The organism is Aromatoleum evansii, assembly GCF_012910805.1.
GTDB lineage: Bacteria > Pseudomonadota > Gammaproteobacteria > Burkholderiales > Rhodocyclaceae > Aromatoleum > Aromatoleum evansii.
In genome coordinates this window covers 1-56388 of record NZ_WTVK01000036.1, presented here as the reverse complement: position 1 = coordinate 56388, position 56388 = coordinate 1, and the positions used below count along the sequence as shown (strand labels likewise).

Genomic DNA, 56388 nt, shown 5'->3' with positions numbered 1-56388 from the left:
GCGGTAACGATGCACGCCGTCGACCTTGGCGGCGGAGGCGCCGGTGATTTCAACATAACGCGCGGGGCGCTCTGCGATGGCGGCATCGGCGGGATCGGTCATGGCGCCTTGGGCGCGCAATTCGATGAGCTTCGCGAGCAGCGCACCGACGTCGGAGTGATCGACGCTGTGGCCTCCGGCGCTGCGGATGAGCGGATTGTCGGGGGCGAGGTTGAGGCGCGGGAAGTGGTCCTTGCCGAAAGGCCACAGGTGTACGCGGCGGGTGGCGGGGTCGTAGATGATGACCGCGCCGCGATGAGGTTCGACGAAGTCCATGCGTATCCAGCCGGGTTTGCGGTAGGCGTAGACGATCACTTGCGGCTGGCCGTCGGCAGCCCGGGAGCGCAGCGTGACGCGGTAGCTTTCGAGTGTGCGGAAGCGTGCCTGGGCGTCGTGCAACAGGTCCGCCGCGGCGGGGCCGGTGGCGCCCAGGGCAAGAGCGAGCATCAGCCAACGCACGTGTCGCCCCCTCGGTGCAGGCGCCCCTCGCCCTGCGAGGAGCGGATGGCGGCGATCATCTCCATGCAATCGGGCACGCAGGACTCGCGCGTGAGCGCTTCAGAAGGTGGTGCAGTGGAAGAAGCCGCGATGCCCGACGCAGCTGGTCGAGGTCGGCATCCGGCTGTAGCGGTCGTAGCGCTCCTGCGCGTTGAGCCGCAGGATGCAGTCACGCCACTGGTCGGTGTCGGCCTTGTAGCCGAGTTTTTCGCAAGCCGGGCCGTAGACGGTGATCATCTGTTCGACTTCGCGCTCGACCTGTGCGGCACGCTCGGCGGGCGTGGCGCAGGACGCAAGCAAGGCGGCGAGCACCAACGGTAGGACGGTACGCATGACAGGGGGCTCCAGGCTCGTCTTTCGGATCTGCTCTTCCCACCATACTTAGAGGACGCGACCAAAGACGGGTTTCCGCTTCGATGCGTGATTTACTCGCGGATCTCGAGCATTCCAGACATGCCACGCTCGCGGTGGCTCTTGAACATGAGCAGACGGTTCGGGCAGGTGAAAGGATAGTCGCCCGGCGCAAGCACGAGCCGCAAAGTCTTGGGTGCCGCAGCAAGCTCGATGTCGGCGACCGGCTTGCCGCCAGGATCTTCGAGGACGAAGCGATGGGGGACGATCCCCTCTTCCATGCTGACGGTCAGGTCCAGTGGCTGACCGGCCTTGGCGGTCACCCGCGCGGGCCTGAAGAAATAGCTGCCGCCGACGATGGTCACGCGCTGTATGCCGTGGGCGTCAACGCTCGCCTGCACGCCAGGCGCCTGTGCGGCGAGCGCCGCAGCCCACGAGAGGACCAGGGCTAGTCCTGCGCGGACGAGCGGGTTCGACGCCGGGATGCGCAGACTGGACGCGGAAGCGGGTGGTGCGCAGGTCATCGCGGGAAATTTGTTGTGCTTGACGCCGCCGCCTGGTTCGGCGGAACCGAGGGAGACGGTCGCCGGAGCCGCGTGGGGAGAACCGCTTCGGCAGGCGGACCATGCCGCGTCTGCATGTTCCCGGCTGCTCTCGCGACTGCGACGTGCACGACATGCAACCTTGGCCCCACGGCACCGGCAATGGAGTTGACTACGGAATCGGAAAAAATATCCCGGCCGTGACGGCGCAAACATATATGGAGGCCAGGTCGCTACCGGAGAGCGCTCCGGATTTGCCCCTTTGCGCTAAGCTCTCGCGTTCGACCGCGGCCGATCTCCGGCCCGCGCCCACAGCAAGAACAAACACCGTGACATCCGCCGCGCCAGACCACCCCCGCCCGCGCTCGCCGCTCCATCTGTTCGTCGCCTTCACCGTGCTTGCGCTGCAGGGCTTCGGCGGAGTGCTCGCCGTCGCGCAGCGCGAGCTCGTCGACCGCCGGCGCTGGATGACGCGGGAGGAGTTCGTCGATGCCTATTCGGTGGCGCAACTGCTGCCCGGCCCCAACGTCGTCAATCTGTCGCTCATGCTCGGCGACCGCTTCTTCGGCTGGCGCGGCGCGTTCGCCGCGATCAGCGGGATGCTGTTCGCGCCGCTGGTGCTGGTGATCGCGCTGGCCGCGAGCTACAACGAGCTCGCGAGCTTCCCGGCCGTGGCAGGCGCCCTGCGCGGGATGGGGGCCGTCGCGGCCGGGTTGATTCTCGCGATGGCGCTGAAGATGCTCGGCACATTGCGCCGCAATGCGCTTGGCCCCTGGCTGTGTGCGCTGCTCGGGGTGACGACGCTGGTTGCGGTAACGGTGTTCCGCGCGCCGCTCGCGTGGGTGGTGCTCGGACTGGGCGCGACCGGGTGGTGCGTCGCACGCTGGTGCATCGCGCGCGAGGAAGGGGCCCGCCAATGACGAACCTTCCGCCGGGCGACCTCCTGGACCTCTTCCTGCGCTTCCTGATGCTGTCGCTGCTGTCGATCGGCGGCGCGATGTCGACGGCGCCCGAGATGCATCGCTTCCTCGTGGCCGACCGCGGCTGGCTAGACGACGCCGAATTCACGACTGCGATCGCGCTGGCGCAGGCGGCGCCGGGACCGAACGTGCTGTTCGTGCCGGTGCTGGGCTTCCAGGTGGCGGGCGTGCTCGGCGCCGCCGCTGCCCTGATCGGCATCCTGCTGCCGTCCACCCTGCTGTCGCTGGGCGTCAGCCGCTGGGGGGCACAGCGCCGCGATGCGCCGGCCGTGCGCGCCTTCACTGCGGGGCTGGCCCCGGTGTCGGTCGGGCTGGTGTTCGCCACCGGCTGGCTGCTGAGCCTGCCCTTCATCGCGGCGCCGGAGCACCGGCTCGGGGCGCTGGCGCTGATCGTGGCGACGATGGCGGTAACGCTCAAGACGCGGCTTGCGCCGATCTGGATGATCGTCGTCGGTGCGACCGTCGGCGCGCTGGGCTGGGTGTAGCCGGAACACGCCCGTCGAACAATTTCCCGCCGCGGGACTCGCGAACGGCCCGCACAAGTACGTAACAGCCCGCATTGATAGAAGTCAAAGATCTCTCGTATCCTTGCCGTAAGAATCGGTAACCGATCAGCACTCCCAGGCACACGGGAGAAGCGGATGCGGTGCGTTCGCGGTAGCTGAACTGCCGGCGACGCCCGCACCCATTCCTTCGGCTTTCACAGGCCGCGCCCCCCAGGACGAGCGCCAGCACATGTCATCGAACGCCGTCGCCGAGCGCGCCGCGCCGCCGCTCCTGAGCGGAAGGGGCGGCTGACTCTCATGGCTGCACACCTGCCCTGCTCCTCTCCGTCGTGCATCGCCCAGCGCCTCGCCCACCTCCTATGCGCTGCGCGGAAGGCTGTTCGCGGGCTGTTCGCCGGCCGCGTGAGCATGACGCGCTTTGTCGCGCATCAGGTCATTGTCTTCGTCGCGTTGCTGCTGGTGGCGATCCAGCTCGTGACCCTGCTTGCGCTGAATTGGGCAGTGTCGGAGAACGCGCGGGAATCGGTGCGCAAGGAAGTCGATATCGGACGGCGGATCTTCGTGCGGGTGATGGAGGATCGCACCCAGCAGTTGACGACGGCCGCGAGCGTGCTGGCCTCGGACTTCGGTCTGCGTCAGGCGCTGATGAGCAGCGACCATGCGACCATCGTGTCGGCACTGAACAATCACGGCGCGCGCATTGGCGCTGCGAAAATGATGCTGATCGGACTCGACCGTCGAGTGATTGGGGAAACCACGGCACAGGGGAGTGTCGCAGAACGGCAGCTGTTTCCGTTTCCGCACCTGGTCGCGGATGCCGAACGCAGGGGGGCTGCATCCACGATCGCGCTGATCGGGGACGTGCCCTTCCAGCTCGTCGTCGTGCCGGTGCTGGCGCCTGTTCCGGTCGCGTGGGTGATGGTGGCATTCAGCGTCGACAACAAGCTCGCTCAGGATCTCGGCCTGCTCACGGGGCTGGACGTCTCTTTCGCGACCTGGGCGCGCGAGCGCGGGTGGAGTGTTGCCGCGACGACCCTTCCGTCGCAGGCGTCCAGCGCTCTCCTCGAAGCCTTGGGGCGCCCGGCCGGAACCGCCGCTCCGCCGATTGCTCCCGACCTCCTCGGCGCCGAATTCCTGCTGTCGGGTTCGGTCCTCGGCCGCGAGGCGGACGCCGCCGTCGTTGCCGTCCTGCAGCGCTCATTGCGCGACGCGATCGCGCGCTTCGACGGGCTGCGCGTGGTCCTGATTGCGCTCGCAGCCTTCAGCTTGTGCGCGACGGTGGCGGGCAGCCTGCTGATTGCGCGCAGCATTTCGCGGCCGGTGTCGGCGCTGGCCGAATTCGCTCGCCGGATGGAACGCGGCGAATACGACCAGGGGCCGCCGGCGACCCGCTCCGACGAGCTGGGCGAGCTGGCCGCGAGCTTCAACCGCATGCGCCTTGCGATTGCTGCACGCGAGCAGCAGATCAAGTCGATGGCCCTGCAGGATGCGCTGACCGGCCTGCCCAACCGCGCGCTGTTCAATGAGCGCCTGCAACAGGCGATCGGCCTCGCCCGCCGGCTCGGGCAACCGGTGAGCGTGCTGCTCATCGACCTGAACCGGTTCAAGGAGGTGAACGACACGCTAGGCCATCACGTCGGCGATCGTCTGCTGTGTGAAGTCGCCGAACGCCTGCGCACGGTTCTCGTGCGTGCTTCGGATACGCCCGCCCGCCTGGGCGGCGACGAGTTCGCCGTGTTGCTGCCGACCGCCAGCGAGGCGATGGCGGAGGCAACGGCGCGGCGGATCCTTCAGGCCTTCGAGGCCCCGGTCGTAGTGGAGGGCCGGCAGCTCGATGTGGGCGGCAGCATCGGTATCGCGACCTTCCCCGAACATGGCGACGACCCCGTGGTGCTGATGAGCCGGGCCGATGCGGCGATGTATGTGGCGAAGCGCAAGCGCATGGGCTGCGCGGTCTACGACGTCGGCTTCGACGCGGAAGCGATTAACCAGGGCCGGCTATCGCTCACCGGGGAGTTGCGCCAGGCTGTCGAGGAAAACCAGTTCGTGCTGTATTACCAGCCGCGCCTCGATCTCGCCGGCGAAGCAATCACCGGCGTGGAGGCGCTGGTGCGCTGGCAGCACCCGGTGCGCGGTTTCGTGCCGCCCGACCAGTTCATCCCCTTCGCGGAACAGACCGGCAGTATCCGCGAGATCACCCAGTGGGTCACCGATCGCGCCTTCGAGCAATGCGCGCGCTGGCGATCGGCGGGGCTGGCGATCGATGTTTCGATCAACCTTTCGGCGCGCGACCTGCTCGGCCACGAGCTGCCGCAGCGTTTCGGCGAGCTGCTGGCGCGCCATGGGGCGGCACCTCAATGGTTCCTGCTGGAAATCACCGAAAGCGCGATCGTCGATGACCCGGTACGCGCGCTCGAGACCGTGACGCGCTTGCACGAAATGGGATTCAGAATGTCGATCGACGACTTCGGCACGGGCTATTCCTCCCTCTCGCAATTGAAACGACTGCCGGTGGCCGAGCTGAAGATCGACAAGAGCTTCGTCATGGACATGGCGAGCGATCCGGACGACATGACGATCGTGCGCTCGGTGATCGACCTCGCCCACAACATGGGGCTGAGCGTCGTTGCCGAGGGCGTAGAGACGGAGGAGGTGCGCGGCTTGCTGTACAAAATGGGTTGCGATTACCTGCAGGGCTATCACATCTGCAGGCCGCTGCCGGCCGAGTCGCTCGAACCCTGGCTCGCTGGCGCTGGGGTGCAGCGCAGCATGACGACGAAGGAGACATGACATGAAGATCGATGGGAGGCTTGCCTGCCTCGCAGTGGTCCTGTGCGCAGCCCAGGCGTCGGCGGCAGCGCTCGACGAGGTCGGCGTCGAGCTGGTGTATGACGACAACCTCACGCGTGCGCAGCTCGGGCGGGACATCAAGGGCGACCTGTCGCTCTCGCTTTCGACCTCGGGCGGTCCGCGCTTCCAGCTCACCGACCACGACAGCCTGTCGTTGAAGGGCACACTGGCGGGCACGAAGTATCGTCACTACGACGGCCTCGACAACATCAATGCCGGCCTCGCGTTGGGCTACCGCCACCGGTTCGGACTGGGCCCCTATGTGCCGCAGTTCGCGCTGACCGGCTCGGCGGCGCGGCTGGAGTACGACAACCGCCTGCGGGACGGATGGCTGTATGCGGCCGAAGCCGAGGCGAGCAAGCGCGTGTCGGATCGCCTCGCGCTGCGGGCGTTCGTGCGCACGGAGCGGCGCGAATCGGACGACGTGCCCGCGCGCGTGGTGCCCTTCATCCGCGCCAACGTCTTCGATTTGAGCAGCCGCAGCGCGGGGATCGGCGCCGACTTTGCGTACGCGCCACGCTATCTCGTGTCGGTCGGCTACGCCTGGCATCGTGGCGACATCGTGTCGACGACGCAGCGCAACCTGCCGATTTTCCTGGCGTCGAGCGCGATCGCGCCCGACCCGGTGTTCGGCGACAATACCTATGCATATACGATGCCGGCACGCACGCAGGTGTTCAGCATCGGCCTGAGCCGCGAGGTGGGCCGCCAGGGCTCGGTCAGCCTGGGCTACGAATACCGCGACAGTCGCGCCGACGGCGGCATCGAATACAGCGGAAACCTGTTCCGCGCGACCTACCTGTACGGGTTCTGATGGCGATGAAGACACGATCCGGAATTCCTGCCCGAGTCCGCGGCCACCTTGCGACGCACGCGGCCTGCAGCGTCCTGATGGCGTGCGCGCTGGCGCTGCCGGCGGCGTCCGCGCTCGCCGGGGATATCCGTGCCGCGGTGCGCGACCGCGATGGCAAGCCCGTTGCCGACGCGGTGGTGGTCGCGGTGCCGGCCGGCGGAGCGGCGGGCGCCGCCATCCCGCCCGGCACAGCGGAAGAAGACCAGCGCAACAAGGAATTCGTCCCCTACGTGCTCCCCATTCAGGTCGGCACGCGGGTCACCTTCCCGAACAACGACAACATCCGGCATCACGTCTATTCGTTCTCGCCCGCGAAGGCGTTCGAACTGCCGCTCTACAGCGGCACATCCGCATCGCCCGTGCTCTTCGACAAGCCCGGTGTCGTGATCCTCGGATGCAACATCCACGACTGGATGGTCGGCTACATCTACGTGTCCGAAAGTCCCCATTTCGCGAAGACGGGCGCCGACGGCAAGGCGACGCTCGGCGGACTACCGGGAGGGGACTACAGCTTGCGCGTCTGGCATCCCCGGCTGGAAGGCAGCGAGCAGGCAACCGCCCGGCAGCTTGCGGTGCCGGCGACGGGCGCGGCGGATGTCGCCGCCACGATAGGGCTGACGCCCGACTTCCGCGCCCGCCGCGCCCCGACTCCCGGACGCGGCGGCTACTGAGGGCGCCGCGAGCGCGTCAGGCCTTCGGCGGCAGCTGGATCGCCTTGTATTCGAGGAACTCTTCCAGGCCATAGACGCCGTTCTCGCGCCCGAGGCCGGACTGACGGAAGCCGCCGAAGGGCGCACGGGGATTCCAGGGCGCGCCGTTGATGTCGATCTGGCCGCTGCGAATGCGCCGCGCGACGGCGAGTGCATGTTCTTCGCTGCCCGCCCACACGCCTCCGCCCAGACCGTAGATGGAGTCGTTCGCAAGCGCGATCGCATCCTCGTCGCCGTCATGGGGCAGGATCACTAGCACGGGTCCGAAGATCTCCTCCTGCGCGACGGTGGCCTTGCGGTCCTCGACGACGAGCACCGTTGGGGCGACGAAGAAGCCGTTCCCGGCGGGTGCTGCGTCCGGGCCGCCGGCGACGAGCTTCGCGCCTTCTTCGACGCCGCGGCGGATGTAGCCGACCACGCGCTCGCGCTGCACGTCGGAGACGAGGGGGCCGAGCTTGCTGTCCTCGGCGAAGGCCGGACCGACCTTGAACGCCGAAGCCGCGGCGGCGGCGAGTTCGGCGGCCTGTTGCAGCTTCGCGCGCGGCACGAGCATGCGGGTGTGTGCTGAGCAGGTCTGGCCCGAGTTCAGCAGGCAGTTCGAGACCGTGCCCTTCACGGCGGCGGCAAGGTCGGCGTCATCGAGGATCACGGCGGCGGACTTGCCGCCGAGTTCGAGCGCGACCTTCTTGACGGTTGCCGCGGCGCGTTCGGCGACGCGGCGGCCGGCACGCGTCGAGCCGGTGAAGGACACCATGTCGACGCGCGGATCGGACGCGAGCACTTCGCCGACGACCGGGCCGTAGCCAGTCACGAGGTTGAACACGCCCGCCGGCAGGCCCGCTTCGGCGATGACATCGGCGAGGATGAAGGCGTTGATCGGCGCGACCTCGGAGGGTTTCAGCACGACCGTGCAGCCGGCGGCGAGCGCGGGCGCGACCTTCAGCGAGATCTGGTTGAGCGGGAAATTCCACGGCGTGATCGCGCCGACGACGCCGATCGGCTCGCGCACGACGAGCGAGTTGCCGACGCGCCCTTCCCACTGGAACTCGCGCGCGAGCTTCGCGTAGTGCTTCCAGCTGCCGACCGGCCCGGCGACCTGGAAGCGCCCAGCCATCTTCAGCGGCATGCCGACTTCATGCGCGATCGCGGCGGCGAGCTCGTCACGGCGGGCCTCGAGTCCGGTCGCGACACGCTCGACGTAGTCGGCGCGCTCGACGGCCGGCAGGCGGGACCATGCATCGAAGGCCGCATGTGCAGCTGCGATGGCGGCTTCCGCATCGGCGGGCGCGCCTTCCGGGATGCGGGCATAGACCGAGGCGTCGCTCGGGTCGATGACGTCGATGAGGCCGGAGCCGGCCGGGGCGACCCAGCGGCCGCCGATGTAGAGCTTGTCGCGCAGGATGGTCATGGGGCTGTCCTCGGGGTAAGGGAACCCGCCGATTCTAGCCGCTGAACGATCCAGGTGCCGATGGCCGCATGGCTCGTCGCAGTCTTAGAGGGGGCTCCACGTGGGAGCTTCAGCCGCGAAATGGCGTTGCCGCAGGTGGCACCGCCCATTCGCGGCTGAAGCCGCTCCCACAGGCCCGGACCGGCTACCCGGCGAGGCCGTATTTCCGGATCTTGTCGTGCAGCGTGGTCTTCGCAACCTGCAGGGATTCGCTGGTGCGCGACAGGCTGCCGTTCTGGCGACGCAATTCGGCGGCGATCAGCGAGCGCTCGAAGTTCTCGACCGCTTCGGCGAGCGAGGCGCCGCGGGCGTCGGGGGTGGGCGCGGCGCCAAAGTCGCGGCGCAGGCCGAGGACGAGGCATTCGGCGGCGTTGCGCAGCTCGCGCACGTTGCCCGGCCAGTCGTGGGCCATCAGCTGCTGCAGCTGCTCGCGGGCGATCTGCGGGATCGCGCGCTGATGCACTTGCGCGGCGTGCAGCATGAAGTGTTCGAGCAGCAGCGGGATGTCCTCGCGGCGCTCGCGCAGCGGCGGCAGCTCGACGCGGGCGACGTTGAGGCGGTAGTACAGGTCGGGGCGGAATTTCTGGCGGTCGGCGAGTTCGCGCAGGTCTTCCTTGGTGGCGGCAACGACGCGGCACGCGACCGGAATCAGCGCGTTGGAGCCGAGGCGTTCGACCATGCGCTCCTGCAACACGCGCAGGAGCTTGATCTGCACCGCCATCGGCATCGACTCGACCTCGTCGAGGAAGAGCGTGCCGCCGTTGGCATGCTCGATCTTGTCGATGCGCCGCTTCTGCGCGCCGGTGAAGGCGCCCGCCTCGTGGCCGAAGAGTTCGCTGTCGATGAGGTTGTCCGGCAAGCCGCCGCAGTTGAGCGCGACGTAGTTCGCGGCGCTGCGGCTGCTGAGGTCGTGCAGGCAGCGCGCCACCATTTCCTTGCCGGTGCCGGTCTCGCCGACGATGAGCACGTCGACGCTGGTGTCGGCGAGTTCGAGCAGCAGGCGGCGCACCGTCTCCATCTGCGGCGAGCGACCGATCAGGCGGGCCTCGATGGTGTCGCGGTGGTCGAGACGGCGGCGCAGGCTTTCGACTTCCATCGTCAGCGCACGCTTTTCCAGCGCACGGCGCACGACCTCGACCAGGTGCTCGGGAGAGAAGGGCTTGGGGATGAAGTCGTAGGCGCCGCTGCGCATCGCCTCGACGGCGAGCGTCACGTCGCCATGGCCGGTGATCATGATGACGGGCAGCGCGGTGTCCTGTGCGACGAGTTCGCGCAGGAACTGCAGGCCATCGATGCCGGGCAGGCGCATGTCGGTGACGACGACGCCGGGGAAGTCCGGCCCAACGATGCGGCGGCCTGCTTCGGCCGAGGCGACGCCGTCGACCGGGATGCCGGCGAGCTGCATCGCCTGCACGCAGCCGAGTCGCACGTTGGGGTCATCCTCGACGACGAGGACCTTCAGATCGGCGACCGGGTTCGATTGGGACGCGAGAGGGGGAGTCATGCCTGGTGTTCTCCGGCCGTCGGCAGATCGAGCGTGAAGACGGCGCCGCCTTCGGGGTGGTTCGCGGCCGAGAGGTCGCCGCCGAAGTCGCGGACGATGTCCTGCGAGATCGCGAGGCCCAGCCCGAGGCCGACGCCGGCCGGCTTGGTCGTGAAGAAGGGTTCGAAGATGTGAGCGAGTGCATCATCCGACAGCCCGGGCCCGCTGTCGATGACGCGCACGAGGAGCCTCCCGGAAGGCGCAGCGTCGGCCTCGATGCGCAGCGTGCGCACCCGGCTTTCGCTCATCGCGTCGACCGCGTTGCCGATGAGGTTCACCAGCACCTGCTCCAGGCGGTTCTGGTCGCACCACGCGAGCGCCCTGCCCGGCTCGCAGCGGTTGTCGACGGCGACGCCGGCGCGGCGCAGCTTCTGGTCGAGGAGGAACAGCGCGCTGCGCAGCGCGTGCGCGACGTCTACCGATGCGGGACGGGCGGGCGACTTGCGCGCGTAGGTCTTGAGCGGGTCGATGATCTCGCCCATGCGATCGACAAGCGTCGCCATGATTTCAAGGTTGCCCTGTGCGGTCGCCTGGTCGCCGCGGCGCATGAACTCGATCGCGTTGCCGCCCAGCGTGCGCAGCGCCCCCAGCGGCTGGGTGAGCTCATGCGTGATGCCGGTCGCGAGCTGGCCCAGCACCGCGAGCTTGGCCGCCTGCACGAGTTCGTCCTGCGCGGCGCGCAGTGTCTGCTCCGCGCGCTGGCGTTCGGTGACCTCGGCGCGCAGGCGTTCGTTCGCGGCGGTGAGGTCGGCGGTGCGCAGGCTCACCTTCTGCTCCAGTTCGGCGTTGGCCTTCTGCAGCAGGGCCTGTGCTTCGGCACGGCTCTTCAGCGTGCGCCGGCGCTGTTGCAGGAAGAGCCCAAGCAGCAGCACGCAGCCGGTCGCGGCAGCGCCGAGCGCGGCGTCGGTGAGGGCGTCGGCACGTCGCGCGCGCAGGTCCGCGAAGGTCACGAGCTGCCAGCCGGTTCCCGGCAGCAGGCGCGTCTCAACGAGGAATTCGTGCGCCGGCAGGCGACGGTCACCGGCCAGCGTCGGCGCTTCGGGGAAGGAAACGAGCGTCGTATCGCCCGAGCCCGGTGGGCCGAGCACCACCGGAAAGGGCCGGATCACGTTGTCGGCGAAGCGACGGGTCGCACCGATCTCGGCGGCCACTTCGCCGCTCAGCGGACGCAGCGCGGTGTATTTCCAGTCCGGCACGGACGCGACGATCACGACGCCGTTGGCATCGGCCAGCAACACCGGTTCGTTCCGCGGCATCCAGCGGCGTTCGAGCTCGGCGAGGCCGATCTTCACCACCGCGACGCCGACGACGCGCCAGTCCTGGCCTTCGTCGCGGATCGGGTGGGCGAAGAAGTAGCCGGCCTCGTTGCGCGTCTCGTCGATCGCGTAGTAGCGGTCCGGCGCGCCGCGCACGGCGGCCTGGAAGTAGGAGCGCAGCTTCTGGTTCTGCCCGAGCAGGTTGTCGGAGTAGATCCAGTCGCTGGACGCGACCACCGTGCCGTCGGTATCGAGGACGAAGATCGCCAGGCCGCCGAAGAAGCTGTTCAGCCGTTCGAGGTAGTGGTTGGCGGCGGGCTGAAGCGTTTCGCGCTCCAGCTCTGCTGCGCGCAGCAGGTGGAGGACCTCGCTGCTCAGCGCGACCGCGCTGGGCAGATGTTCGTAGCGCGTGACGGACCCGTCGACCGCTGTCGCCAACAGATCGAGGTCGTGGCGCGTGTCGGCACGCAGCGCGGCGAGGCCGGCGCGGGCGCTGAAGTGATGGACGGCGACGCCCGCCAGCAGCATGCACAGGGCGACCAGCGCGAGACGGGCGGCGACGTGGAGACGTGGGCGCGGGGGCATCGATAACGGTTGAAGGGCGGTGCGGGGATTCTAGTGTAGAGGCGGGCTCTCAATGAGACATGCCATTGCCCGGCACGACAACCTCATCGTGGTTGGAGTTCGCAAGGCGCGATTAGCAGGTTCCTTCCCCTTCAAGGGGGCGAGGACGGGGGTTCGCGAAGCATCGCTTCGCGCCGAACGAGCGGGCTGGCTGTGCAAAGCCAGCCCTCCGGACAGGATGGGGATGGGTTTCTTGCAGACGCTGCGGAGTCCACCCATCCCCACCCCAACCCGGGAGTCTCCGCTTCGCTCCGCCGTTCCGCAGGCACGGAGCTGCGCTCCGCGAAACCCCTGCTCCACCCCCTTGAAGGGGAGGGAGCGACGTTAAGTGCCGTACGGCGTGCACCATTACACAAGTTCAGTGCGGCTGGCGAATCCCCGCCTCGTGCCGCCAAACCTCAGTGCTGGAGGATCTTCGCGAGGAACTGCTGCGCACGCTCAGAACGCGGGTTCGCGAAGAAGGCTTCCTTGCTGTCGTCCTCGACGATCCTGCCGTGGTCCATGAAGATCACGCGGTGCGCGACGCGCTTCGCGAAGCCCATCTCATGCGTGACGCACATCATCGTCATGCCTTCCTGCGCCAGCTCAGTCATGACGTCGAGGACCTCGTTGATCATCTCGGGGTCGAGCGCCGAGGTGGGCTCGTCGAACAGCATGCAGATCGGGTCCATCGCGAGCGCACGGGCGATCGCGACGCGCTGCTGCTGGCCGCCCGAGAGCTGGCCGGGGAACTTGTGTGCGTGCGCCTTGAGGCCGACGCGGTCGAGGAAGTACAGGCCCTTTTCCGCCGCCTCGTCCTTGTCGCGCTTGAGCACCTTGACCTGCGCGAGCGTCAGGTTGTCGCGGATCGTCATGTGCGGGAACAGCTCGAAGTGCTGGAACACCATGCCGACATGCGAACGCAGCTTGGAGAGGTTGGTCTTGGGCGAGCCGACCGAGGTGCCGTTCACGTGGATCTGGCCGTCCTGGAAGGGCTCGAGGCCATTCACGCACTTGATGAGGGTGGATTTGCCGGAACCGGAGGGGCCGCACACGACGACCACCTCGCCCTTATTGACGTGGGTGCTGCAATCGGTGAGGACCTGGAAGTTGCCGTAATGCTTGCTGACCTTGTCGATCGTGATCATGACGATATCCTTGAATGCGTAGCTGTTCGGTAGAGGACGCGACGGCGCTCAGGCGCGCTGCAGGCGGCGCTGGAAGTGGCGCACGCCCTGCGAGGCCGCGAAGCACAGGACGAAATAGACGGCACCGGCGAAGAGCACCAGCTCCACGAGCCGGCCGTCGCGGTCGCCCACCTTGTAGGCCGCGCCGAAGAAATCGGCGAGCGCCGACACATAGACGAGCGAGGTGTCCTGGAACAGGATGATCGCCTGCGTCAGCAGCAGCGGCACCATGTTGCGGAAGGCCTGCGGCAGCACGACGTGCAGCATGGCCTGCGGGTAGCTCATGCCCAGCGCGTGGGCGGCGGCGAGCTGGCCCTTGGGCACGGACTGGATGCCGGCGCGGATGATCTCGGCGTAATAGGCGGACTCGAACAGCGCGAAGCCGATCATCGCGGAGGCGAGGCGCACGTCGGAGCCCGGCGGCAGGCCAAGGAAGCTCTCGAGGAACTTCGGCACGATGAGGAAGAACCACAGCAGCACCATCACCAGCGGGATGGCGCGGAAAAGGTTCACGTAGCCGGCCGCGGCCCACGCGAGCGGCTTGATCGACGACAGGCGCGCCATCGCCAGCAGCGTGCCCCACACGATGCCGGCGACGATCGCCAGCGCGGTGATCTCCAGCGACACCAGCAGGCCCTGGCCGAGGAAGTTCAGCGAGCCGGGGATCGACGACCAGTCGAATTCGTAGGAACCGAACATTTCACTTGCCTCCGAGGTAACCGGGGACGCGCACGAGGACTTCCACCTTGCGCATCAGGAGCATCACGACGACGTTGATCATCAGGTAGGCGACCGTCACCGCGACGAAGGACTCGTAGGGCTGCGCGGTGTAATCGACCAGCTGGCGGCCCTGCGCGGCGAGTTCGAGCAGCCCGATCGTCGAGCACACCGCGGAGTTCTTGAACACGTTGAGGAACTCGGACGTCAGCGGCGGCACGACCAGGCGGAAGGCCATCGGCAGCATCACGTGGCGGTAGGTCTGCGGCAGCGTGAGACCCAGCGCGAGGCCGGCGTTCTTCTGCCCGCGCGGCAGGGCGTTGATGCCCGAGCGCACCTGCTCGGCGACGCGCGCACTGGTGAAGAAGCCCAGGCACACCATCGCCGCGACGAACTGCTGCGCGATCGGGTTCAGCGCCTTGAAGGCGTCGCCGGCCGCAGTCGGCAGCATTTCGGGCAGCACGAAGTACCAGAAGAAGAGCTGCACCAGCAGCGGGATGTTGCGGAACATCTCGACGTAGGCTGTCGCGCCGAAGGCCAGCCCGCGATGCGGCACGGTGCGCAGCACGCCGACCACCGCGCCCAGCAGCAGCGCGATCATCCACGCCGACAGCGACAGCGACAGCGTCGTCTGCAGGCCGGCGATCATCCAGTCCAGGTAGGTGCCGTCATTGACCGCGCTCGGGAGCAGAAACACGCCCCAATTCCATTGGTATTCCATGCAAGACTCCAGAAACGTCGGAGGGGAAGGCCCCGGCGGATGCGGCGGGCGCAGCCGGCCTCCGGCGCGCAAGACGCCAGCGGCGGAGAGGCTTCAGGGGCGGAAGCCGGGAACGGGAGTTCCGGCTTCCGCTTCAGGCGGCAGCCGGCCCGTTCGCCGGCCGGGCCTGACGGGCGATCACTCGAACGGGCGGTCGTTCGGCTCCTTGAAGAGCTTCTTCATCGCGTCGGAGATCGGAAAGCCGAGGTTGATGTTCTTCGGCGGGATCGCCGCAAGGAACCACTTGTTGTAGATTGCCTCGGCATCGCCGGAGGTCATCGTCTTCGCGATCGCGGCATCGACCACCTTCTTGAAGGCCGGATCGTCCTTGGCCATCATGCAGCCGTAGGCTTCATAGGATTGCGGCGTGCCGGTGATGGTCCAGTCGGCCGGGCGCTTGGCCTTCGCCAGTTCGCCGTAGAGCAGCGCGTCGTCCATCATGAAGGCGACCGCGCGGCCGGTTTCCAGCGTCAGGAAGGACTCGCCGTGGTCCTTGGCGCTGATGATGTTCATGCCGAGCTTCTTTTCCTCGTTCATCCTGCGCAGCAGGCGCTCCGAGGTCGTGCCGGCGGTCGTCACGACGTTCTTGCCGGCGAGCTGCTCGAAGTCCGTCACGCCCGACTCTTTCTTCGTCATCAGGCGCGTGCCGACGATGAAGAGGGTGTTCGAGAAGGCGACCTGCTTGGCGCGCTCGGAGTTGTTCGTCGTGGAGCCGCACTCGATCGTGACGGTGCCGTTCTGCACCAGCGGGATCCGGTTCTGCGAGGTGACCGGCATCATGCGCACCTGCAGGTTGGGCATCTTCAGCTCGGCTTTGATGGCGTCGACGACCTTCAGCATCATCTCCTGCGAATAGCCGACCACCTGCTGGTTCTGGTCGTAGTAGGAGAACGGAATCGAGGATTCGCGGTGGCCGAGCGTGATCGTGCCGGTCTCCTTGATCTTCTGCAGCGTGTTGGCCTGCGCGACGGCGGGCACGAGGGCGACGGCGCCGGCGGTGATCAGGGCGGCCAGGGTGGCATTCAGGGGCTTGCGCAGCTGCATCATGTCTCCTTTGGTATGGCGGGATAAATAATCCCGATGGCCATATCCATTGCAGACGGCGTGCCAGCTTTTTTGCTGCGGCGCGCAAGGCTCGCAGCCCTTGAAATGCGCAACGAGCCGATCGCCGCGTTGTGCATACCCGTTCGGAAATCCGAACCTCACCCCTTCGGTGCATTCGGTTTTCCGAACACCACCCGGGTTCGACGACGGCATCCGATGAGCGCCCCGGCGTCATCCCGCTTGCGCCCGAATTGTGCTGCACACCCCAACCATGAGACCGTGAACCGATTTCCGAGACCTCGGGGAGCCTGCCATTACGCTCGTGACCGCCCTCCTCCTTCTCGCCGGTACCACAGCCGTACTCGTCACCCTGCGTGCCGTGGTGCATTACGCGATACGGGCGAGCCTCGCCGCGCCACGCCTCCGCGAGACGGAGACCCCGGCGGCCCGAGGCCTCGCCTTCGAGACGGTACGCATCCCGACCACGAACGGCAGGCTGCTTCACGCCTGGCTGATCCCCGCCGAGGCGGCGGGCCGCGCACCCGCCGTCGTGATCGTGCACGGCTGGGGCGGCAACGCGCAGATGATGCTGCCGCTGGCCGGCCCGTTGCATCGTGCCGGCTTCGCGACGCTGCTCATCGATGCACGCTGCCACGGACTCTCGGACGCCGACAGCTTCGCCTCGCTACCGCGCTTCGCGGAAGACGCGAGCCACGCCTGCGACTGGCTCGCAGGCCGTGCGGAGATCGACCCGCAGCGAATCGCGTTGCTGGGCCACTCCGTCGGCGCCGGCGCCGTCCTCCTTGCCGCCTCACGCCGTGACGACGTTGCGGCGGTGGTCAGCGTCGCGGCCTTCGCACACCCGCAGGAGATGATGAACCGCTGGCTCGCCGGCAGGCACGTGCCGGGAATCGTCGCGCGCTACATCCTCGGCCATGTGGAGCGCACCATCGCGCACCGGTTCGACGACATTGCCCCGCTGCGCAGCATCACCCGGCTGGACTGCCCCGTGCTGCTGGTGCATGGCGAGCACGATACGGTCGTCCCCCCGGCCGACGCCCGCCGGATCCTCGCCGCCGCCCGCCCGGGTACCGTCGAGCTCCTGAGCCTGCCCGGCGATCACGAGTCCTTCGTCGACATGGAACGCGAGATCGCGGGCGTCGTGGCCTTTCTTCAGCGCGCCGGGCTGTAGGGGTGATGCTCACGCCAGTGGCGCGCGACATCGACGCGGCGGCATACCCACACGCGGTCGTGCTTCTCGATGTGGTCGAGGAAGCGCTGCAGCGCGCGGAAGCGAGCCGGGCGGCCGAGCAGGCGGCAGTGCATGCCGACCGACATCATCGCGGGGCGCTCGTCGCCTTCGGCATACATGACGTCGAAGGCGTCGCGCAGGTATTCGAAGAACTCGTCGCCGTGCGAGAAGCCCTGCGGCAGCGCGAAACGCATGTCGTTGGTGTCGAGCGTGTAGGGGACGATCAGTTGCGGCACGGTGTCGCCGTCGGTCTTCTTCACCTCCATCCAGAACGGCAGGTCGTCGCCGTAGTAGTCGGAGTCGTACAGGAAGCCGCCGTAGTCGGCGACGAGGCGGTGCGTGTTGGGGGAGTCGCGGCCCGTATACCAGCCCAGCGCGCGCTCGCCGGTGAGGCGCTCGATGATCTCCATGCCGATGCGCATGTGCTCGCGCTCGGTGGCCTCGTCGACGTTCTGGTAGTGGATCCAGCGCCAGCCGTGGCAGGCGATCTCGTGGCCCAGTTCGCGGAAGGCGGCGGTCACTTCGGGGTGGCGCTGCAGCGCCATCGACACGCCGAAGATCGTCAGCGGCAGGCCGCGACGCTCGAACTCGCGCAGGAAACGCCACACGCCGACGCGCGAGCCGTACTCATAGATGCCTTCCATCGACAGGTGGCGGTCGGGGATCGCGGGCGGGTTGAAGAGTTCGGACAGGAACTGCTCGCTGCCGGGATCGCCGTGCAGCACGCAGTTCTCGCCGCCCTCCTCGTAGTTCAGCACGAACTGCACCGCGACGCGCGCGCGGCCGGGCCAGTTCGCGTAGGGCGGGTTGCGGCCGTAGCCGACGAGGTCGCGGGGGTAGTCCGGATCGATCTTCATTGCGTTCACCTTGTTCAGTTGTCGCGGAAGCGCTTGCACGCGCCCCAGTGGTTCATCAGCAGCCAGTACGTCAGCCCCGCCGGCAGCAGGCTCGCGTACCACGACACCGCCGGGAAGCTCAGCGCGACGATCGCGCCGGCCGCGGTTGCTACGATGCCGGCCCAGTTCACGCCGCGGTAGGGGCCGTCGGCGTCGTAGAAGTGCTGCAGGTTCAGCGTGCGGCGGCGCAGGATGTAGTAATCGACCACCAGCACCGCGAGGATCGGGCCGAGGAAGGCGGAGTAGGTCTGCACGAAGATCTGCAGGCCGGCGGCCGATTCGTCCTTCACCAGCACCCACGGGAAGGTCGCGAAGGCGAGCAGCCCCACCAGCACGGCGGACTTGCGGAAGGACAGCTTGAACACGTCCATCAGCACATAGGCGGGCGGCACGACGTTGTTGAGCACGTTGGTCGTGACCTGCGCGAAGGCGATGAAGAGCAGCGTGATCACCAGCAGCGGCTTGTTGTCGACGGCGCTGGAGAACACCTTGATCGGATCGGCGGTGCCGGTCGCCCCGGACACCATCAGGCCGATCAGGCCCATGAAGAGCGTCGCCGGCAGGATGCTCATGGAGTAGATCGTGGTCAGCGTGCGCGGCTTCACGTCCTTGTGCAGTTCGCGCGAGTAGTCGCTGACGTTGAGCATCATGGTGCTGTAGATGCCGAGGAAGAGCATCGTCGCGCCCCAGAACGGCAGGCCCCAGGTGCCTTCGATGCCGGTGATCTTCGCGTCGATCGCGCCGCCGAACTTGGTGATCACCGCGTAGAACATGTAGATCAACGCGAACAGGATGAAGCCGCTGCCGATGTTCTCCAGCCACTTGATGCCGTGGAAGCCGTAGACCGACAGGCCGATCTGCACCGCCTGGAAGGCGATGAACCACACGACGAGGTTGTCGTAGCCGAACATCGTGGCGGACACCGCGTTGAGCGCGCCGGCCCCGATCCAGCTCTGGAAGCCGAACCACACGACGGCCGGCACCGCGCGCACGAAGCCCGGGAAGCGCGTGCCGCCGAAGCCGAAGGCGCTCCTCGCCTGGACCATGAAGGGGATGCCGTACTTGTGGCCGGCCGCGCCGTTGATCGCGAGTGCAATGCCGATCACGAAGCAGCCGATCGCGATCGCGGTCGCCGCCTGCAGCATGTTGAGCTGGCCGACGAGGCTCGAGCCCATCGCGAAGGTGCCGATCGACACGCAGCCGCCGAGCCAGGCCAGGAGGTAGGACCAGCGGTCCAGGATGCGCGTCTGCTGCGGTGCGAGCGATTCCTCGCCGGCCGCCTTGTGCTGCGACGCGTCGGGAGCCACGGCCCCGACGCCCGCGCCCAGTCCGGGCGCAACCATCTTCTGTTGTGCAACAGCCATTTCTGTCTCCTTCGATGTGGTCCGGGCGCCTCTTTGCGGGCGTCTCGGCTGCGGGGCTGGGGGTGCGTCAGGAACTCAGGTGTTCGAACCTCCCGGTGAAGCGCTTCGGCGGCGGGAAGGCGAGGTCACCGAACTTGCTGGTGCCGAGCTTCAAGCTCGCGAGCGTCTCGGCGAGCTTCACCGCGGCGGTGACGCCTTCGACGATGGGCAGCCCGACCGCATCGCGGATCTCGTCGGCGAGGTCGGCCATGCCGCCGCAGCCGAGAACGATCGCGCCGATGTTGTCTTCGTCCTTGGCGCGGCGGCATTCATCGACGATGCGGTTCAGCGCGCAGGCCCCGTCGTCCTCGAGGTCCAGCACCGGGATCTCGGCCGCGCGCACGCGCCGGCAGTGGTGCGCGAAGCCGTAGGACTGCAGCAGGTGCTCGGCGATGATGCCGGTGCGCGACAGGGTCGTGACGATGGAAAAGCGCGTGCTGATCATCGTCGCCAGATGGAAGGCGGCTTCCGCGATGCCGAGCACCGGGGCGCGGGTAAGCTCGCGCGCGGCGAGCAGGCCCGGATCGCCGAAACACGCGATCACGTAAGCGTCCGTCCCCTCCCGCTCGCCCTTGCGCACCTCGTCGGCGACGCCGACGGCGCTGATCGCCTCGTCGAAGTGGCTCTCGATCGACACCGGGCCGCTGTCCGGGTTGGTCGCGACGATGCGCGTGCCCGGCGCGGCCACGCGCTGGGCCGAGATGCCGATCTTCTCGGTCATGCTGCGGGTGGTGTTGGGGTTGATGACGCGTATCAGCATTGCTGTCTCCTTCCTTGTAATAAGGGAGAACGTCCTCAGCGCAGCTTGGGGCGGCGCTGGGCGACCTCCTCGAGAATCTTCTTCAGGTCCGACGGGGCGGGTTCTTCCTCGACCAACACCACGGTGCGCTCGACGTCGCGCAGGTGGCGGTCCATCCAGCGCGTCGCGCCGTCCACATCGCCGCCGGCGATGATCTCGATCACGTCGTCGTGCTCGGAATGGCGGCAGCTCGCGGTCTGCGGCGAGCCGTAGGTGGCGATGACGAGCGAGGAGCGCGACACGAGCTGGGTCAGGAAGTCGGTCAGGGTCTCGTTGCCCGACAGGCGCATCAGTTCGACGTGGAAGGCGCCCGACAGGTAGATCGACTCGCGCCAGTCGCCGCGGTCCTGCGCGGCATGCTCGCGGCGCACCAGGTCGCGCAGCGTTTCGAGCGCGGTCGGCGTCGCCTTGGCGACGACTTGCGGGATCGCGCCGCATTCGATGATGCGCCGTGCGGAAAAGATGTCACGCGCCTCGCCCACCGAAGGCTGGGCGACCGAGGCGCCACGGTTCAGGCGCACATCGACGAGGCGCTCGTGCGCGAGCCGCTGCAGCACCTTGCGGATGCTGGTGCGGCTGACGCCGTAGGTTTCCGCCAGCGTGTCCTCGGGCAGCTTGGTGCCGGGCGCGAGGTGGTTCTCGACGATCGCGACGAACAGGTTGCGGTAGATCGCCTCGTCACGGCCGTTGCCGCCGAGCCCCTCGTCGGCGCGCGCACTTCCCAGTTCGGCAGATGCTCGTTTTCCCATCATTGTCTCCATGCACGGGCAGGACGCGTCCGGCCCGTCGTTAAACACATCCTAGAATCACTTTGGACACAATTCAATATTTTTTTGTATCCACAACTCGTCAATCAGTACAAACAAGCTCGCTCGCACGCCCGGCCTGTTGTTACATCTTCCAGAAGCCCACACCCACACGCATCCTCCGGCGAAGTCGTAGAAACTTCTTGACTTCTCCGATTGGATACACTTTTATATCAACACGGATACAGTTAATGGGCGCATAAGAGAAATTATACGTTCCGGGCTCAACGGCTGTAGGACCGCACAATCCACAAAGGTAGCCGCCGCGGAACACACCGCGGCCATGAGGAGACAAGCATGTCAGAGCACCTGCCGGCGGGTTACAGCGACCGCCTGTATAACGAGGACCTCGGTCCGCTGAAAGACAAGAACTGGAACTGGTACAACATCTTCGCGTTCTGGATGTCGGACGTGCACAGCGTCGGTGGATACGTTTTCGCCGGCAGTTTGTTCGCACTCGGACTCACGAGCTGGCAGGTGCTCGTGTCCCTGATCATCGGTATTTGTCTCGTCAACCTCTTCTGCAACTGGGTCGCCCGTCCCAGCCAGCAGGCCGGCATCCCCTACCCCGTCGCGTGCCGCCTGGCCTTCGGCGTATGGGGCGCGAACGTACCGGCCATCATCCGCGGCCTGATCGCGGTGGCGTGGTACGGCATCCAGACCTTCCTCGCCTCGTCGGCGCTCACGATCGTGCTGCTGCGCTTCTTCCCGGGGCTGGAGAGCCTCGCGCACGACAGCTTCGCGGGCCTCTCGTATCTGGGCTGGCTGGGCTTCTCGATCATGTGGGTGCTGCAGGCGATCGTGTTCTGGCACGGCATGGAAGCGATCAAGCGCTTCATCGACTGGGCCGGCCCCGCCGTCTATGTCGTGATGTTCATCCTCGCCGGCTGGATCATCTGGAAGGCCGGCCCCGAGAACATCAGTCTGAACCTCGGCGAAGTGAAGTACGAAGGCTGGTCCGCACTCGGCCCGATGCTCACCGCGATCGCGCTGGTGGTGTCCTACTTCTCCGGCCCGATGCTCAACTTCGGCGACTTCTCCCGCTACGGCAAGACCTTCGACGAAGTGAAGCGCGGCAACTTCTGGGGCCTGCCGGTGAACTTCCTGGCCTTCTCGGTCGTCACCGTCGTCATCACCTCGGGCACGATCCCGGTGTTCGGCCACATGATCACCGACCCGATCGAGACCGTGAGCAAGATCGACAACACGATGGCCGCCGTGCTGGGCGCCTTCACCTTCGTCACCGCCACGATCGGCATCAACATCGTCGCCAACTTCGTGTCGCCGGCCTTCGACTTCTCCAACGTCGCGCCCAAGCACATCAGCTTCCGCACCGGCGGCTTCATCGCCGCGGTCGGCTCGATCTTCATCACGCCGTGGAACCTGTTCAACTCGCCGGAAGTGATCCACTACACGCTCGACATGCTCGCTGCCTTCATCGGCCCGCTGTTCGGCATCCTGCTGGTGGACTTCTACCTCGTGCGCAACAAGAAGATCGTCGTCGATGACCTCTACAGCGACAAGCCGGGCGGCGCCTACTGGTACGACAACGGGGTGAACAAGCGCGCGATGTGGGCGCTGGCCCCGGCCGTGCTGGTCGGTGTCGCGATCACGCTGTCGGGCACGAAGGTGCTGGCCGACTTCAACTGGTTCATCGGCTGCGCGCTGGGCGCCCTGTTCTACCACCTCGCGATGAAGGGCCAGAGCGTGTCCGAAGGCGAACTGGAGATCGCACCGCGCCTCGCCACCGAATCCGCATCCTGACGCAGCACGCTGCGGGCGCCCGGCCACCGGCGCGCCCGCAGCTCCGCCAACCTCAAACCAAGCAGAGAGACATCCGATGAGTCACAACACCGGCAGCATCCGCATCGCCGAACCCGCCGTCCTGCCCGACTGGGCCCTGCGTTCGGTCGATCTCGCCAACCCGCGCATCGGCGCCAAGGCGCTGTATGCCTCCGACGACTTCTTCGCCGAAGTCTCGCGCATGCTCAACCCCGAACCCGCCCAGTTCATCCCCGGCAAGTACGACGACAACGGCAAGTGGATGGACGGCTGGGAAACGCGCAGGAAGCGCAGCACCGGCCACGACTGGTGTTTCGTGAAACTCGGGCGCAAGGGCACCATCCGCGGCTTCGACGTCGATACCAGCCACTTCACCGGCAACTACGCCCCGGCCGTGTCGATCGAGGCCACCGTGTGCGACTCGGACGACACCGCCGCCTTGAAGGACGCGAAGTGGGTCGAGATCCTGCCCTCAACCTCGCTCTCCGGCAACAGCCATCACCTGCTGCGCGCGAACTCCGACGCCGCCTTCACCCACCTGCGTGTGAACATCTACCCCGACGGCGGCATCGCGCGCCTGCGCGTGTATGGCCAGCCGGTGGGCGTGTTCGAAGGAACGGGCGATGCGCTCGTCGATCTGGTCGCGCTGGAAAACGGCGGCCGCCCGGTGGCGTGGAACGACGCCCACTTCGGCACCGCCGCCAACCTGATCCTGCCCGGGCGCGGCATCAACATGGGCGACGGTTGGGAAACCCGCCGCCGCCGCGAGCCCGGCAACGACTGGTGCATCCTGCAGCTCGGCGCCGCCGGCACCATCGAGAAGATCGAGGTCGACACCGCCCACTTCAAGGGCAACTACCCCGACCGCTGCTCCATCCAGGCCGCCTTCGTCGAGGGCGGCACCGACCAGTCGCTGATCACCCAGAGCATGTTCTGGCCCGTGCTGCTGCCCGAGCAGAAGCTGTCGATGGACGCGATTCACAGCTTCAGCGAACAGATCGCCAGGCTCGGCCCCGTCACCCACGTCCGCCTCAACATCATCCCGGACGGCGGCGTGTCGCGCCTGCGCCTGTGGGGGAGAGTGAAAAAATGAACGAAACCCTGATCCGGCTCACCGTCGAGCCGCTGACCGCAGAAGCCTTTGCGCCCTTCGGCGACGTGATCGCCACCGCGGACGCGCAACGCCACTTCACCATCAACGGCGGCAACACCGAGCGCTACCACGACCTCGCGCACATCGACCCGGGGCCCGACGGCCGCGCGATCGTGTCGATCTTCCGTGGCCAGCCCCGGCGCCTGCCCTTCACGGTGGAAATGATGGAACGCCACCCGCTCGGCAGCCAGGCCTTCGTGCCCTTGTCGGATGCGCCCTATCTCGTCGTCGTCGCCCCGGCGGGCGACACGCCAGGCATCCAGGACCTGCGGGTGTTCCTCGCGCGCGGCGACCAGGGGGTCAATTACGCGCGCGGCGTATGGCACCACCCGCTGCTCGCACTCGACGGCGTGTCGGACTTCCTCGTGATCGACCGGGCAGGCGAAGGACCGAACTGCGACGAAGTCCGGCTCGACGAAGCCGGCGTCATCGACCTGGGGCGCTGATCCCCCTCCCCCCGCGCGAGCTCCCGATCGCGCAGCGGGCGCCGGCCCCACGAGGACCGGCGCCCGCCACTTCATCTCGCGACGCACACGCGGCGTTCTCGTCAGTGCCGCGTGATCACCACCTCCAGATATTCGCCCGGCACGACCAGCGAGTCCGGTCCGCCGACGTTGCGCGACTCCAGCAGGCGCGTGAGATCGGCCTGGAAGCGCGCCTGCCCGGCCTCGTCGAGCGCCGCAAAGGCCTTGTGCGTGGGCCCGTAGTAGCGGCGGAAGACGTCGATCCAATGCTGCGGCGAACGGTAGCGAAAATTGAAGATGCGCCGCGTGCAGCGGATGTCCGCCGCCTGGTGGCCGAAGAACTCCACGAGCGCGCTTTCGTCGCCCCAGCGGGTGGGCGGGCGCAGGCCGGCCGGCGGCGGCACATGGGCGCCGACGACGCGGAAGAGCTCACCGATGAAGCCCTCGGGGGTCCACGCGGCGAGCCCGATGCGTCCGCCGTGGCGCACAACGCGCAACAACTCGCTCGCGGTGCGCGGCTGGTCGGGCGCGAACATCGCACCGAAGGTGGACAGCACGACGTCGAACTCGCCGTCGGCGAAAGGCAGCGCTTCGACGTCCGCGACCTGGAAGCGCACCGGCAGGCCTTCCGCTCGGGCGCGCGCGGCGCCCTTTTCCAGGAGTTCGGGCACGTAGTCGGTCGAGGTCACGTCGGCGAAGCGGCGCGCCGCAGCCAGCGTGGCATTGCCATTGCCGGCCGCGACGTCGAGCACGCGCTCGCCGGCGCGCAGGTCGGCCGCTTCGGCGAGCGACTCGCCGACGATCTGCAGCATCACGCCGATCACGGCGTAGTCACCGCTCGCCCAGGTGGCCTGCTGCCGGGTCTTGATTGCGGCGAAATCGGGTTGCGCTGCGGGGGTCGCGGACGGTGCGGCGACGCAGGAAGCGAGAGGGGCGTTCATGGCGAGTCTCCTGTCGGTGGGCTGGGCCGGGGGCTCTGCGGCCCCCGTGTCGGGGCGGCGTGACGCGTATCCCGACGAGCCCATTCTTTCGCCAGACGCATTTCGATGCTTCACTGAGAGTCGTGCAAACTTGCTCGCGCGTCCGGCTTTGCACATGCCCTGCCCCCGCCCAGCGGTCCATCGCCATGAGTCAAGACACGCTCTCCGCCCTCCTTCGTTGCGTGCGCCTGCGCGGCGCGGTGTTCTACTACGTCAGCTGCTGGGAGGACTGGGCCGCGGAAGCGCCGCCCGCGCGCGAGATCGCGCCTGCGGTGCTGCCCGGCGCCGAACACGTGATCGAGTTCCACATGGTCGCACGCGGTGCCGGCTGGGCCGCGGTCAGCGGGCTGCCACCCGCGCGCCTGGAAACGGGCGACATCGTGATGTTCCCGCAGGGCGACGCGCACGTGATGTCGAGCGCGCCGGGCGTCGCGCCAGCACGCATCGAACCGGACTGGGTGTTCGCGACGCGCAACGACCCACGGCCGATGCCCGTCGCCTATCACCGCGGCGTGCGCGAACCGGGCGCGCCTGCGCCGGTTGGCGACGCCGACACGATCCTCGTGTGCGGCTTTCTCGGCTGCGACCTGCGCCCCTTCAACCCGCTGGTCGCCGCGCTGCCGCGCCTGCTGCACCTGCCCGCGGCGCGTGCCGGCGACTGGGTCGCGCGCGTGATCGACCAGGCCGCGCGCGAATCGACCGAGCGCCGCCCCGGCTCCGACGTCGTGCTGGAGCGCCTCGCGGAGATGATGTTCGTCGACACCGCGCGGCGCTACCTCGAAGGCCTGCCGGACGACGCGACCGGCTGGCTCGCCGGCCTCCGCGACCGCTACGTCGGACGCGCGCTCGCGCTGCTGCACGAGCGCCCCGACCGCGCCTGGACGATCGACGAGCTCGGGCGCGAGGTGGGGCTCTCGCGTTCGGCCCTGCACGAGCGCTTCATGCAGTTCCTCGCCGAGCCGCCGATGCACTACCTGGCGAACTGGCGCATCCAGCTCGGCTCGCGCCTGCTGCGCGAGTCGAACCGCACGGTGGCGGCGATCGCGCAGGAGGTCGGCTACGAGTCGGAGGCCGCATTCTCGCGCGCGTTCAAGCGCCTGGTCGGCCTGCCGCCCGCCACCTGGCGCCGGCGCCTGTACGCCGCGCTGGACGCATAGCGCGCCTGCGCCCTGCGTCGGCGCCCGGTCGGCGGGCAATCAGCGGCGCTCATTCGCCCCACGGAATCAGGCGAAGATGCCCCACCAGCGCAAGGTCTGGTTGAAATGCTGACGCACCGCTTCGGCCGCGGCCTGCTCGTCGCCACGGATGACGGCGTCGATGATCACCAGATGCTCCTCCATCGCCGGCACGATGCGGTCCGGCAGCAGCGGCCGCGAATGCTGCATCACCGAGATGCGATCGCGGTTCTGCGCGTAGATCGCGCGCACCGTCGCGTTGCCGAGCGACTCGGAAAGCATGCCGTGCAACGCCCAGTCGACGGCCATCGCCTCGCGCTGGAGCGACGCCGTGATGCCATTGCGCGCAGCCTCAAGCAGGCGCAGGTGCACTTCGCGCAGTTCGGTCAGGCGCCTGCCGTCCCCCCGCCGCACCAGTCGCCGCGCGCCCTCCTGGTCGAAGATCAGGCGCAGATCGAAGTATTCGCGGATCGATTCGGGCGTCGCCTCCATCACCGCGACACCGCGCTTGGGCAGCACGTTGAGCAGCCCCGCCGACTCCGCGCGCTTGACCGCCTCGCGCACCGGCGCGAGCGGCAGGTCGACCATGCGCGCGAGGTCGGGCATCGACACGAACTGACCGGCGCGCAGCTGGCCGCCGGTGAGCATCGCCTTCAGCGCATTGAAGGCCTTTTCGGCAAGCAGCAAACCTTCCCCGTCCGGCATGTTCATACGTCTGCCCTCTCGATGATTCCCCAAATGGTACACAGGTGCCGCGACAGCGGAAATGTCGGCTGGCATGCGAGGGCGCTCCATAAAGAAATTTTTATTGACGGATAAGTGACACGCTAACTAACATGTCAGTACACATTTGAGAACGCATCCGCGGTGGGCACATCGATCCCGTGACCGCTCGACGGATGGCCGAAGCTCCGGGAAACCCACACCAAAGGCCCGGGACGACACGGCGCAAGAGCGGCTGCAGCGACGCAGCCACCGCATCCCGGTTTGCGAGGTGAACCATGCACAAACGTTTTCACAAGACCCTGTTCGGCCAGGTGGTCATCGCCCTGATCCTTGGCGTCGTCGTCGGCTTCGTATGGCCCGAGTTCTCGGTCCAGCTCAAGCCCCTGGGCGACGGATTCATCAAACTGATCAAGATGATCATCGCCCCCCTCGTCTTCTGCGTCGTCGTGCACGGCATCTGCAGCACCGGCGACCTGAAGAAGGTCGGCCGCGTCGGCGTCAAGGCGGTCGTGTATTTCGAGATCGTCACGACCTTCGCGCTCGCGCTGGGCATCCTGCTCGCCTATGTGCTGCAGCCCGGCGTCGGCATGAACGTCGACCCGAAGTCGCTCGACGCCTCTGCGATGAGCGGCCTCACCGAGCGCGTGCATCAGGCGACCAGCACCGTCGACTTCCTGATGAAGATCATCCCCGCGACCTTCTTCGACGCCTTCGCCAAGGGCGACATCCTGCAGGTGCTGCTGATCGCGATCCTGTTCGGCTGCGCCGTCGCGGCCTTGGGCGAACGCGGCAAACCGGTCACCGCCGCGATCGACAGCCTCGCGCATGTGTTCTTCAAGCTCATCGGCTTCATCGTCAAGCTCGCCCCGCTCGGCGTGCTCGGCGCCATCGCCTTCACGGTGGGCAAGTACGGCATCGGCTCGCTCAAGCAGCTCGGCATGCTGGTCGCGCTGTTCTACGTCACCTGCACGATCTTCGTCGTCGGCGTGCTCGGCTTCATCCTGCGTCTCGCGGGCTTCAACATCTTCAAGCTGCTGCGCTACCTGCGCGAGGAACTGCTGGTCGTGCTCGGCACCGCCTCGTCCGACTCCGTGCTGCCGCAGGTGATGCGCAAGCTCGAGCTCATGGGCATCAAGGACTCGACCGTCGGCCTCGTGATCCCCACCGGCTACTCCTTCAACCTCGACGGCTTCTCGATCTACCTGACGCTCGCCGCGGTTTTCATCGCTCAGGCCACCAACACCCCGCTGTCGACGGTCGATCTGCTCACCATCCTCGCGATCTCGCTCGTGACCTCCAAGGGCGCCCACGGCGTGCCCGGCTCGGCGATCGTGATCCTCGCCGCGACGCTCTCCGCGATCCCGGCGATCCCCGCGATCGGCCTCGTGCTGGTGCTGTCGGTCGACTGGTTCATGGGCATGGCCCGCGCGCTCACCAACATGATCGGCAACTGCGTCGCGACCGTCGTCGTCGGCGTGTGGGAGAAGGACATCGACCGCCAGCGCGCGAACCAGGTGCTCGACGGCGAGATCGTCATCGACGTGAATGCGCTGGCCGGCGCGCCCGCGCCGCACGCAACCGTTCCCGGCCCGCTCGCCGCCGAAGCCCTGCCGGTCGAACCGCTCGCCGCCGGCGCCCGCGGCGCCTGAGAAATCCGCAAACCGAAGAGTGCTCCCGGCCCGCACGGCGGGAGCACCGAATACCCCAACCCCGACAAGGAACACACCATGAGTCACAACACCGGCAGCATCCGCATCGCCGAACCCGCCGTCCTGCCCGACTGGGCCCTGCGTTCGGTCGATCTCGCCAACCCGCGCATCGGCGCCAAGGCGCTGTACGCCTCCGACGACTTCTTCGCCGAAGTCTCGCGCATGCTCAACCCCGAACCGGCGCAGTTCATCCCCGGCAAGTACGACGACAACGGCAAATGGATGGACGGCTGGGAGACCCGCCGCAAGCGCAGCACCGGCCACGACTGGTGCTTCGTCAAACTCGGCCGCAAGGGCACGATCCGCGGCTTCGATGTCGACACCAGCCACTTCACCGGCAACTACGCACCGGCCGTGTCGATCGAGGCCACCGTATGCGAGTCGGACGACGTCGCCGCGTTGAAGGACGCGAAGTGGACCGAAATCCTCGCCTCGACCTCGCTCTCGGGCAACAGCCACCACCTGCTACGCGCGAATTCCGACGCGGCCTTCACCCATCTGCGCGTGAACATCTACCCCGACGGCGGCATCGCGCGCCTGCGCGTATATGGCCAGCCGGTCGGCGTGTTCGCGGGAACGGGCGATGCGCTCGTCGATCTGGTCGCGCTCGAGAACGGCGGCCGCCCGGTGGCGTGGAACGACGCCCACTTCGGCACTGCCGCCAACCTGATCCTGCCCGGGCGCGGCATCAACATGGGCGACGGCTGGGAAACCCGCCGCCGCCGTGAGCCCGGCAACGACTGGTGCATCCTGCAGCTCGGCGCCGCCGGCACCATCGAGAAGATCGAGGTCGACACCGCCCACTTCAAGGGCAACTACCCCGACCGCTGCTCCATCCAAGCCGCCTTCGTCGAGGGCGGCACCGACCAGTCCCTGATCACCCAGAGCATGTTCTGGCCGGTGCTGTTGCCCGAGCAGAAGCTCTCGATGGACGCGATCCACGCCTTCACCGAACAGATCGCCAAGCTCGGCCCGGTGACCCACGTGCGCCTCAACATCATCCCGGACGGCGGCGTCTCGCGCCTGCGGCTATGGGGCAAGGTGGCGCGATGAACGCACTGCCCTTGCGGGCGGAGGTGCCGGCGTCGCGGCACATCGTCGCCGAGCCGCTGACGCCCGAGGCCTTCGCGCCCTTCGGCGACGTCATCGAGGCCGGCGACGCGGTGCGGCAGTTCCCGATCAACGGCGGCAACACGATGCGCTACCACGACCTCGCGAAGATCGACCCCGGCCCGGACGGGCACGCCATCGTGTCGATCTTCCGCGGCGAACCGCGTGCCCTGCCCTTCCCGGTCGAGATGATGGAACGCCACCCGCTCGGCAGCCAGGCCTTCGTGCCGATGTCGGGCCGGCCCTACCTCGTCGTCGTCGCCCCCGCGGGCGCCCCGCCGACGGCGCTGGACCTGCGTGTCTTCCTCGCCCGCGGCGACCAGGGCGTCAATTACGCGCGCGGCGTGTGGCATCATCCGTTGCTCGCGCTTGACGGCGTCTCGGACTTCGTTGTCATCGACCGCGCAGGCAACGGCCACAACTGCGACGAAGTGACACTCGCCGAAACCGTGCTGATAGACCTGGATCGCTGAACCCCGCACGCGTGATGCATCACCGGTGATGCAGCAGTGCCGTTCAGCACTCCCCGACGCAGCCGGGGACGTGCGGCGTGTTCGCGGCGCGGCGAGGACTGTCTGAGCAGGCAGCGCGGAAGCGCGCTGCACTGCGAGTTCCGCAGCCGCAGAGCGAACATGCCGCGCGGCCCCGGCGATTAGCAGCACAAATCACAAACCCCTCACCTCACCAACCCAACCGCACTCCCCACCATGCTTCTCGGCCTTGCCCTCTTCTACGTCGGCGCAGTACTCATCCTCAACGGCCTGTGGATGCTCGGCCGCATCGGCGACCGCGAAATCCCCGTGATCAACTTCTTCGCCGGCGGCATCACCCTGCTCGTCGCGCTCAAGCTCGCCTTCGGCGAAGGCGCCGACGCCGCCTCGATCAAGGCGGCCGCCTTCTCGCTGCTGTTCTCCTTCACCTACCTGTGGGTCGCCATCAACCGCCACAACGGCGCCGACGGCCGTGGGCTGGGCTGGTTCAGCCTGTTTGTCGCGATCACCGCCGTCCCCGTCGCCATCGACACGCTCGCCGACGCACACACCGGCTGGGACCTGTGGCTCGGCGCCTCGTGGGCCGCCTGGAGCGTGCTGTGGCTGCTGTTCTTCCTGCTCCTCGCGCTGCAGAAGCCCCTCACCCGCGTGACCGCGTGGACCGCCATCGTCCAGGGCATCTTCACCGGCTGGCTACCCGGCTACCTGCTGCTCAACGGCACCATCCGCTGAAGAACGCCGACGGGCAAGCCGATTATCGCGAGCGCCCGTCGAAATGCTTCACCGGCAGCGAGGCGAGCTTCACGCCTTCGAGGCAGCGCACGTTGATCGCCGCCATCGCGTGCCCCTGCGGATCCGTGCCTTCGCCGAAGGGGTGGATGCCGCAGGTCGTGCAGAAGCGATGCTTGATCGTGTGCGTGTTGAACGTATAGGTCGACAGGTTCTCCTCCGGCGTCAGCAGGCGCAGCTTGTCGCGCGGCACGAACCACAGCAGGGCCCCCTTGCGGGTGCAGATCGAGCAGTTGCAATCCATGACCTGCGTGAGTTCGCCTTCGACTTCGAAGGCGATCCGGCCGCAGTGGCAGCTCCCCTTGTAGATCATCGCCTGATCTCCCGTGACCGAGATTGAACCGATGCGATCCGATTCACACCGCGTCGCGCGCCTGGTAGGTTCCAGCCCCGTGAGGCGCGGCGCGGAACTCGGGCAAGGTTTCAGCCTGAGCCGAGTACGCCGCGAGGGTCGGAAAATCCGCGAGCGGCACGACGTCCGGCACCATCTGCTGCGCGAAGTGCCACGCGATCGCCGTCGTCACGCCCGCCTGGTCGATCGTTTCGCTCGTGGCCGCGAGCGGCCGCCGCTTCAACTCCTGCTCCAATGCAGCGAAGGCAGCGAGCAACTGTCCCGACACGCGCTCGACCCACGGTCCGTGCTGTTTCTCGGGCGGACGCTGGCCCCGCTCGTAGATGATCTGCACGCTCTTCTCGCACGCCGCCAGCGCGAGTCCGATCACGCGCAGCGCGTGCTGCAGTTCCGGGAGGGACGCGGGCATCAGGCTGCGTGCGGGTCGCGCAAGGGCTTCCGCGTACTCCAGAATCAGCGTGGAGTCCATCAGCACCTCGCCATCATCGCAGATGAAGGTCGGCGCCTTGACGACAGGATTGATCTGGCGGAACTGGTCGAAGGTGCGGAACACCGACAAGGACTGATGTTCGAAGCGCAGCCCCAGCAGTTGCAGGGAAACCGCGACGCGGCGGACGTAGGGTGAATCGAGCATGCCGATCAGCTTCATAGCCACTCCTCGAGTACGAATCGATCCAGGCTGACGAGAGGGGCCTCACGCCGCAGGAAGGTACATCGGATAGAGGATCTCCTCCTCCCGCCGGATGCGGCTTACCAAGGCTTTGCCGATCGCGGCGAGATCCTGCCGGAAAGGCCCCGCGAGTTCCGGGTGCTGCCCCAGCTCCTTGTACTTCCCCAGGAAATCGACCACGGCGCGGCCAATGACGTCCATCTCGTGTCGGAACTCGCGCATCATGCGGTGACTGACTGCGTCCCCCCGCAGGAAATGCTCCAGATAGACATAGAGCCGGACGTTTTCCTTGAGCAGGTGATCCATCAGCGCGGCTCGGAACTCGTCCAGCCGGCTCCGCACGACATCGAGCCGCCCACCGTCGAGGGCGGCAGCGATGGCCGAATGAATCTCCAGCAGGGCCACGTGATCCCGCATCAGCGCGGGGACCAGGCCCGGATCGTGCCGGATCTGGGTGCCCGGCGCCGCGGCCCCCGTCGGCGGACTGGCCGGCACCTGGACCGGCACTTCCCCGGATGATTCCCCGGCTGCCGCCGCGGCCGGCGCAGCCCCCTTGAATCTGCCGAACAGCTTGTCGAGTAGGAACATCTTGCCCCTCTGCGAAACAATGGTCATCCGCCAACTCGAGCGCGGCCGGATTCCTGCGTCTGCACCGGGACCTCACGGATACGGGATTCGAACCGCCGAGCGATCCAAAAAGCATACACGGCCTTCATGGCGGGTTCTACCATGCTCGGATCATGGGAATTGGGCACCCCCGTGCGTCGCGCGTCGGGCAGCGCTCCACGGCGCGATCGGGATGCCGAATTCGGGCCGCTATTCCTCGCCATCCCCGGTCTCTCGCCGGAGTCGCGTCGCCGCAGCGTAGAGCTCGTCGAAGCGCAGCAGGGACACGTGGAAGGTCTTGTCGCTGCTGGCCGTCGCCAGACGGGTCCCGTCCGGGCTGAAGGCGAGGTCGCGCACGTCGTTCTTGTGCACGGTGATGGTCTTCGCGAGTTCGAGCCCATCCATGTCGAAGATCCGCACGCCGGCATCGTTGCACGCGACGGCAAGCTGCCGGCCGTCGTGGCTGTACGCGATCGCAGAGCAATAACGAACGCCGTCGATGGTGAAGGTGGCGGCTGGTTCCGCGCCCGGCACGGCGAAGGCGCTGACCGGCCACAGGTACACCCGGCGCTGCACGACCACGGCGACATGGGTGCCGTCGGGGCTGAAGGCGAGCTCGGCGATCCGCGTCCCGGATGCACGCGCCGTTTCCGACAGCTCGATCGTGCCCACGTTCTGCGCCGAGAAATCCCACAGCCTGAGCTTGCCGTCGTAGCCGCTGGTCGCAAACCGTTCTTCCTTCGGGTGAAAGGCGACCGATGACGCCTGGACGACGCTCTTGCCGGCGTGCGACACGCCCACGGCGGGGAAACCGGCGCCATCCAGCTCATACAGCCACGCGAAGCCGTCGGCGCCCGAGCTCGCGAGCCGCTTGCCGTCGGGGCTGAACGCCAACCCTCGCAGTTGGTCCTTGTGCTTCTGCAGCATCGCCGTCTGGGTGCCGGTCGCCACGTCCCAGAGCCTCACCGTGTTGTCCAGCCCCGCCGTGGCGACCTGCATTCCCCCGGGCGCGAAGGCGACACGGAACACCTGGCCGGTGTGGCCGCGCAGCGCATGGCGCAGAGTCGGCGAGCCGCCGGACAGGTCCCATATCCTGGCCGTGCGATCGCTGCTGCCGGTCACGAGCAGGCGTCCGTCGGCGTTGAATGCGAGGCTGGTCACGGTCTTGAAGTGACCCTCGATGTTCCAGAACTTGACCGTCCCGTCGCGACTCGCCGTGGCCACATTGCGACCGTCCGGACTGAACTTGACCGCCTCGACGAAGGACGTGTGGCCGCCCAGCGTCAACAGGTTTTCGCCGGTTTCGCCGTCCCAGATCCTCGCCGTGGAGTCCCCGGCCGAACTTGCGATGTAGCGGCCGTCCGGGCTCACGGCGACATCCCGCACCCGGTCGCCGTGACCGGCGAGAATGCGCACACTCCAGTCCGGATGCTGTGACAGCTCGGCGCCCGGCGGCGGGTTCGAGCCGCCCACCCGGCCAAGCAATTGGTCGAGCGTCTCGCCGGCGGGCTCCCACACGCGCACCCAGGCGTCGCGGCTCGCGGTGACCAGGGCCTTGCCGCCCTGCGTGAACGCCACCGCATCGCTCGCCTCGGTGAGCGGCAACCGCAGGATCTCGGCTCCCGTCTTCAGGCTCCACATCCCGGCGGCGGTCCGGGCCCCGTCGCCCCGCTCCACGCAGGCGGTCGCGAGGCAGCAGCCGTCCGGGCTGAAGGCCAACCCCATGACCCACGCGCCGCCCGCATCCAGCGTGATGAGCGGCACGGTTTCGCCTGCTTCGCCATCGAGATCCCACACCTTGATCACGCGCCCCTTGCGCTCGCCATCGCCGCCCGTCGCCAGGCGCCGGCCGTCCTGGCTGACGGCGAAGGCGCTGTAGATCGGGCTGCCGTGCTCGAATGTGCGGAGCGGCGTCTGCGGCGCATCGAGCGCCCACAGATAGGCCTTTTCATCTGCCGACGTCACAAGCCGGTCGCCCGCGGGCAGGAAGGCGACATTGCGCACCCACTTGTCGTGGGGAAATGAAGCCACGGGCGCTTGCGGGCGACCCTCGGTGATGTTCCACAGCTTGACCATCTTCTCCTGGTCCGCCGTGGCGAGCCGCCGGCCGTCGGGGCTGAAAGCGAGGTCCGACACCGACCGCTTGCTCACCGGCAGGGTCCACACCAGGCGGGAGGCCTGCATCGCCTGGCGCAGGGCGTCCTCCGCGGCGGCCGTCGGCGCCAGGCCGAGCCGCGCGGCGAAGGTCGGCGGCATGCCGAAGGGTGCCGTCGCCTCGACCGCCTCGAGTGCGAGGTCGAGCGCACGCCCGGCGTCGAAGGGCGCGATGGAGATCGATTCCGCCGCCTTCTGGTTCGCCTCGGAGCGCCGCTCCTCCCACGACGCATAGATCCAGCCGGTGATTGCGGCGCCGGCCATCGCGCCCAATGCGAACAGCCACTGGCGCAGCGCGCGCTTCGCGGCCTCTTCACGCGCCTTCCTGACCTCCACGGCGCGCCCCTGGTCCGCCACGTAGCGGCGGCGCCAGTCGAGAATCGCCGGGGCGAGCACGTCGTGGAACACCTCGTAGCGCGTCGCGTCCGGGCGGTCGGGCACGGCCACGGTGCGCAGGATGCGGTTGCGCGCATCGGTGAGCGCCGCCAGCACGTCGGGCACGCTGGGCGCCAGCTCGCCCGCCCAACTGGTGAGGTCAGCCGCGCTGCAGGCCACCTTGCTCCCGGTCGGGGTGACGAGGCGATCGAAGAAACTGGCGCACACCGCCTGGCTGGTCTCGTCCAGTCGGGCCATCGCGTTGTCGAGGTGGGTGCGGACGATCTCGTTCGCGCCCTTCAGGCGGTCCAGCGTCGCCCGACGCAGCAGGCAGGACTGCGCGTCGCGCTCCTCCTCCCACAACCGCACCATCACGAGCTGCAGGAAGGGCGCCTCGATGTAGCCATCCTCCGCCTGCCTGCCGCCGCTGCCGCCGTGACGGCCCGCCGACACTTCGCCGATGCGCACCTGGCGCAGCAGCTCGTCGATCAACCCCTCCTCGATGTCGACATGCGGCTGCCCCGGCGCCAGCCTGGCGTTCCACACCTCGAGCGGCTTGCGGATGGCCACCGCGGCCCCGGCGGTGTCGAGATGATTCAGCCGCAGGCGATTGCTCATCAGGTTGTGGATGCGCTCCTGGAAGCGGTCGAGCTTGGAGAGGCTGTCGTCGCGCAAGGCGATCAGGAAGCCGACATCGACGTCGTCGCGATTCACCGCGCGTGCGAACTGCGCCTCGAAGGAGTTCGGGTCGGTGGACTTGGGGTGGTAGAGGAAGTACTCCTCGAACTGGTCGAACAGCACCAGGACCGGCCCGTGGGCCGCCTCGCCGCAGGCGCGCAGCACTTCGTCGAAGGGCAGCGACTCCGCCGGTTTCGGCTGGTCCGCATGCTGTGCCCACACGGCGTCGATGCAGGCCCGCTTGAGCGCAGACTGGAAGTCGCGGTCCACCCAGTTGCGGAAGACCACGACGGGCGTCTTCGGCCGCTCGCGACGCAACTGCGGAATCACCCCCGCCATCAGCACCGAACTCTTGCCGACGCCGCTCGCGCCGTAAAGAATCGTCAGCGGCGAGGAGAGCAGATTGGAAATGATGACGTGCTGGTCGCGCTCGCGGCCGAAGAAGAACTCGTGGTCGCGCTCCTCGAAGGGCTGCAAGCCCACGTAGGGACAGCGCACCCGTTCGTCGCTGTCCGCGCTCACGGCGTCATCCTCGTGCGCAGGGTGCTGACGAACTCGTCTATCGTCACCTCATAGGGGTAGACCCCGCGCTTCTGCCAGAACTTGAGCTCGAGTTCCGAGAACTGGTCGTCGATGGCCCAGGACTGGATCTCGTCGTCACCCGACGCGGCCGCCCGCTTGGCGAAGAAACGATTGAGGCTCTGCAGGATCGTGCGGAAGCTCCAGTCGCGCAGGCTGTAACCGAGAAACAGCAGGTTGCGGTCGCGGCAATGCGTGGCGAACAGCGCCGGGATCGCCGACTTGCTGGCGATGCGCGACAGCAGCTCGACGTAGTCCGACTCGGTGATCACGAAGCTGTCCCATTCGGACGTCTCGGGCAGGATCGAGCCGTGCATCTTGAAGATCACGGTGGTCGTATCGAGGTCGATATACAGCTCGTTGGGCGCCGGCGTCTGCGGCTGGGTCGCCCCGTGCGGCCACCACAGGACGGCGTTGCCGAGATCCTTCAGCTCGGAATACACGACCAGGTCATACGGCCGCTGTGCGGCGCGGAAGGCCTGCTCGATCAACGTGTCGTAGTTGCTCGTGATGATCAGCAGCGGGCGGGACACCCCCGCCAGGAAGCCATACAAGGAAGGAATGGCGACCCCGCCAAGCGCCTGCGGCGCGAGGATCTGGCGCAGGCGCTCGTGCAGCGCGTCGCGCGTGTGGAAGGCCTCGTAGTACGACGCGACCTCGGCGAGCTGATCGCGCTCCTTCTCCGACGGGAACTCCGTGTCGTCCGCGAGAAACAGCGACAGCTCCGCGCCGCTGGGCAGGAACTTGGGCTCCTGCGGATTCCAGCGCGCATCGACCGGGCGCCCGGAGTGGCTGATGCCGGTGCCGATGATCGGCACGACCATGCCCGAATTCAGGGCCTTGACGATGCGGCCGTACGGAGGCGGCGCCTTGATCCGGGTTGCGCGCACATCCATCTTCCGCGCGGCGAGTTGCTGTTCCACGAAAGCGCGCAGATCGAGCCGCAGGCGGTCGCGGAATTCCTGCGGCGTCTCGTATTCCGCGTAGCTCCCCTTCAGCGAACCATCCGGGTTGCGAAATCGCTCGAAGAACGCCTTTACCCGGCGGAACTGCTGCACCCGCTCGTCGAAATCCGGATCGTCCGGATCACCGAAATCGGGCTTGCCCTTGCGGTGATAGACGAGGATGCAGGGCGGCGGCCGGGCCGCCAGCGCATCCTCGTACTCCCATTCGGTGCCGGACAGATACGGGCTGCCGTCGGGCCGGGTGCAGGTATCGGGCAGCCGCGTGCCGAGCCGCGACCACAGGATGACGATGACGGCGTCGCATTCCGACGGCTTCGCCAGCCCGCGATTGACGGCGTCCTGCGGGCTGAGCGTCGCGGGCATCGACACCGGCGCGGCCGGGTCGTCCCAGCGCATCGCCTCGCAGGTGATCTGGCCGCGCAGCAAGGGGTCCTTCGGCAGCTCCTGCTCGATCACCTGCTGCGCGAAGGTGCGCTCGTCGGCGACATCCCCCGGTGAGGACAGGAAGAAACGGAGATGCAGCATGCCCGCGCCCTCCCCCGGAATACGTTTGTACTAACCTCCAGAATATAGCTCATACCATCGGCTTTGCCGGCTCAGCACATTTTCCTGCCGCGATGCCAATCGGGTTGCCGCGAGGCCGCACGACGGCAGCTCAGCGGCTGCAGGATGCGCGCACGTGGGACGGGAAGGCCAGCACGAGGAAGGTCAGCATCAGCACGGCGATGAGCAGCGGCCAAACGGCGGGCGGACGCGTGAAGCTGACATTCTCGACCAGCACGCTCCCGACGCGGTACAGCTCGTAGGCCGCCGCCGCCATGCCGAGCCACCACGCCCAGCGATAGTGCTTCAGCAGCCCCCATGCAACGATGACTCCGGTTAGCCCCATGACCCAGGTCAGGGGCTGCGCGAAGCGGAAGCTCAGCACGAGGGCATCCCCCCCGAGGGTAAAACGGATCACGGTCCCGACGAGAATGATCGCGGCAAAGGTCGCAGCGGTCGCTGCGGCAAGGTGAATGCGGGTGATGGCCATAAGACTCGCGGTAAGTTGAACGAGGGGCGCGCGCAACGGAACGGACCGTCCGTGCCCGCGACGGGCAATTCTGCACCAAGCCGCCCGCATTCTGCATGTCCGGCATGCATCCCGGGCAGCGCCGATGCTGCGCCTAACTCTGCGGGCTCTCCCAGCGGTCGTGACGTTCGCGCCGCTCCTGGCGGTAATTCGTCACCTCCAGGCGCACGCCGTCGGGATCCTCGAAGAAGGTCGCCACATAGTCCGGCGCGTAGTCCGGGTAAAGCCTCGCCTCCGATGCATCAACGCCGAGCGCGCGCAATTTCTCCGCCACCGCGCGCACATCCGCCTCCGAATCCACGCGCAGGCAGAAGTGATGCAGTCCCGGCGCATACGGCTCGTGCTTCGCCGCCACGCGCGCGGGCCGCAGCACGAATCCGAAATGCCGGTTGTAGTACTGGACGTGCGGATCGCCCGCCAGCGTGAAGCGATTCTTGCGAAACCCCAGCGCCTCGATCAGCACTTGGTCATAGAAGCGCTCGGACGCGCCCAGGTCGGACACGGCGAGGTAGATGTGGTCGATTCCGGTGACTTCGGTCATGCGGGACTCCGGTGGAAGCGAGGGGACGCCGGGATTGCGGCACGCGCGCATCGCGCAGCGCCACATCGGGAATGATAGGCGCCTCCGCCGCGTTAAACACCGCACACCACTGCATGACGACACGCCCGGGCCGTTTGCGCCCGATGCCCCGCTAATGTGACACTAGCGTCGCGCCGCAGCGCGCACTCCGGATTCCCTGCAACGACGCCAGGCCGCTCCGGCGGAGACGAGACGCACGCATGTACAACGAGTATTTCGGGTTTTCCGCGGCGCCCTTCTCGATCGCGCCCGATCCGCGCTACCTCTTCATGAGTGAACGTCATCGCGAGGCGCTCGCGCACCTGCTGTACGGGCTGCGCGTCGACGGCGGTTTCGTGCTGCTCACGGGCGAAGTCGGCACGGGCAAGACGACGATCTGCCGCTGCCTGCTGGAGCAGGTGCCGGACGGCTGCGACATCGCCTTCATCCTCAATCCCAAGCTCGACACGCTGGAACTGCTGGCGACGCTGTGCGACGAGCTGCATGTGCCGGTCGCCGGCGCCGAGCACTCGGTGAAGGTGCTGGTGGACCGCATCAACCGCCACCTGCTGGACGCGAATGCGCGCGGGCGCAAGACGGTGCTGATCGTCGACGAGGCGCAGAACCTGTCGAACGAAGTACTGGAGCAGCTGCGCCTGCTGACCAACCTCGAGACGAACGAGCGCAAGCTGCTGCAGATCATCCTGCTGGGCCAGCCCGAGCTGCGCGAGCGCCTCGCGCAACCGGAACTGCGCCAGCTCGCGCAGCGCATCGTCGCGCGCTACCACCTGGAACCGCTGTCGCGGCAGGAGGTGGGCGCCTACGTGAATCACCGCCTCGCGGTCGCCGGCGGGCAGCAGCGGCTCTTTCCCGACGCGGTGATCGACCGCCTCTACCGCCTGAGCGGCGGCACGCCACGCCTCATCAACGTGATCTGCGACCGGGCGCTGCTCGGCGCCTACGTCGAAGGCAAGACGAGCGTCGCACGCAGCACGCTCGACAAGGCGGCGGGTGAAGTGCTGGGCTCGGTGCCACGGGCATCCGCGGCACGGCGCATCGCGCTCGCTTCCGCGCTCGGCATCGCGCTCGCAGGCGGCGCGGCCGCCGCCTGGCATTACGGCCTTGCGGTTCCGGCGACGGGAACGACGGCACCCGTCGCGGCGGCCCCTGCAGTACCCGAGCCTGCGCCGCCCGCCGCCACGCCGGTCGCCAAGGCCTCGGACCCGGGCAGTGCGGAGGCCGACGCTGAACCTGTCGCCGTCGCAGCCGAAGCGGCCGCAACAACGCAGGAGAACCCGATCGCCTGGCCGAAACCGGAAGAGCACTGGCTGCACGAGGTGATGGCCGTACGCAGCCTGTTCGCCCTGTGGGGGCTGGACGCGCGGCTGTTGGGCATCGACGACGCCTGCCGCCTCGCCGCACGCCGCGATCTCGGCTGCCTGCGGCGCGAAGGCGGTCTCGACGAGCTTCGGGCGATGAACGCGCCGGCCATCGTCGAACTGCGCCAGGCGGACGGACCGAACTTCCTCGCCACGCTGCTCGGGATCGACGGCGAGCGCGCCCGCATCGCCTTCGCCGGCGACACGCACGACGTATCGCTCGACACCCTGCAGCGGCAATGGCACGGCAACTACACGCTGCTGTGGCGGACACCGCCCGGATGGCACCGCACGGTCGGCACCGGCATGCGCGGCAACGATGTCGTGTGGGTAGTGCGCCAGCTCGCGCGCTGGGAGGGGCTCACGGAACCCGAGGCATCCCCAAGCGCCTACACCGCGCGCATCGAGGAGCGCATGCGCGCCTTCCAGCGCAGCACCGGCTTGCCCGAAGACGGCGTGGTCGGCCCGCTCACCGTCGTGCGCCTCGCCGCCCTGTCCGACCCCGGCACGCCCGTCCTGACGAAGCAGGCCCAATAAGCATGTCCTACATCCTCGAAGCCCTGCAGAAATCCGAGCACGCGCGCCATCGCGGCAAGGTGCCGGACCTGAACACGCTACCCGAGACGACGCCGAGCGCGACAGCTCACCTGACCACGCGCCGCCCGCCCTACCTTGCGGCCAGTTTCGCGCTCGCCCTCGCGGCGGCGGTTCTGGGCTGGTGGCGCCCGTGGCAGGCGGCGGAACCGCAGCCGGCCACAACCCCGCCGCAGGCGACGCGGAACGTCCAAGCGGAAGCCGCCCGAAGCGTCGCCCTCGCTGCACCGGCGGCGCCGCAAGCGGTGGCCCTCCAGCCCGCTCCGCCCCCTGCTCCGCCGGCGGTTACCGCTCCCGCCGCACCGCCGGCGCTCGCAGCGCTCGCACCCGAACCTCGGCCTGCCGCCGCACCCCAAGCGGCGAAAACCGCGCCCCCGGTCCCGACGACACGCCGCGATCCGCCGGCATCAGAACGCCCTGCGCCGGTCGCCAGGAGCACACCCCCTGCTCTGTCCGCCACCCGCATCGCCACAGCGACGCCTGCGGCATCGGCACCGACCCGCAAGGCATCGGACGGCCGCATCCTGAACATCCACGAACTGCCGCCCGCGGTACGCGGCAGCCTGCCGCGCCTCGACATCTCCGGCTTCGCGGCGGCACCGGATTCGGACAAGCGCATGGTCGTGATCAACGACCGGCTGGTGCAGGAAGGCGAGGAAGTCGCGCCCGGCCTGACGCTCACCAGCGCCGGCAAGGACGGCGTCGTGCTCGACTTCCAGGGCTACCGCTTCCGCGCGCAGCAGTAGGCGCGGAAGGCTTCGGCACGCACAAGTGCCGCATATGGGCGGGGTGCCTTGTGCGGGTCGGCAACGCTGTTCCTCCGTCAGGCGGCAATGAGCGTAACGTCAATCGTTTCCCGCTTTCGGCGACGCTCGCCTCCATCGACGTGGATGGATTCGCCGCTCCGGTGACGCAGTTTCGTCCCCAGGCGTCCGGCAAATACCGCGCGAATCTCGCCAACGATCGCCAGCGCGATCTCCTCGGGGTTGTCGGCACCGATGTCGAGACCGATCGGGTAATGCAGGGCATCGACGAACAACGCCCCCTCGTCCGCCCCCGCTGAGCCGATTTCCCCGAGCAGACGCGCAGTGCGTGACCGCGGCCCCAGTTGTCCGACGTAACGGGGCGGCTTGCGCAGCAGGCGGCGCAGCAGTTCGCGATCCTGATCCACGCTATGCGTCATGACCACGACCGCCACATCGGCCGTCACACCGCAGCCGTCGAGCGGGTTGTCGGGGTTCGTGACGCGCACCTCGTCGGCATCCGGAAAGCGCTCGCGCCGGGCGTAATGCGCGCGTCCGTCGGCCACCGTCACATGCCAACCGAGCTGCTTCGCGAAGTGCACGACCGGCACGGCATCGTGCCCGGCCCCGAAGACGACGAGCCTCGGCGGCGGCGAAACGCATTCGAGGAAGACCTCCACCTCGCCGCCATCCACGGGATAGCGAAGATGCTGCGAGCTGCGCTCGTGCAGGACGAGCGCGAGATCGCGCGCGATGGGTTTGCCCAGCGCAGCATCGCCGAACTGTCCTTCGCAGCGGCCGTCGGGAAACATCACCATGCGCTCGCCAATGCCGACCGCACAATCCCGCGCGTCGATCACGACCGCCGTGGCAGCCGGCCGCATCTCGTCGCGCACGACGCGCAGCGCCTCCAGCTGCGCATCGTTGCGGCCGCCAGACAACCTTTCGAGCAGCACGTGGACGACGCCGTTGCAGCCGAGCCCGAAGGCCCATTGCGCGTCCTCGTCCGCGGTCGTGTCGTAGCGGCACACGGTTGCCCCCGTGGCCCCGGTGAGCCACCACGCGCGCTTGATGACGTGGCTTTCGAGGCAGCCGCCGCTGATCGTGCCGACGCTACGGCCATCGGCGAAGATGAGCATGCGGGCTCCGGCGCGACGATAGGACGACCCTTCCACCTTGACCACGGTCGCCAGTACCGCCTCGCTGCCGCCCGGCACCCGCACGCGGGCGTGCCAGGCGGCGACGATTTCGTGCATCTCCTTCATCGCCGCACTCCTCTCAGTCGAACTTGTTCTGCGTTTCCGGCACGACCTTGGCGCCGATCAGATACACGACCGCCAGCACGGCCGACGTGATCGCCAGCACCCGCGGGATGTCCTGCGGCGTCGCGCTCACGAGCGATACCAGAGTCGGCATCAGGCCGCCCAGCGCAAAGCCGATGTTCCACGACAGCCCCGTGCCCGAAGCGCGCAGGGTGGTCGGGAAGCGCTCGTTGAGGAAGATCAGCACCGGCGCGATGATCGCCCCCCCCAGGAGCGAGATGCCGCACGCCATCGCAGTGATCGCGCCAAGTTCGGCCGGCTGCGCGATCGCCGTGAACAGATAGGGCAGCATCACCAGGCTCATGCACCCGAGGATGTAGAAAGTCCTCTTGCGTCCGATCCGGTCACTCAGTGCGCCGAATATCAGCGCACCGGCGATGGTGCCGACCGAGCCGATCATCAGGATGCGGGAGGAATCCGCGTGCGTCACGCCGGCGACCATCTTCAGCAGCGTCGGCAAATAGCCTGCGGTGATGTAGTAGGTCGCCCCGCCGCCGAACGTGATGAGCAGATTCACCAGCAGCACGTTGCGATATTCACCGGTAAACAGCCTGCGCAACGGCGATACTTGGTCAACGTGCTTGCCCTGGCGCTCGCGTGCCGCCTTCATCTGCTTGAACGCGGGCGTCTCATCGAGGAAGCGGTACATCGCCAGGCCGAACACCGTGCTCACCAGGCCGGAGAAGAACATGACGCGCCAGCCGATCTGGTCGAACTCGTCGCCGGGAAAGACCTGCGACAACACGAAATACACGCTGGACGCGAGCAAGGCGCCCATGCCGGCACCGCCGCTGCCAACGAGCCCGGACATCAGGCCGCGGTGCTGCGGCGCGATCGATTCGGTGCCGATCGTGTGCGTTGACGCCACGATGCCGCCGACGAAGATCCCCTGCACGACGCGCAGCGAAAGGAACAGGAGCGGCGCGATCACACCGGCCTGCTGGATGGTCGGCAACAGACCGAACGCGGCGGTACTCAGGCCGACACCGACCATTGCGATCGTCAGGGCCCCCTTGCGTCCATGCCGGTCGGCGTAGGTACCGAAGATCGCCGAACCCAGCGGCCGCACCAGCAACGCCACCGCGAACGAGGCGTACACCGCCGCCAGTGACAGCGTCGGCTGGTCGGAGGGGAAGAACAGCCTGCCGATGATCGGCGCGACGTACAACAGGATGAACAGGTCGAACAAGTCCAGCGCCCAGCCGAAGGTCGATGCGAATCCGGCCATCAGTGCCTTGCGCGCCGGAACGGCCGCAGCCGCGCTCTCGGACGGCAGCCCCTCGACTGCCTTGCAGGTGATTGTCTCCGCCATTTGTCTGCCTTTGAATGTAGATGTTGTCATTGCGTGCGCCTCTATCGGGCGCACATGCTTGGCTTGGTCCTTGCCTATGTCGTGCGCGGAATGACGCTGGTCGTCAGCCGCGCGATGCACGCGAGCTTGCCCTCCCCTGTTTCAATGCGGATTTCCCAGACATGGGTCTGGCGCCCGAGGTGCAACGGCCGGGCGGTGGCGATCACGTCCTGCCCCTGGGGCACCGCGCGCAGATGGTTGGCGTTGATGTCGAGGCCGACACTGGCAAAGCGCTCGCGGTCGATGCACATCTGGCTCGCCAGGCTGCCGACTGTCTCCGCAAGCGCCACCGAGGCGCCGCCGTGCAGGAAGCCGAGCCGCTGCGCGGTCTGCGCACGCACCGGCATGCGCGCCCGCAGCGCATCCGGCGCAATCTCGACGAACTCGATGCCGAGATGCTCTACCAGCGTGCCGCGCGTGAGTCCGGCGAGATCCGCGGTAGTCCAGGGCTCGTGCCAGATCGGTGTCGCCGCCATCGTCAGCGCCCCGTGAAGTTCGGCTTGCGCTTGGCGTGGAAGGCTTCGACGCCCTCGCGGAAGTCTTCGGAGCTGCGCAGGCGGCTGTAGCAATGCCCTTCGAGCTCGATCGCGATCGCCAGCGGTGCGTCCTCGGTGTCATTGAGAAGCTTCTTCGCGGTGCGCTGCGCGAGCGGCGAGAACTCGACGAGTTCGGCGACGAGCGCATCAGTCGCGGCTTCGAGTTCGGCGTCCGCCACGCACGCCACGGCCACGCCCCAGTCGCAGGCCTGCTTGCCGGGGATGCGGCGCGAGCGCATCACGATGTCCTTGGTGCGGCCCACCCCGACCATCTTCTGCAGGCGCGCGGAGCCGCCCGACCCGGGGATCTGGCCGAGCTTCTGCTCGGGCAGCGCGTACAGCGTCGTCTCGCTGGCGATGCGGAAGTCGCACGCGAGCGAGATCTCGAAGCCGACGCCGAAGCAGTAGCCGCGGTTCGCGGCGATGACGGGCTTGGAGCAACGGGCAGGCGCCGCGATGTTCCACGCGAGCTTCGACACGTGCTCCGGCGTCGCCTCGAGAAAGCCCTTGATATCGCCGCCGCTCGAAAAATGCTCGCCGATACTGCGCAGCACGATCACGCGCACGCGCGGATCCTCGTCGAGCGCCTCGAACACGGCGCGCAGCTGGTCGCGCTGGGCCATCGCGATGATGTTGAACGGCGGACGGTCGAGAATGATGTCGGCACGCTTGCGGTCGGCGTCGATCTCGACGCGGAAGCCGTCGAGCCGGGACAGCAGTTCCTGGGCGGGGTGGTTCAGGGTCGTCATGGTGTGCTCCTCGGTTGATGTGGTAGTGCCGGATGGCCGCTTGGCGGCTCAGTCGAGCGTGGCCGTGGCGTCGATTTCGTAGTCGCCGGCGACGAGCTTGCGTCGCAGGATCTTGCCGACGGGTGACTTGGGGATCTCGCGCACGAAGACGTAGTCGCGCGGACGCTTGAAATTCGCGAGATCGGTCGCGCGGCAGTACTGGTCGAGCGCCTCGGCGCCGATCTCCTGCTTGCGCTTGATGAAGGCCACGACACGCTGGCCCCAGCGCTCGTCCTGCAGGCCCGCGACGGCGACCTCGTCGACGCCCGGATGCAGCGAGAGCACGGATTCGATATCCACGGGCGAGATGTTCTCGCCGCCGCTGATGATCATGTCATCGACGCGACCGCTTACGAAGAGATCGCCGTCGGCGTCGAAATAGCCTGTGTCGCCGGTGAAGTACCAGCCGTGCTTGAGCGACTTGGCGTCCGCGTCGGGGCGCTTCCAGTAGCCCTCGAAGGCTTCGTCGCCGGCGAGGTCGGTGATGATCTGCCCTTCCTCGAACGGCGCCGCGAGCGCGTCGGGGCTGTCGGCCCCGAGCGCGACGACGCGGATGCGGGCGTTCAAAGCCGCGCGGCCGGCACAGCCGGGCTTGGCCCGGGCGTCCTGGTTGATCGCGAAGGTGTACACCTCCGAGCTGCCGTAGTGATTGACGAACAATTCCGGGCGGAAGGCCTCGTCAAGCCGCATCAGCAAGGCGTCGTGCATCGGCGCGCCGGCGAAGCCGAGCTTCCTGACGGTGGAGATGTTGCGGCGTGCGAAATCGGGATGCGCGAGCATGTCGTGGTACAGCGTCGGCACGAGGTAGAGGTTGCTGACCCGTTCCGCCTCGATCAGCGCGAGCGCGGTGCCGGCGTCGAACTTCGGCATGCACACGAAACGTCCGTCGATCAGCGCCATCGACAGCAGCGAACGCACACCCATCGTGTGGTACATCGGCATCACGCCGAGCGTGCATTCGCCGCGGCGATAGAGGTTCTGCGCGACATGGGCGAGCGCCGCGGCACGCTCCTGGCGGTGACGGCGCGGAACGCCCTTCGGCTTGCCGGTCGTGCCCGAGGTGTAGAGCATCAGCGAAACGTCGTCGGCACCGGCCTGCGGCCCGACGGCAAGCGCGGGACCTTCGAGCAGCGACTCGAACGCGACCGACGCTCCTTCGGCGTGCTGCACGCCGATGCGCAGCAGCCCGCCCGCGCCGCTCGACGCCGCCACTGCCTCGGCCGCGGCGGGCTCGAACACTAGCGCCTTTGCGCCCGAATCGGCGAGGCAGTAGTCGATTTCGTCCGGCTTGGCGCGCCAGTTCAGCGGCGTGACGATCACCCCCAGGAACTGGCAGGCCCAGTGCAGCGTCGCCATTTCCCAACGGTTCTGCAGGACCACCAGCAGGTGGTCGCCGTGGCCCACACCGAGCGCGCGCAGCCCCCCGGCCACCGCCTGGACTCGTCCGTGCCACTGCGCGTAGGTGAGCCGCAGCGGCCCATCCACGATCGCGACCGCGTCGGGGCTGCGCTCCGCGCTCTGCAGGAAGGTACGCCCTAGATCAAGCATCGATTGTCTCCTCTGGTTGGGTCTGCCGTGCCGCGGCGACTTCGAGAACGGCCGCGACGATCGGCGTGTAGCCGGTGCACCGGCAGAGATGGCCGGACAGCATGTCCCGGACCTGTTGTTCGGTCGGCATCGGCACCCGTTCGAGGAAATCCGTGCACGAATTCAGGATTCCCGCGGTACAGAAGCCGCATTGCAGCGCGTGGCTGCGGCGAAAAGCCTGTTGCAGGTCGTTCAGCATCCCGTCGCGGTCCGCCAGTCCCTCGACGGTGTCGACGCGCCGGCCGTCGACCTGCACCGCGAGCGTCAGGCACGCACGCGCCGCGACGCCGTCGATGCGCACCGTGCAGGCGCCGCACACGCCGTGCTCACAGCCGACATGCGTGCCGGTCGCACCGAGCTCGTGACGCAGGAAGTCCGACAGCAGCGTCCGGGTCTCGGCGCGGCCGCTGCGGCTCACGCCGTTCAGGGTCACGGTGACGAGGTGCTGCTGTTCCTGTTCGAGTCGATTCATCTCAATGTCCTCCTGCAGAGGGAATGGCGCGGCCGGCCTGCTCGATCACGCGGCGGCCGATCTGGCGTACGAGGTGGCGGCGGTAGGCGGCGCTCGCATGCGGGTCGTCGCGCGCTTCCAGCTCCCACGCGAAGTCGTTGAGGGCGTCGTCGAGCGCGTTGCCCGCCAATCGCGGCAGCGTGACCACGCGCGGCCGGTCGGCGACGCCGCCGACTGCGAAGCGGATCCCGTCGCCATTCACCGCCGCGGCGCACGCGACGATCGCAAAGTCGCCGTGCCGCGAGGAGAACTCCTCGAAGGCGTGGCCGGTGCCGGGGCTCGCGAGCGGATAGCGCACCTCCTCGACGAGCTCGTCCGGCTGGCGTGCGGTCATCAGCATTCCCTGGAAGAACGCTCCGGCCTTCAGCACCCGCGCCCCACGCCGCGAACGCAGCACGACCTCGCCATCGAGCAGCGCGAGGCACAACGGCAGCTCGGCGCTCGGATCGGCGTGCGCGACCGAACCGCACACCGTGCCGCGGTTGCGGATCTGGAAGTGCGAGATGTTCGGGAACGCGAGCGCGAGCAGCGGCACCTCTTTGGCGAGCCCCGGACGCCACTCGACGCTCGCCTGCGTGGCCGACGCGCCGATCACCAGCTTGCCGCCGTCGATGCGCACGTAGTCGAGCGCCTTGGCGCGCGAGATGTCGAGCAGCCGCTGCGGTTGCGCGAGGCGCATGTTGAGCACCGTCACCAGCGACTGCCCGCCTGCGAGGATGCGTGCATCTTCGCCATGCTCGGCGAGCTGTGCGCAGGCTTCCGCGGCGGAGTCGATGCGGATGTATTCGAAGGAAGCGGGTTTCATTTGTTCACCCCCAGGAGTCTCAACAGGCGGTCCCACCACGAAACGGGCTTCGGGGCCGCCCCGCCCGCCTGCCGTCCGAGTTGTTCGAAGAGCTGGCCCAGCACGACGCGCGCCGCGCCTTCCAGCATGCGGCTGCCGACCGCGGCGACCTTGCCGCTCACCTCCGCGCGGTAGTCGTAGGAAAGGCGCGTGCCGTTCGGGATCGCTTCGAGCGTGACGCGACCACTGCCGCGCGCGCTGCCCAGCGCAGACAGGCCCGCGCCCGTCAGGCGCAGCGAGCGTGGCGGATCCAGTTCGGAAAGCGAGATCTCCGCCTCGTAGCGCGCCTTCACGAGACCGACACCGACCGTCACATCGGCGCGGTAGCGGTTCTCGCCGATCGGCTGCAGCGCATGACAGCCCGGGATCACCTTCGTCAGCGCCGCCGGGTCGAGCAGCACGCGGAACACCGCCTCGGGCGACGCGCCGATCTCCGTCGTTCCGGTCGCGGTCAGCGCGCGTCCGCCGCCCGCGGCCGCCGCGGGCTCGGGCGCCCGCTCGCGCGGCTTCGAGGGCGCCGGATCGTCGAAACCGATCAGCGCCATGACCTTCGCCGGCGTCAGCGGCAAGCGCAGGTCGGAAATGTCGCCCAGCGTCGAAAGCGCATCGGCGACCGCGTTGGCGACGCAGGCCGGCGTGCTCATGTTGTTGCCTTCGCCGAGCCCCTTCGCACCCAGCGGCGTGAAGGGCGACGGCGTCTCCATGTGCAGGATCACCGGGTCGGGCACCTCGCAGGTCGTCGGCACCAGGTAATCCGCGAAGGTGCCCGACAGGAAGCCGCCATCGTCGGCGTAGCGGAACTCCTCCATCAGCGCCGCACCCAGCCCCTGCGCAAACGCACCGCGGATCTGGCCGTCGGCGAGCGCCGGATTGAGGATCTTGCCGGCGTCGTGCGCGGTGACGTAACGGTCGATGCGCACCCGTCCCGTGGCCCGATCGACTTCCACGGCGCAGATGTCGAAGGCGAAGCCGTAGGCCGCGGAGGTGTTGACATGGTCCTCGGCGTCGGGCGCGGCGAGCGGCTCCGGGCTCCAGAACACGGTCTCGCGCAGGCCCAGCGTCTCGCCTTCCGGCAGCAGCGCGGGCGCCCAGTGTGCGCTGCTCGCTGCACGTGCGAAGGGAATCGCACGCTCGGGCGCACTGCGCGGGAAGACCTTGCCTCCCGCAAACGCGATCTCGTCTGCGGCGAGGCCGAACTGGTGCGCCGCAATCCGCGCGAGCTTGTCACGCAGCTTCACCGCCGCCAGATGGACGGTCCCCGCGACCGCGCCGGCGAAGCGGCTGGAGTAGTTGCCGGCCGCGACCGACCACGCATCCTTCTGCGTATCGAAATCGACGTTGGTGACGATCTGTTCGGGGCGCAGGCCGAAGGCGTCGGCGACGACCTGCGCGCACACCGTCATGTGACCCTGCCCCGCCGGGGCGGAGGCGACGACGACGCTGACGCTGCCGAGCAGGTCGATGCTCACCGTCGCGCTCGCGATCGCGCCGTTCTTCGGCCCCGCCTTCGCACGCTGCTCCGCGGTGAGCACCGTCGTGATGTAGCCCATGTTCGAGATCGAGGGCTCGACGATCGCCGCGAAGCCGATGCCGTAGAGCCGCCCCTCGGCCCGCGCCGCGTCGCGTCGCTGCTGCAGCTCGGCGAAGCCGCCTTCCCGCACCGCCAGCGCGAGCGCCGCCGGATAGTCGCCGGAATCGAGCAGCGCACCGGCCGCCGCCCGGTACGGAAACGCCTGCGGCGGCACGAAATTCCGGCGATAGACATCCAGCGGATCGAGCCCGAGCACCACCGAGATGCGCTGCACCAGCCGCTCCAGCGCGAAATACACCTGCGGACCGCCGAAGCCGCGCACGAGGCCCGCGGGCGTCTTGTTCGTCAGCACCACGCGGTTGCGCACCCGCAGGTTGCGCACCGCATAGGCGCCGGTCAGGCAGCCGTGCATGCGGTAGAAGGTCGCGGGCTCGGGCGCGCGGAGGTAGCCGCCGACATCATCGAACTGGTCGAAGGAAAGCGCCGTGATGCGTCCGTCGGACTCGACCGCTGCCTCGATCGTCGCCAGCCGCCCGGTCGCCGACGTCGCCCCCGCGAGATGCTCGAGGCGGTCCTCGACCCACTTCACCGGCGCGCCGGCCTTGCGCGAGGCGAGACACATCAGCACGACGTACGGGAACACGCTCTGCTTCACGCCGAAGCTGCCGCCCGAGTCGCGCGGCACCTTGTGGCGCAGCCTTGCGCCCGGCACCTTGAGCGCGAGCGCGATCACCGCGTGCAGCGAGAACGGTCCCATGAAGTTCGACGTGACCTCATAGCCCTCGTCGCCCGGCAGGTGCTCGGCGATGACCACGCCCCCCTCCAGCGGCGTGCAGGAGTTGCGCGGGTAATGCACGGTCAGCGACACGCGATGCGGTGCATCCGCGAAGGCGGCCTCCGGGTCGCCGTAGCGGAAGCTGCGGTCGCTGACGATGTTCGTGCCCACCGCGGGATGCAACACCGGCGCATCGGCGGCGATCGCCGTCTCGATCCCGACGACAGCAGGCAGCGGCTCGTACTCGACACGGATCAGGTCGACCGCATCCTCGGCGAGGTAGCGATCTTCAGCGACGACCACCGCGACCGGCTCGCCGACGTATCGCACGCGATCGACCGCGAGCGACCAGTGTTCCATCGGCTCCTTGACGCCAACGACGAAGGGCTGCGACCAGCGGCGCACGTCCTCGCCGATGAGCACCGCGCGCACGCCGCGCGCCGCCTCGGCGGCCGTCGTGTCGATGCCTTTCAGGATCGCGTGCCCATGCGGCGAGCGCAGCACCGCGGCATGCAAGGTCCCCGGCTTGATGCCGAGATCGTCACCGTAGCGCCCGCGCCCCGTCAGCAGCGCCGCATCCTCGACGCGTTCGAGCGGACGCCCGACGAACGGCGCGTCCTGCGCCATCGCCACGACCGGATCTTCGCGCTTCATCGCGCGCACCCCGCGCAGCGGCTCGCACAACTCCGGCGCACACGCACGCGCCGCAAACAGCAGGTCTGCCTGTCCATGTCTCTCCTCCGTGTCCCGCGCCTCGGCGGGCGCTTTGCCGTTTTCCCGGGCAGTGCCGGGACGTGGCCGAACAATAGGGGAGGAGCGCGCGGCGACCCTTACCGCGCAGTCTCAGGATTTACCGTGGAGTCTGATTTTGATTGCCGGAGCAGTGAACGCCCGGCGCCGCGCCTGCCGTCACACGTGGTTTTCGACGACCGGATCGATGACGTCCACGACCCGGCGGTATTCGCTCGGCGTGGTGCCCAGGTGCTCACGGAAGAAGCGCGTGAAATGCGCCTGCGCCGAGAAACCGATATCGAGCGAGATGTCGGCGAGCGAGGCGCTGCTGGACGTCAGGTTACGGATGGCCGCCTCCATGCGCAGCACGTTCGCGTACACGTTCGGAGTGAGGTTGGTGCTGCGGCGGAACAGCGCGAAGAAGTGCGCGCGCGACAGACCGCACTGTGCCGCGAGCTGGTCCATGTCGAGCGTGATCCCGATGTTGTCGCGCATCAGGGCTATCGCCCGCCGTATCCGCGGGTCGATCGCCTGTCCGCGCGTCGCGCGCAGCAACTCGCCGAAATTGCGCCACTCGGAATTCCGGTCGATAACGCTGATCATCAGTTCGAACAGCTGCGACTCGAGGCGCGCCACAGGAATGCTTTCGGACACGAGCATCTCGCCGGCGAGCTCATCGGCGAGCTTGCGCGCTTGGGGCGAAACGGCCACGCACGGATGCGGAAAGAAATGCGGGTGCGCACTGACCGTCAGCTGTCGCTGGATTTCGGCCAGCCAACTCGGTTCGATGTACAGGCCGAGCAGCACCGTATTGCCGACTTCCGGCCGGTGACAGGCATAGGCATGCGGCTCCCAGGCGTTGACCAGCACCACCGTTTCCGCCGTCAGCGGCTGCAATTCGCCCCGCACCGAAAAGAAGGTGTCGGGCCCGCTGATCTTGATCAGCGCATGGCAATGGTGATGGGCATGCGGCACCAGCGGCTTGTCCATCTCGAGCAGCGCGACACGGCCGAACCGGCCCTGGAAGATCTTGATGGCACGTGACATCCTGCTACCTCGTCCTGCGGGGAAAGGGCGCCGCGGAGGGCGCCGTGTCCGAGCTCGTCGTGTCCGCGGCAAAACGCGCACCAACGCCCTCTTTGTCGTAATGGCAATACAGAACCTGCACTCGTGCCGGTCGCGCTAGGCACGTGCGCGGGATCACATGATCCGCGATGGTGCCCGAAGGAGTCGACCGCACTCCCGCCCGCCAGTTCGGCGTACCAGCGGCGCCCGCACGGACGGGACATTACACCGCACCGAGACGCCGTGACTAGCCACGCTCCCAATAGCCGGGCGTGTTGTAGATGCCCTTCAGGTATTCGATGAAGTGCCGCACCTTGGCCGGCAGGTAGCGCTGCTGCGGATACACGGCCTGGATGTCGTAGGTCGGCGCGGCGAATTCGTCGAGCACGGTCACCAGCTCGCCGCGCTTGAGCTCGGCCTGGATCTCCCAGGTCGAGCGCCAGCCGATCCCCAGCCCCTGCTTCACCCAGCTGTAGAGCAGCTCGCCGTCGTTGCAGTCGAGGTCGCCATCGACGCGCACCGCGACGAGCTTGCCGTCGCGCACGAAGCTCCAGCCGCGCTGCTGCCCGCCCTGCAGGTTGAAGGCGAGGCAGTTGTGGCGGGTGAGATCCTCCAGCACGCGCGGCTCGCCGTGGCGCGCAAAGTAGCCCGGCGTACCGCAGACGACGCGGCGGTTGGGGAAGAGGCGGACGGCGACATAGTTCGGATCGGTGACCTCGCCGATGCGGATGCCCATGTCGTAGCCCTCGCGCACCAGGTCGACGACGCTGTCGGTGAGGTTGAACGACAGTTTCAGCTCCGGGTAGCGCGCCTTGAAGGCCGGCGCGTGCGCGGCGACATGGCGGCGGCCGAAGGCCGCGGGGGCGGAGACGACGAGGTGGCCGCGCACCGTATCGCGGCCGGCGCTGACGCTGGTCTCGGCCTCGTCGAATTCGTGGATCAGGTGGCGGCACTGTTCGAGGAACTGCTCGCCCAGGTCGGTGAGCGTGAGGCCGCGCGTCGAGCGGTGCATCAGGCGCACGCCCAGGCGCTTCTCCAGGCCGTCGAGGCGGCGCCCCATGACGACGGGCGTCACGCCCTCGACCAGCGCGGCGGCGGCGAAGCTGCCTTTCTCGGCGACGAGGACGAAGCTGCGGATTTCGGTGTAGCGGTCCATGCGGGGTCCGGTCAGTCGTGCGAACGGTTCGGGGTCCGGCGCCGCCGTTCGTGCTCAGCGAGGAGTTCGGCAAATTGTACGAGCCCCGCACGCTCGGCCATCTCGCGCGGCGTCTCGTAGTCGTCGATGCGCGTGCGCAGCGTCGGGTCCGCCCCCGCCGCGAGCAGGCACGCCAGCGCAGGCAGATTGCGCTCACCCACCGCCATGTGCAGGGCGGTGTAGTCGTTGATGCCGCGCTGGTCAGGGTCCGCCTCGAAGGCGAGCAACAGCTCGAGGATCTCCACGACGTCCTTGCGGCCCGGCGCCCCCGGATGCGGATTGGTGCACGACAGCGCCGCGATCAGCGATGGAAAACCGCCATCGTCCGGCGCATTCGGGTCGGCGCCGATCTCCAGCAGCGTGCGGATGAAGGCGAGCGGGCTGTGGTAGATCGCATATTCGAGGCAAGACCCTACGGTGATCGGCATCGGCCCGTTCGGCACCAGCGCAGGGTCATCGACCGCGACCCGCAGCGCGGCGAGATCGCCGCTGCGGAAGGCCGCATCGATCCTCGCGAACTGCCGGTATTCGGCGCAGCGCTCCTCATCCGGCCTCGACATGGCTTCCTCGCTCGTCCGCGCGCAGGCACTGGGCCGCACTCATGACCGGCGCTCCGGTCGCACCTTGCTCGAAGCCTTTCGCCTCGAACTCGATCTCGCCCCTGGGCCAGTTGATCGCAATCGTCCACACCTGCGCCACGTAGCGCTCCCGCGGCTCGTCACGACGCTCGATGGCATGGATGGAGAATGGCCCCATCGCCGCGCTCGGACCCGCGTAGTCCAGCGACAGCCGCAGATTGGTCACCTCCAGAAAGCGCAGCGTCGCCGGCACGATGCGGAAGCGGCAAGTTTCCGCATCGCACAGCCACTCGACGATGTAGTCCAGGTCGAGAACCAGCTCCCCCGCCCCGTATTCACCCTCGACGAGGCGCAGCGCATGGACATGGCAGTCGTGCCAGGACATCTCGTCGAACTGCCGCTCGGTCCAGTGGTAGTCGGGCATCGGGACGGGGCACGGGGCGGTCTCCCGCACCATGCCAGGTTGGTGATGCCCAGCACTGTACCGCATGCGGGCGGCCGCGCGGTCGCCGCCCTCCCGCGCCCACAACGATCAGACCGCCGCTCCTGCAGCGCCAACGGCACGCTGCGCACGCGGACGATGCACGCGGCTCAGCAGGCGGCTCGCCCAGCGGATCGGCCACGGCGCGTCGGCGACCAGGCGCACGCTGCCACGCGGCACGCCTTCGATCAGCACCAGTCCCTTGGTGGCGATGCGCATGCCGTCGCCGGCGTCGAGGAAGAAGTCGCCCGCCTGCCCTTCCACCGTCACCCAGATCCGTCCGCGGGCGCACTCCACGCGCAGCCCGCTGGCGTCGCGCAGCGCGAGCGGGCTCCATTCGTCCAGTTGGATCGTTCCACTGCTCGACAACAGGCGCATGATCGCTCTCCCGAGATATCCATTGAAGGTGCAATGCCAGTCTAGGAATCGCGACCGCGCCAGTACAGACACACGGAACCGAAATTGACATCGATACAGTTTGCGATTCTTCAAAGTGTACCGGTCGATTTCGACCCCAACTGTACCTTTCGGGCGCGGGCGGCCGGCCGGACAATGACCGCGCACGCATTTCGGAAAAGGAACGGCCCATGGAGCAGCGCGCGCTGCGCTATGAACAGCTCGCCGACGAGCTGAGCGGCATGATCGCCGAGCGCATCCTGCGCCCGGGCGACCGCCTACCCTCGGTACGCACGATGGCGCGCGAGAAGAAGCTGTCGATCTCGACCGTGGTGCAGGCGCTGCGCCAGCTCGAAGAGCGCGGCCAGATCGAGGCGCGGCCGCAATCCGGCTTCTTCGTGCGCCCGCCCGCCGCCTGCCACACCACCCAGCTCGAACCGCAAGCGCGTCCACGCCGCACCCGCCCGGTGGCGGTGGACATCAGCAGCCGCCTGATGCGCGTCGTCACGCTCAACAGTCGCCCCGACATGGTGCCCCTCGGTGCCGCCC

53 protein-coding genes (1 of these 53 only partly in view) are annotated in these 56388 nt (G+C 68.0%); 17 read left to right on the top strand and 36 right to left on the bottom strand.

Translation table 11 applies throughout. The features are described from left to right. From GO615_RS18045 to GO615_RS18035, 3 genes are all read right to left on the bottom strand, one after another. Positions 1-486 carry the 5' portion of a LolA family protein gene (locus GO615_RS18045; RefSeq protein WP_169130645.1) on the bottom strand. Its footprint begins 135 nt before the window's first position, so only the first 486 of its 621 coding nucleotides appear in the window; its start codon is at positions 484-486; its stop codon lies beyond the left edge, outside the window. A 111-nt stretch (positions 487-597) separates the two neighbouring features. Continuing rightward, positions 598-870 carry a hypothetical protein gene (locus GO615_RS18040; RefSeq protein WP_169130643.1) on the bottom strand — a complete coding sequence of 91 codons (273 nt, stop codon included), beginning with the start codon at positions 868-870 and terminating at the stop codon, positions 598-600. Between the two features lie 92 nt (positions 871-962). Then, on the bottom strand, positions 963-1412 hold the full coding sequence (locus GO615_RS18035; protein WP_246262359.1) for a cupredoxin domain-containing protein: 450 nt from the start codon (positions 1410-1412) through the stop codon (positions 963-965). Between the two features lie 347 nt (positions 1413-1759). Here GO615_RS18035 and GO615_RS18030 point away from each other — a divergent pair, with 347 nt between their 5' ends. From GO615_RS18030 to GO615_RS18010, 5 genes are all read left to right on the top strand, one after another. Further along, positions 1760-2350: a chromate transporter gene (locus GO615_RS18030; RefSeq protein WP_169130640.1), complete on the top strand. Its 591-nt coding sequence runs from the start codon at positions 1760-1762 to the stop codon at positions 2348-2350. Next, the gene (locus GO615_RS18025; RefSeq protein ID WP_169130638.1) at positions 2347-2895 is read left to right on the top strand and encodes a chromate transporter; all 549 of its coding nucleotides are present in this window, start codon (positions 2347-2349) and stop codon (positions 2893-2895) included. The genes GO615_RS18030 and GO615_RS18025 overlap by 4 nt, the downstream gene beginning before the upstream one ends. A 318-nt stretch (positions 2896-3213) precedes the next feature. After that, positions 3214-5706 (top strand): putative bifunctional diguanylate cyclase/phosphodiesterase, encoded by a 2493-nt coding sequence (locus GO615_RS18020; protein WP_246262358.1) that lies wholly within the window; start codon positions 3214-3216, stop codon positions 5704-5706. 1 nt (position 5707) lies between these two features. Then, entirely contained in the window at positions 5708-6580 is an 873-nt protein-coding gene (locus GO615_RS18015) for a porin family protein (protein WP_169130636.1), read from the top strand. A 5-nt stretch (positions 6581-6585) separates the two neighbouring features. Beyond that, entirely contained in the window at positions 6586-7290 is a 705-nt protein-coding gene (locus GO615_RS18010; RefSeq protein ID WP_246262357.1) for a hypothetical protein, read from the top strand. Positions 7291-7306: 16 nt separating this feature from the next. Here the strand turns inward: GO615_RS18010 and GO615_RS18005 are convergent, their stop codons facing one another. The 7 genes from GO615_RS18005 to GO615_RS17975 all read right to left on the bottom strand — a co-directional run bounded on the left by GO615_RS18005 (position 7307) and on the right by GO615_RS17975 (position 15889). Continuing rightward, positions 7307-8737 carry an aldehyde dehydrogenase family protein gene (locus GO615_RS18005; protein ID WP_169130632.1) on the bottom strand — a complete coding sequence of 477 codons (1431 nt, stop codon included), beginning with the start codon at positions 8735-8737 and terminating at the stop codon, positions 7307-7309. A 184-nt stretch (positions 8738-8921) separates the two neighbouring features. Next, on the bottom strand, positions 8922-10280 hold the full coding sequence (locus GO615_RS18000) for a sigma-54-dependent transcriptional regulator (protein WP_169130630.1): 1359 nt from the start codon (positions 10278-10280) through the stop codon (positions 8922-8924). Beyond that, entirely contained in the window at positions 10277-12160 is a 1884-nt protein-coding gene (locus GO615_RS17995; protein ID WP_246262356.1) for a sensor histidine kinase, read from the bottom strand. The genes GO615_RS18000 and GO615_RS17995 overlap by 4 nt, the downstream gene beginning before the upstream one ends. A gap of 437 nt (positions 12161-12597) precedes the next feature. Further along, positions 12598-13326 (bottom strand): amino acid ABC transporter ATP-binding protein, encoded by a 729-nt coding sequence (locus GO615_RS17990; RefSeq protein ID WP_169130628.1) that lies wholly within the window; start codon positions 13324-13326, stop codon positions 12598-12600. A gap of 48 nt (positions 13327-13374) precedes the next feature. After that, positions 13375-14064 (bottom strand): glutamate/aspartate ABC transporter permease GltK, encoded by a 690-nt coding sequence (gene gltK, locus GO615_RS17985; protein WP_169130626.1) that lies wholly within the window; start codon positions 14062-14064, stop codon positions 13375-13377. Between the two features lies 1 nt (position 14065). Beyond that, the gene (locus tag GO615_RS17980; protein WP_169130624.1) at positions 14066-14803 is read right to left on the bottom strand and encodes an amino acid ABC transporter permease; all 738 of its coding nucleotides are present in this window, start codon (positions 14801-14803) and stop codon (positions 14066-14068) included. 177 nt (positions 14804-14980) lie between these two features. Further along, on the bottom strand, positions 14981-15889 hold the full coding sequence (locus GO615_RS17975) for a glutamate/aspartate ABC transporter substrate-binding protein (RefSeq protein ID WP_281358730.1): 909 nt from the start codon (positions 15887-15889) through the stop codon (positions 14981-14983). A 319-nt stretch (positions 15890-16208) separates the two neighbouring features. Here GO615_RS17975 and GO615_RS17970 point away from each other — a divergent pair, with 319 nt between their 5' ends. Then, positions 16209-17078 carry an alpha/beta hydrolase gene (locus tag GO615_RS17970; RefSeq protein WP_339380070.1) on the top strand — a complete coding sequence of 290 codons (870 nt, stop codon included), beginning with the start codon at positions 16209-16211 and terminating at the stop codon, positions 17076-17078. Here the strand turns inward: GO615_RS17970 and puuE are convergent. The 4 genes from puuE to GO615_RS17950 all read right to left on the bottom strand — a co-directional run bounded on the left by puuE (position 17060) and on the right by GO615_RS17950 (position 20985). Continuing rightward, complete coding sequence (puuE, locus tag GO615_RS17965) at positions 17060-17995, bottom strand: allantoinase PuuE (protein ID WP_169130622.1); 936 nt, start codon at positions 17993-17995, stop codon at positions 17060-17062. The genes GO615_RS17970 and puuE overlap by 19 nt on opposite strands. A 14-nt stretch (positions 17996-18009) precedes the next feature. Beyond that, the gene (locus GO615_RS17960; RefSeq protein WP_211167212.1) at positions 18010-19398 is read right to left on the bottom strand and encodes an NCS1 family transporter; all 1389 of its coding nucleotides are present in this window, start codon (positions 19396-19398) and stop codon (positions 18010-18012) included. 67 nt (positions 19399-19465) lie between these two features. Then, positions 19466-20197 (bottom strand): aspartate/glutamate racemase family protein, encoded by a 732-nt coding sequence (locus tag GO615_RS17955; protein WP_169130620.1) that lies wholly within the window; start codon positions 20195-20197, stop codon positions 19466-19468. A 35-nt stretch (positions 20198-20232) separates the two neighbouring features. Continuing rightward, positions 20233-20985 (bottom strand): GntR family transcriptional regulator, encoded by a 753-nt coding sequence (locus GO615_RS17950; protein WP_169130618.1) that lies wholly within the window; start codon positions 20983-20985, stop codon positions 20233-20235. 354 nt (positions 20986-21339) lie between these two features. Between GO615_RS17950 and GO615_RS17945 the strand changes: the two genes are divergently transcribed. The 3 genes from GO615_RS17945 (at position 21340) to GO615_RS17935 (ending at position 24423) form a co-directional block, all read left to right on the top strand. After that, positions 21340-22806, top strand: coding sequence for an NCS1 family nucleobase:cation symporter-1 (locus GO615_RS17945; RefSeq protein ID WP_169130616.1), 1467 nt, complete (start codon positions 21340-21342; stop codon positions 22804-22806). A gap of 76 nt (positions 22807-22882) precedes the next feature. Further along, complete coding sequence (gene alc, locus GO615_RS17940) at positions 22883-23917, top strand: allantoicase (RefSeq protein WP_169130614.1); 1035 nt, start codon at positions 22883-22885, stop codon at positions 23915-23917. Next, positions 23914-24423 (top strand): ureidoglycolate lyase, encoded by a 510-nt coding sequence (locus tag GO615_RS17935; protein ID WP_169130612.1) that lies wholly within the window; start codon positions 23914-23916, stop codon positions 24421-24423. The genes alc (GO615_RS17940) and GO615_RS17935 overlap by 4 nt, the downstream gene beginning before the upstream one ends. 101 nt (positions 24424-24524) lie before the next feature. Here the strand turns inward: GO615_RS17935 and GO615_RS17930 are convergent, their stop codons facing one another. Then, on the bottom strand, positions 24525-25382 hold the full coding sequence (locus tag GO615_RS17930) for a class I SAM-dependent methyltransferase (RefSeq protein WP_169130610.1): 858 nt from the start codon (positions 25380-25382) through the stop codon (positions 24525-24527). 185 nt (positions 25383-25567) lie between these two features. Here GO615_RS17930 and GO615_RS17925 point away from each other — a divergent pair, with 185 nt between their 5' ends. Next, positions 25568-26578 (top strand): AraC family transcriptional regulator, encoded by a 1011-nt coding sequence (locus GO615_RS17925; protein ID WP_169130608.1) that lies wholly within the window; start codon positions 25568-25570, stop codon positions 26576-26578. A 66-nt stretch (positions 26579-26644) separates the two neighbouring features. On the opposite strand, the gene GO615_RS17920 is transcribed toward GO615_RS17925, so the two are convergent. Further along, entirely contained in the window at positions 26645-27307 is a 663-nt protein-coding gene (locus GO615_RS17920; RefSeq protein ID WP_211167210.1) for a GntR family transcriptional regulator, read from the bottom strand. A 290-nt stretch (positions 27308-27597) separates the two neighbouring features. Between GO615_RS17920 and GO615_RS17915 the strand changes: the two genes are divergently transcribed. The 4 genes from GO615_RS17915 (at position 27598) to GO615_RS17900 (ending at position 31364) form a co-directional block, all read left to right on the top strand. After that, positions 27598-28971 carry a C4-dicarboxylate transporter DctA gene (locus tag GO615_RS17915; protein WP_169130606.1) on the top strand — a complete coding sequence of 458 codons (1374 nt, stop codon included), beginning with the start codon at positions 27598-27600 and terminating at the stop codon, positions 28969-28971. A gap of 78 nt (positions 28972-29049) precedes the next feature. Then, positions 29050-30084, top strand: coding sequence for an allantoicase (alc, locus tag GO615_RS17910; protein ID WP_169130604.1), 1035 nt, complete (start codon positions 29050-29052; stop codon positions 30082-30084). After that, the gene (locus GO615_RS17905) at positions 30081-30614 is read left to right on the top strand and encodes an ureidoglycolate lyase (RefSeq protein WP_169130601.1); all 534 of its coding nucleotides are present in this window, start codon (positions 30081-30083) and stop codon (positions 30612-30614) included. Before alc (GO615_RS17910) ends, GO615_RS17905 begins: the two co-directional genes overlap by 4 nt. A 234-nt stretch (positions 30615-30848) precedes the next feature. Further along, entirely contained in the window at positions 30849-31364 is a 516-nt protein-coding gene (locus GO615_RS17900; RefSeq protein WP_169130599.1) for an AmiS/UreI family transporter, read from the top strand. A gap of 22 nt (positions 31365-31386) precedes the next feature. On the opposite strand, the gene GO615_RS17895 is transcribed toward GO615_RS17900, so the two are convergent. The 7 genes from GO615_RS17895 to GO615_RS17865 form a co-directional block, all read right to left on the bottom strand. Further along, on the bottom strand, positions 31387-31734 hold the full coding sequence (locus tag GO615_RS17895) for a GFA family protein (RefSeq protein ID WP_169130597.1): 348 nt from the start codon (positions 31732-31734) through the stop codon (positions 31387-31389). Positions 31735-31777: 43 nt separating this feature from the next. After that, positions 31778-32422, bottom strand: coding sequence for a glutathione S-transferase (locus tag GO615_RS17890; RefSeq protein ID WP_169130595.1), 645 nt, complete (start codon positions 32420-32422; stop codon positions 31778-31780). A 45-nt stretch (positions 32423-32467) separates the two neighbouring features. Then, the gene (locus tag GO615_RS17885; RefSeq protein WP_169130593.1) at positions 32468-33031 is read right to left on the bottom strand and encodes a hemerythrin domain-containing protein; all 564 of its coding nucleotides are present in this window, start codon (positions 33029-33031) and stop codon (positions 32468-32470) included. Positions 33032-33259: 228 nt separating this feature from the next. Continuing rightward, positions 33260-36778, bottom strand: coding sequence for an nSTAND1 domain-containing NTPase (locus GO615_RS17880; RefSeq protein ID WP_169130590.1), 3519 nt, complete (start codon positions 36776-36778; stop codon positions 33260-33262). After that, positions 36775-38325, bottom strand: a complete 1551-nt coding sequence (locus GO615_RS17875) for an SIR2 family NAD-dependent protein deacylase (RefSeq protein ID WP_246262355.1) — start codon at positions 38323-38325, stop codon at positions 36775-36777. Before GO615_RS17875 ends, GO615_RS17880 begins: the two co-directional genes overlap by 4 nt. A gap of 130 nt (positions 38326-38455) precedes the next feature. Next, entirely contained in the window at positions 38456-38833 is a 378-nt protein-coding gene (locus GO615_RS17870) for a hypothetical protein (RefSeq protein WP_169130588.1), read from the bottom strand. 133 nt (positions 38834-38966) lie between these two features. Continuing rightward, positions 38967-39413, bottom strand: coding sequence for a VOC family protein (locus GO615_RS17865; RefSeq protein WP_169130586.1), 447 nt, complete (start codon positions 39411-39413; stop codon positions 38967-38969). 239 nt (positions 39414-39652) lie between these two features. On the opposite strand from GO615_RS17865, the gene GO615_RS17860 reads away from it, so the two are divergent. Beyond that, the gene (locus GO615_RS17860) at positions 39653-41347 is read left to right on the top strand and encodes an ExeA family protein (protein ID WP_169130584.1); all 1695 of its coding nucleotides are present in this window, start codon (positions 39653-39655) and stop codon (positions 41345-41347) included. A gap of 2 nt (positions 41348-41349) precedes the next feature. Then, the gene (locus GO615_RS17855) at positions 41350-42150 is read left to right on the top strand and encodes a general secretion pathway protein GspB (RefSeq protein ID WP_169130582.1); all 801 of its coding nucleotides are present in this window, start codon (positions 41350-41352) and stop codon (positions 42148-42150) included. Positions 42151-42227: 77 nt separating this feature from the next. Here GO615_RS17855 and GO615_RS17850 read toward each other — a convergent pair whose 3' ends face one another. The 13 genes from GO615_RS17850 to GO615_RS17790 all read right to left on the bottom strand — a co-directional run bounded on the left by GO615_RS17850 (position 42228) and on the right by GO615_RS17790 (position 55821). Beyond that, on the bottom strand, positions 42228-43412 hold the full coding sequence (locus GO615_RS17850) for an XdhC family protein (RefSeq protein ID WP_169130580.1): 1185 nt from the start codon (positions 43410-43412) through the stop codon (positions 42228-42230). 13 nt (positions 43413-43425) lie between these two features. Next, positions 43426-44781 (bottom strand): MFS transporter, encoded by a 1356-nt coding sequence (locus tag GO615_RS17845; protein WP_169130578.1) that lies wholly within the window; start codon positions 44779-44781, stop codon positions 43426-43428. Between the two features lie 74 nt (positions 44782-44855). Continuing rightward, complete coding sequence (locus tag GO615_RS17840) at positions 44856-45296, bottom strand: PaaI family thioesterase (protein WP_169130576.1); 441 nt, start codon at positions 45294-45296, stop codon at positions 44856-44858. 2 nt (positions 45297-45298) lie between these two features. Then, positions 45299-46105, bottom strand: coding sequence for an enoyl-CoA hydratase/isomerase family protein (locus GO615_RS17835; RefSeq protein ID WP_169130574.1), 807 nt, complete (start codon positions 46103-46105; stop codon positions 45299-45301). A gap of 48 nt (positions 46106-46153) precedes the next feature. Then, positions 46154-47692 (bottom strand): AMP-binding protein, encoded by a 1539-nt coding sequence (locus GO615_RS17830; protein ID WP_169130572.1) that lies wholly within the window; start codon positions 47690-47692, stop codon positions 46154-46156. Beyond that, entirely contained in the window at positions 47685-48203 is a 519-nt protein-coding gene (locus GO615_RS17825) for a (2Fe-2S)-binding protein (protein ID WP_169130570.1), read from the bottom strand. The genes GO615_RS17830 and GO615_RS17825 overlap by 8 nt, the downstream gene beginning before the upstream one ends. A 1-nt stretch (position 48204) precedes the next feature. Next, a complete protein-coding gene (locus GO615_RS17820) occupies positions 48205-49047 on the bottom strand; it encodes an FAD binding domain-containing protein (RefSeq protein ID WP_169130568.1) in 843 nt (280 codons plus the stop codon). Beyond that, a complete protein-coding gene (locus GO615_RS17815) occupies positions 49044-52046 on the bottom strand; it encodes a xanthine dehydrogenase family protein molybdopterin-binding subunit (RefSeq protein ID WP_169130566.1) in 3003 nt (1000 codons plus the stop codon). The genes GO615_RS17820 and GO615_RS17815 overlap by 4 nt, the downstream gene beginning before the upstream one ends. Positions 52047-52301: 255 nt before the next feature. Beyond that, complete coding sequence (locus GO615_RS17810) at positions 52302-53171, bottom strand: AraC family transcriptional regulator (RefSeq protein ID WP_169130564.1); 870 nt, start codon at positions 53169-53171, stop codon at positions 52302-52304. Positions 53172-53436: 265 nt separating this feature from the next. Beyond that, positions 53437-54345 carry a LysR family transcriptional regulator gene (locus tag GO615_RS17805; protein WP_169130562.1) on the bottom strand — a complete coding sequence of 303 codons (909 nt, stop codon included), beginning with the start codon at positions 54343-54345 and terminating at the stop codon, positions 53437-53439. Positions 54346-54356: 11 nt separating this feature from the next. Continuing rightward, the gene (locus tag GO615_RS17800) at positions 54357-54944 is read right to left on the bottom strand and encodes an ankyrin repeat domain-containing protein (protein WP_169130560.1); all 588 of its coding nucleotides are present in this window, start codon (positions 54942-54944) and stop codon (positions 54357-54359) included. Continuing rightward, on the bottom strand, positions 54928-55419 hold the full coding sequence (locus tag GO615_RS17795) for a hypothetical protein (protein WP_169130558.1): 492 nt from the start codon (positions 55417-55419) through the stop codon (positions 54928-54930). The genes GO615_RS17800 and GO615_RS17795 overlap by 17 nt, the downstream gene beginning before the upstream one ends. Before the next feature lie 75 nt (positions 55420-55494). Then, positions 55495-55821, bottom strand: a complete 327-nt coding sequence (locus GO615_RS17790; protein ID WP_169130556.1) for a DUF2917 domain-containing protein — start codon at positions 55819-55821, stop codon at positions 55495-55497. A gap of 209 nt (positions 55822-56030) precedes the next feature. On the opposite strand from GO615_RS17790, the gene GO615_RS17785 reads away from it, so the two are divergent. Beyond that, positions 56031-56388, top strand: a 358-nt coding sequence (locus tag GO615_RS17785; RefSeq protein WP_169130554.1) for a GntR family transcriptional regulator, incomplete at its 3' end; no start/stop codon positions are given.

Coding starts and splice junctions, on each gene's coding strand:
- GO615_RS18000 (WP_169130630.1), bottom strand. CDS start 10,280: ATGACTCCCCCTCTCGCGTCCCAATCGAACCCGGTCGCCGATCTGAAG.
- GO615_RS17850 (WP_169130580.1), bottom strand. CDS start 43,412: ATGAAGGAGATGCACGAAATCGTCGCCGCCTGGCACGCCCGCGTGCGG.
- GO615_RS18020 (WP_246262358.1), top strand. CDS start 3,214: ATGGCTGCACACCTGCCCTGCTCCTCTCCGTCGTGCATCGCCCAGCGC.
- GO615_RS17925 (WP_169130608.1), top strand. CDS start 25,568: ATGAGTCAAGACACGCTCTCCGCCCTCCTTCGTTGCGTGCGCCTGCGC.
- GO615_RS18005 (WP_169130632.1), bottom strand. CDS start 8,737: ATGACCATCCTGCGCGACAAGCTCTACATCGGCGGCCGCTGGGTCGCC.
- GO615_RS17815 (WP_169130566.1), bottom strand. CDS start 52,046: ATGAAGCGCGAAGATCCGGTCGTGGCGATGGCGCAGGACGCGCCGTTC.
- GO615_RS17930 (WP_169130610.1), bottom strand. CDS start 25,382: ATGAACGCCCCTCTCGCTTCCTGCGTCGCCGCACCGTCCGCGACCCCC.
- GO615_RS17975 (WP_281358730.1), bottom strand. CDS start 15,889: ATGATGCAGCTGCGCAAGCCCCTGAATGCCACCCTGGCCGCCCTGATC.
- GO615_RS17935 (WP_169130612.1), top strand. CDS start 23,914: ATGAACGAAACCCTGATCCGGCTCACCGTCGAGCCGCTGACCGCAGAA.
- GO615_RS18035 (WP_246262359.1), bottom strand. CDS start 1,412: ATGACCTGCGCACCACCCGCTTCCGCGTCCAGTCTGCGCATCCCGGCG.
- GO615_RS17890 (WP_169130595.1), bottom strand. CDS start 32,422: ATGAAGCTGATCGGCATGCTCGATTCACCCTACGTCCGCCGCGTCGCG.
- GO615_RS17820 (WP_169130568.1), bottom strand. CDS start 49,047: ATGAAACCCGCTTCCTTCGAATACATCCGCATCGACTCCGCCGCGGAA.
- gltK (WP_169130626.1), bottom strand. CDS start 14,064: ATGTTCGGTTCCTACGAATTCGACTGGTCGTCGATCCCCGGCTCGCTG.
- GO615_RS17995 (WP_246262356.1), bottom strand. CDS start 12,160: ATGCCCCCGCGCCCACGTCTCCACGTCGCCGCCCGTCTCGCGCTGGTC.
- GO615_RS17920 (WP_211167210.1), bottom strand. CDS start 27,307: ATGAACATGCCGGACGGGGAAGGTTTGCTGCTTGCCGAAAAGGCCTTC.
- GO615_RS17825 (WP_169130570.1), bottom strand. CDS start 48,203: ATGAATCGACTCGAACAGGAACAGCAGCACCTCGTCACCGTGACCCTG.
- GO615_RS17915 (WP_169130606.1), top strand. CDS start 27,598: ATGCACAAACGTTTTCACAAGACCCTGTTCGGCCAGGTGGTCATCGCC.
- GO615_RS17790 (WP_169130556.1), bottom strand. CDS start 55,821: ATGCGCCTGTTGTCGAGCAGTGGAACGATCCAACTGGACGAATGGAGC.
- alc (WP_169130614.1), top strand. CDS start 22,883: ATGAGTCACAACACCGGCAGCATCCGCATCGCCGAACCCGCCGTCCTG.
- GO615_RS17860 (WP_169130584.1), top strand. CDS start 39,653: ATGTACAACGAGTATTTCGGGTTTTCCGCGGCGCCCTTCTCGATCGCG.
- GO615_RS17950 (WP_169130618.1), bottom strand. CDS start 20,985: ATGGGAAAACGAGCATCTGCCGAACTGGGAAGTGCGCGCGCCGACGAG.
- GO615_RS17830 (WP_169130572.1), bottom strand. CDS start 47,692: ATGCTTGATCTAGGGCGTACCTTCCTGCAGAGCGCGGAGCGCAGCCCC.
- GO615_RS17855 (WP_169130582.1), top strand. CDS start 41,350: ATGTCCTACATCCTCGAAGCCCTGCAGAAATCCGAGCACGCGCGCCAT.
- GO615_RS17895 (WP_169130597.1), bottom strand. CDS start 31,734: ATGATCTACAAGGGGAGCTGCCACTGCGGCCGGATCGCCTTCGAAGTC.
- GO615_RS18040 (WP_169130643.1), bottom strand. CDS start 870: ATGCGTACCGTCCTACCGTTGGTGCTCGCCGCCTTGCTTGCGTCCTGC.
- GO615_RS17870 (WP_169130588.1), bottom strand. CDS start 38,833: ATGGCCATCACCCGCATTCACCTTGCCGCAGCGACCGCTGCGACCTTT.
- GO615_RS17990 (WP_169130628.1), bottom strand. CDS start 13,326: ATGATCACGATCGACAAGGTCAGCAAGCATTACGGCAACTTCCAGGTC.
- GO615_RS17840 (WP_169130576.1), bottom strand. CDS start 45,296: ATGGCGGCGACACCGATCTGGCACGAGCCCTGGACTACCGCGGATCTC.
- GO615_RS17875 (WP_246262355.1), bottom strand. CDS start 38,325: ATGCTGCATCTCCGTTTCTTCCTGTCCTCACCGGGGGATGTCGCCGAC.
- GO615_RS17900 (WP_169130599.1), top strand. CDS start 30,849: ATGCTTCTCGGCCTTGCCCTCTTCTACGTCGGCGCAGTACTCATCCTC.
- GO615_RS17795 (WP_169130558.1), bottom strand. CDS start 55,419: ATGGTGCGGGAGACCGCCCCGTGCCCCGTCCCGATGCCCGACTACCAC.
- GO615_RS17945 (WP_169130616.1), top strand. CDS start 21,340: ATGTCAGAGCACCTGCCGGCGGGTTACAGCGACCGCCTGTATAACGAG.
- alc (WP_169130604.1), top strand. CDS start 29,050: ATGAGTCACAACACCGGCAGCATCCGCATCGCCGAACCCGCCGTCCTG.
- GO615_RS17960 (WP_211167212.1), bottom strand. CDS start 19,398: ATGGCTGTTGCACAACAGAAGATGGTTGCGCCCGGACTGGGCGCGGGC.
- GO615_RS17955 (WP_169130620.1), bottom strand. CDS start 20,197: ATGCTGATACGCGTCATCAACCCCAACACCACCCGCAGCATGACCGAG.
- GO615_RS18015 (WP_169130636.1), top strand. CDS start 5,708: ATGAAGATCGATGGGAGGCTTGCCTGCCTCGCAGTGGTCCTGTGCGCA.
- GO615_RS17835 (WP_169130574.1), bottom strand. CDS start 46,105: ATGACGACCCTGAACCACCCCGCCCAGGAACTGCTGTCCCGGCTCGAC.
- GO615_RS17845 (WP_169130578.1), bottom strand. CDS start 44,781: ATGGCGGAGACAATCACCTGCAAGGCAGTCGAGGGGCTGCCGTCCGAG.
- GO615_RS17905 (WP_169130601.1), top strand. CDS start 30,081: ATGAACGCACTGCCCTTGCGGGCGGAGGTGCCGGCGTCGCGGCACATC.
- GO615_RS17805 (WP_169130562.1), bottom strand. CDS start 54,345: ATGGACCGCTACACCGAAATCCGCAGCTTCGTCCTCGTCGCCGAGAAA.
- GO615_RS17865 (WP_169130586.1), bottom strand. CDS start 39,413: ATGACCGAAGTCACCGGAATCGACCACATCTACCTCGCCGTGTCCGAC.
- GO615_RS18025 (WP_169130638.1), top strand. CDS start 2,347: ATGACGAACCTTCCGCCGGGCGACCTCCTGGACCTCTTCCTGCGCTTC.
- GO615_RS17810 (WP_169130564.1), bottom strand. CDS start 53,171: ATGTCACGTGCCATCAAGATCTTCCAGGGCCGGTTCGGCCGTGTCGCG.
- GO615_RS17800 (WP_169130560.1), bottom strand. CDS start 54,944: ATGTCGAGGCCGGATGAGGAGCGCTGCGCCGAATACCGGCAGTTCGCG.
- GO615_RS17885 (WP_169130593.1), bottom strand. CDS start 33,031: ATGTTCCTACTCGACAAGCTGTTCGGCAGATTCAAGGGGGCTGCGCCG.
- GO615_RS17980 (WP_169130624.1), bottom strand. CDS start 14,803: ATGGAATACCAATGGAATTGGGGCGTGTTTCTGCTCCCGAGCGCGGTC.
- puuE (WP_169130622.1), bottom strand. CDS start 17,995: ATGAAGATCGATCCGGACTACCCCCGCGACCTCGTCGGCTACGGCCGC.
- GO615_RS18010 (WP_246262357.1), top strand. CDS start 6,586: ATGAAGACACGATCCGGAATTCCTGCCCGAGTCCGCGGCCACCTTGCG.